Source organism: Citrobacter sp. MGH100 (assembly GCF_001034465.1).
GTDB classification, from domain to species: Bacteria; Pseudomonadota; Gammaproteobacteria; order Enterobacterales; family Enterobacteriaceae; genus Citrobacter; species Citrobacter youngae.
Genome location: NZ_KQ089800.1, coordinates 459711 through 516650, shown reverse-complemented (window position 1 = coordinate 516650; position 56940 = coordinate 459711). Strand labels below are relative to the sequence as shown.

The window sequence follows — 56940 nt, the reverse complement described above, 5'->3', positions numbered from 1 at the left end:
CTTACCGTTGCCTGGCTGGGCTGTTTTTTAACCGGCGCAGCATTTAGCCTGGTCATGCCATTTTTACCCCTTTACGTCGAGAGTCTTGGCGTGACGGGTCACAGTGCCCTGAATATGTGGTCAGGGCTGGTATTCAGTATCACCTTCCTGTTTTCAGCGATTGCCTCACCTTTCTGGGGCGGACTGGCCGATCGTAAAGGCCGGAAAATCATGCTCTTACGCTCGGCGCTGGGCATGGCCATCGTCATGCTGCTGATGGGGCTGGCGCAAAATATCTGGCAATTCTTGATCCTGCGCGCCCTGCTGGGTTTGCTCGGTGGATTTATTCCTAATGCCAACGCACTGATCGCAACCCAGGTGCCACGCAATAAAAGCGGCTGGGCGTTGGGGACACTTTCCACCGGCGGCGTTAGCGGTGCTTTACTTGGGCCACTGGCGGGCGGGTTACTCGCCGATCAGTATGGTCTGCGCCCTGTATTTTTCATCACAGCCCTGGTGCTGTTGATCTGTTTTATTCTGACTCTCTTTTTTATCCGTGAACGCTTCCAGCCAGTGAGCAAGAAAGAGATGCTGCACGTTCGCGAAGTCGTGACGTCGTTAAAGAATCCAAAGCTGGTGCTGAGCTTGTTTGTCACTACCCTGATAATTCAGGTTGCAACCGGCTCCATTGCGCCAATCCTGACGCTGTATGTACGGGAGCTTGCAGGTAATGTCAGCAATATCGCGTTTATCAGTGGGATGATTGCATCTGTACCCGGTGTTGCGGCCTTAATCAGTGCACCAAAGCTCGGCAAATTGGGTGACAGGATTGGTCCGGAGAAGATCCTGATCGTTGCATTGGTTATCTCCGTACTGCTGCTGATCCCAATGTCATTCGTCCAGACGCCCTGGCAGCTAGGCGTGCTGCGCTTTTTACTGGGTGCCGCTGATGGCGCATTGCTGCCTGCCGTACAGACCTTGCTGGTGTATAACTCAACCAACCAAATCGCCGGGCGTATCTTTAGCTACAACCAGTCGTTTCGTGATATAGGCAACGTTACTGGGCCGTTAATGGGAGCTGCTATATCGGCAAATTATGGCTTCCGTGCCGTCTTCTGCGTCACCGCTGGTGTTGTGTTATTCAACGCAATCTACTCATGGAACAGTCTGCGCCGCCGCCGGGGATCTCAGGTCCTGGGATGATTTTGTGTATTCATTCTCAACGGTCCCCCTAACATATCAATTGGCTTAATATGGGGGATACGCAGAGTGAACTCAATAACGCTTAATATTATTCTAGCTGTTATAGTAAACCACTTTATTTCTCCCTGAGTTTTTCGCATCATACAGCGCAGCATCGGCATATGATACGACTTTGTCAGCAGAATAATCATCAGATTTACTACAATATACACCGATGCTGATTGTCATTTTCTCTTTCAGGCCATATATATTGGGCTCCGCTGTTTCAGTCTCAACATTTTTTCTTATTCTTTCCGCAACAAACATTGCTTCAGCTTTATCTTTACACTTAATCAGGAGCCCAAACTCTTCCCCACCAATTCTCGCAAAAATGTCTGAGTCCCTGATCGATTTATTGACAATATCAACAATGCTCTTTATAACGTGATCGCCTTCCTGATGGCCATAAGAATCATTGATGCGTTTGAATTTATCTATATCCAGTATCATTATACAAATAGCACCTTTTACTAAAGATGATTTTAGTGCCTTATAGAATAATTTTCGGTTATATATCTTAGTCATCGCATCTTTTATTGCTGAATCCGCCTCTCTCTTAAGAATAATGAACGTGTTGTACATTAATATAGATATGATACTTAAGGTGCTGATAACTTCGATTCCCCTACTGACATACCAAATATACATACTATATTCATCCAGACTCAACAGCAGAACATTCGTCAGGATTGCAGAGCAACACAGTAACGCGATGCTTTTCCATAAGATACCATGCATTTTTGTTTTCACTGGCAGATACAACAAAACCATTCCCCATGAAATAATCAGTGAATATATGTAGCCAATATGCCAGTGCACCGTTTTATTGTCAGTTTTGTGACTGGTAATTTCAATCGTAACATCAGCGTTATAACTTGATAAGTTATGCGAAAGGAATGCAATTGCCAGCATAATCAACAATGCTATAATTATGTAGCATGGTTCTCTTTCTTTAGTCTCAATAACTGTGGAAGCCGCTTTATAAGCTTTCAATGATACAAAAAGTAATGCGATAAAACTAACTTGCCTAAAATAATAGAAGATAGCAATATCATTTGTGCGTTTTTCTATCAAAACGCTATCATTAATTAAATCCTGAACGATATATATAGTTTCGATAAGATAGATATTATTACTAAGGAATGCCATTCCTAATATCATCAGGTATGTTAGATCTTTCCTGCAAAGGTATTGAAAAAGCATAAAAAGAAAAACAATGCCGTACAGGAAAAATAACCCAACGATGATTATTAAATATGTTGTTTGAGGTACACTCTGCACTTCTAACTGATACTGAGAAAGACACACACCAGCAATAAAATAGCTGACTGAGCAAGTAATGTAAAAGTTCATCAACCTGCTATTGTTTGAATTACTATTATCCATAACAGCCCTGGCAAGAATCCTATTTCGCATTTTATATATTAAGCCATTACTTTTTGCAAATTAATAATTTATCATTCTTTCAATAATGACAATCTTATTTATAACGCATGTTATTATTCATTGAATGTTATGGATGTTTTCTTATACTTTGTTATACATTAACATATTTATCACATATATAATGATTAACAATATCATTTATGGATATCTAACTTAAACAAATATCGATACTTTAAACGTAATACTCACGCGCGTCACTTTTTGCCTTACTCTTTAATTTCAATTAGTTATAATAAAAACCTTATATAAATTATATTGTTTCATCCGCTATAAAGTATGGCTTGCACTCTATTCAATCACCCCCTTTAAACTATGACATCCTCACTCATGGTGCTCCTGCATAACCGCTTGAGTTTAATACACTCCAACCGATTCTTAAAAACTTAAGGTTTGCTGTTCATGAAACGTATTGGCAGTAGGGTTCCCCCGTGTTTTTGTTGTTCCAGGAAGCACCACAACCGTGTGGTTATGGTAAGAAACACTCGATGCTTCAAGCCGTTGCATACCTGAAACTTCGCGATAAACGAATGCTTTGACAGTTCTCACCACACCACCTATATCTTTTTATTAAGCCAATCACCCATGCGATCAGGATGCGAATATGAATGCCTTGTACCCCACCCTTGAAGAAGCCATTGATGCAGCACGTGAAGAGTTTCTGGCTGATAATCCAGGTCTTGAATCTGACGAAGCCAGCGTCCAGCAGTTCAACGTACAAAAGTACGTGCTACAGGATGGCGATATCATGTGGCAAGCTGAGTTTTTTGCCGACGAAGATGATGGCGAAGGCGAATGTTTACCCATGCTGAGCGGTGAAGCGGCACAAAGCGTTTTTGATGGTGACTATGATGAGATTGATATTCGCCAGGAGTGGCAGGAGGAAAATACGCTCCACGAATGGGATGAGGGTGAATTTCAACTGGAGCCTCCCCTTGACACAGAGGAAGGCCGGACCGCAGCCGATGAATGGGATGAACGATAGTTACTCGTAAGGCCCATGGTGTATATCGAGCGGTAATAGCAACGTATCAAACACCAGCGAAAACGGCAGATCCAGGATGGTGACGTAACGCCACGCAGAGTCCCGGACATCCCATTGCACGCCTGGATAGTATTGATTTCCGTGTCCTTGTCCGGGGATCGTCCGGCTAATAATGCTGCCGCATCCGCTCAGAAGAAAGACCATCATTCCCACAGCCAGCATTCGCACTGGATACCTCATGACTTTTATATTCAGTATAAAAAAATACCGGCTCCAGGCCGGTATTTTTACGTTTCACACGCTTATTTTTTCCTGAGTGCCAGTGGGTTCAGGGAGATCCCCTGATAATAATTAACCCATGAAGAATACTTATCCGGTGAATTCCAGACGCGATAATGTAAACGCGCCATGGTCACCGGATCGCTCAACAGAACCAGGCGACGATCGCGATTCAGTTTCTCCGGCGTTTCATTCAGCGCCTGCTCGACATGGCGATCACGTGCGATTTCAAGCACGTTACTCGCACGATGGCGCGCGGTAGCCATTGCCGTTGCCAGCGCGTTAAACGACGGGTTAAACACAGCGTGCATGAAACCATCATCCAGCGAACGATTACGGTTCAACTCCAGATAGTTATCCGTGTCCACCAGCACCTTCGGCGGAGAATACTCTTCCGGGATCAGGAACAGTTTCCAGCGTTTGGTACGTAACCCAACCGTTGAACGACTGGAAATGACGGAAACAAACGGCGACAGGATTAGTGAAAAGACAATCGGAGCCAGCCAGAACAGGAAACGCAGATCCAGCCAGGCCATCCCTACTGCCCACACCAGGCCCAACAACAGCTGAGATCCGTGACGCATAAACGCCTCGCCCCACGGAGTGGAGTCGTCATCGCGTTGCGGCGAATTCCACACCACTTCCCATCCGAGGAAGGCACTCACCACGAAAACGGTATGGAACAACATACGCACCGGCGCCAGCAGCACGGAGAACAGAACCTCCAGCAGCAGCGACAACGTGACGCGAATAAATCCACCGTACTCTTTCGTGCCTTTGCACCAGATAAGCAAAATACTCAGCAGCTTCGGCAGGAACAACAGCACCATCGTTGAGGCAAACAACGCGATAGCCAGCTCAGGGCGCCACTGCGGCCAGACCGGGAACAGCTGACGTGGTTGCAGGAAGTACTGCGGTTCCGTCAACGCATGGACCACCTGTAATGCGGTCGACAACGCGAGGAACATGAACCACAACGGTGCTGACAGATAGGACATCACACCGGTCAGGAACACCGCGCGATGAACCGGGTGCATCCCTTTAACCAGGAACAGACGGAAGTTCATCAGGTTACCGTGGCACCAGCGACGGTCACGCTTGAGCTCATCCAGCAGGTTCGGTGGCAGCTCTTCATATGAACCCGGCAGATCGTAGGCAATCCACACGCCCCAGCCCGCACGACGCATCAATGCCGCTTCCACGAAGTCATGGGAGAGGATCGATCCCGCAAATGAGCCTTCGCCCGGCAGCGGTGCAAGCGCACAGTGTTCAATGAACGGTTTCACACGAATAATCGCGTTATGACCCCAGTAGTGCGACTCACCCAACTGCCAGAAGTGAAGTCCGGCGGTAAACAGCGGGCCATAAACGCGGGTAGCAAACTGCTGGCAGCGCGCGTACAGGGTGTCCATACCAGACGCTTTCGGCGAAGACTGGATAATCCCGGCATTCGGGTTCGCTTCCATCAGGCGTACCAGACCGGTCAGACAGTCTCCGCTCATCACGGAATCAGCGTCCAGCACCACCATATAGCTGTACTGGTTGCCCCAGCGACGGCAGAAGTCATCAATGTTACCGCTTTTACGCTTCACACGACGACGACGACGACGGTAGAAAATCTGTCCTTCGCCCTGCACTTCGGCAATCAGCTCCATCCACGCCTTTTGTTCCGCAACGCAGATATCAGGATTGTAGCTGTCACTCAGAATGTAAACATCGAAATGCTCCGCATTCCCCGTGGCTTTAACCGACTCCCACGTAGCGCGCAGGCCCGCGAATACGCGGTCAACGTCCTCGTTACAGATAGGCATGATTAGCGCAGTGCGGTGCTCGGGATTCAGCGGCTCATCCCCTACCGTTGAGGCAGAGATACTGTACTTGTCACGCCCAATCAGCAACTGCAGGAAGCCCATCAGCGCGGTCCAGAAACCGGCTGATACCCAACAAAAAAGCACGGCAAACAGAATGAGGATACCGGTCTGCAGCACATAAGGCAGCAACTGCATAAAGGAAACCCACAGGTTCTGCCCCATCATATCTGCTGGATTAATGAACGCCCATCCCTGATAAGGAAGGATCGTCTTCATATACCAGGTCGCTACGACCGTTTGCGCCAGCGTCAAGATCAACAGCGTATAACGGCGGATCGTGCCGACGGTACGCCATTTCTGCTCACTTTCTTGTTCTTCTTTCGTCAAACGAGAAAGATAACGCGGTGTGACATCGCGCCCACGCAGGCGATCCCAAAAACGGCCAACCGGGTTAGTACGCCAGGGATCGGGAAACATTGAAGTACGTGTCGCTTTCGGCATTGCCTGCAGCTGGTCACGCCCTTCATCATCCTTTATCAACTGATCTTTGGCCAGAGAGTCTGGCCAGGTTTGCTCAAGGCGAGCTTTTACAGAACCCTGCGGTGAATCATCTTCGCGCGAGTAAGTACGGTGCTCGGCATCCAGCGCCTGATGAACGGCGCGAATGTCAGTTTTCGGCAGTGCCGCTTTTTCGATATCCGAAAGCGGCATTGCGTCAATATACTCAGTTGTCTTATTCATTGGCAGGTAACTGGTAGCTCCAGGTTTCACTCAACGGCTGATCGGCATTGGCCAACGCAGCACGCATTTCAGTGGTTTTCTTCGCATCTTTCACTTTCACGCGCAGCATCAAGCGCCACCCTTTCGTAACCGGGTTGTAACGCACGGTGCTTTCCACGATTTCACCGTTGTCGCCAATACTGGTTTGCGCGGTAATCGGGGTGTCCTGCGGCAGCTTTTTCATCTCGGTGCCGGTGAAATCCACCACAAACGCGATAGTGCCGTCAGGCTGACGAATGAGATTAGATTGTTTGACATCCCCTGTGGAACGGCGAGTCTGCTGCACCCAGGCATTTTCTGGCGCATGAAGCTTATCTTCATCGCGCGTAAACGTCAGGGTGTACTTAAAGTTCATCTCTTTACCTGCTTCCGGCAGTTGATCCGGTGTCCAGTAGGCAACGATGTTATCGTTTGTTTCGTCGTTAGTGGGGATCTCAACTAATTCAATTTTGCCTTTACCCCAGTCGCCTTTTGGCGTGATCCAGGCACTTGGGCGCAGGTCATAACGGTCGTCGATATCTTCGAAACGGGAGAACTGACGTCCACGTTGCAACAGGCCGAATCCTTGCGGGTTTTCCATCGCAAAGCTGCTCACCGCGAGATGTTTCGGGTTATTCAGCGGACGCCAAATCCACTCGCCGTTACCAGCATGGATAGACAATCCGTTTGAGTCGTGCAGTTCCGGACGATAATTTGTCGTCGGAGATGGCTGGTTCGGTCCGAACAGGAACATACTGGTTAACGGAGCTACGCCCAGCTTGCCCACTTTATCGCGCAGATAGACTTTGGACTGAACATCCACAACCGTGTCACGGCCTGGAATAATCACAAAGCGATACGCCCCGGTTGCACGCGGGGAGTCCAGCAGGGCATAAATGGTTAAACGTTTGTCAGTCGGTTTTGGACGTTCGATCCAAAACTCACGGAAGCGGGGAAACTCTTCACCAGAAGGCAGTGCGGTATCTATCGCGAGACCGCGCGCAGACAGCCCATAGACCTGGCCTGCACCAAGTACGCGGAAATAGCTGGCGCCGAGCATGCTGACGATTTCATCGTTTTTGTCTTTGCTGTTGAGCGGATACAGTACCTTAAACCCGGCGAAACCGAGATCTTTTACCGTGTCTTTATCGTGCTGCACATCGCCAAAATTAAAATAATCCGGGCTGTATTTGATTTTTTTCACCGCAGTTGCGGTAACTTCGTTGATCTTGACCGGCGTGTCGAAGTACATACCCTGGTGGTAGAATTCGAGCTTAAATGGGGTCTTAAGATTGCTCCAGTATGCTTTGTCGCGATTAAACTGGATCTGCTGATAATCCGCATATTTCATGTCGCGGAAAACGGAGGGCAAGTTACTTTTTGGCGCCTCGTAGCCTTTATCGGCTAAGGATTGAGCTTGCTTTGCAACATCATCAATACTGAACGCCCAGCTCGATGATGTATACAGCGTTAACATTACTGCTGCACCCAACCAACGCATTTTCATCATTTGTAGTTTATGTTTCATAATTAGTAAGCACTTCCCCCTTTGTGTGCTTATATTGATCCGATCCATTTTAATGGATAATCGGGTATTCCGACAACTGAATCCCTGTATTGTTCGCGTGCTGGCTCATGGTTTAAGCAGGTTCGCCTGCCTGTTTTCACTTTGAGTGCTTATCCTGGAGACAGGTTGTTGGACTTCGTGTAGGGTTGCCTTCGAATGTAACCATAATTCGTCTTAGGGATAAGACGAAAAGTCTGAGAATACGTAACTGTCTATGAGCTCTGTATCTCCACCACGTGAATATTTTCTGGATTCCATCCGTGCCTGGCTGATGTTGTTGGGGATTCCCTTCCATATCTCGCTGATCTACTCCACACATACCTGGCATGTGAACAGCGCAGAACCGTCATGGATATTGACCCTCTTTAACGATTTCATACATGCATTTCGCATGCAGGTCTTCTTTGTTATTTCGGGTTACTTTTCATACATGCTGTTTTTGCGCTATCCCTTAAAGCGGTGGTGGAAAGTGCGTGTTGAACGCGTGGGGATCCCTATGCTGACCGCCATCCCGCTACTCACACTGCCGCAATTTATCATGCTGCAATATGTGAAAGGCAAAGCCGACAGTTGGCATACTCTCAGTGGGTACGATAAATACAACGCACTGGCATGGGAGCTGATTTCTCATCTGTGGTTTTTACTCGTCCTTGTCGTTTTAACAACCGTGAGTATGTGGGTGTTTAGCCAAATGAAACACCGGTTGACGAGCCCCGATGGCGTCAGCACGTCCACGATATCGATGACAAAACTGACGTTGATCTTTTTGTTGCTTGGCGTCGGATACGCCGCCGTCAGAAGAACAATTTTTATCGTCTACCCGTCTATTCTCAGCGATGGCATGTTTAATTTTATCGTCATGCAAACGCTGTTCTATGTGCCGTTCTTTATGCTCGGCGCGCTGGCGTTTATCAATCCGCAGTTGAAAGCACTGTTCACAACGCCCTCGCGCAGCTGCACGTTAGGCGCGGCATGCGCTTTTATGGCTTATCTGCTCAATCAACGCTATGGAAACGGCGATGCCTGGATGTATGAAACCGAATACGTGATAACAATGGTGATGGGACTGTGGATGGTTAACGTCGTTTTCTCGCTCGGCCACCGTTTATTGAATTTCCAGTCAGCCCGTGTCACCTATTTTGTCAATGCATCACTGTTTATCTATCTGGTGCATCATCCGTTAACGCTGTTTTTCGGCGCCTATATCACACCGCACATTACATCAAACCTGCTGGGTTTTCTCTGTGGGCTGCTGTTTGTTGTCGGGATTGCGGTAATATTGTACGAAATCCACTTGCGGATACCGGTGCTGAAGTTCCTCTTTTCAGGGAAACCCATCGTTAAGCAGGATAAAAACAAGGCCATTGCCGGATAGCAGGCCTGTCATTGCATGGTTCAAAGCAACCATTCAATCGGTAATACAGAGGCCAGCCTCACCAGAACCCGCTTCCAGAATCCTGTGGCGGGTTCTTTTTTCACTACCCGCTCACTGCCGCCAGGACAATCTACCCAGTTTATCCGGCCCCAGCGGTCCAGGCGCAATTGCCAGGCCACATCACGCTGGCTTTGCATAAAGCGTTTATGAATCAATGACGCCAGCACTTCACTCTCAATCACAAATCCCATTTCCGTATTGAGCAACGTTGAGCGCGGATCAAAATTAAGCGAGCCGATGAAGACTTTGCGGCCATCAATGCTGAAGGTTTTCGCATGCAGACTAGAGCCTGAATTGCCGGTCAACCCGCGATCGTGTACCACCGTACCGCGATCGCGGGTTGGTTTTAGCTCATACAGTTCTACACCATAGCGCAGCAATTTTTTCCGCCAGCGCGCATATCCTGCATGCACAATTGCCACATCATTCGCGGCCAGCGAGTTAGTTAAAATAGCAATCTTTACCCCTTTTCGGACCAGGCGCAGGAGTTGTGCGACTCCGGCACGTGTCGGCACAAAGTAAGCGGAAATAATATCAATACGCTCAGTGGGTGAGCCCATGACGTCAAACAAACGCTGCGGTAATAGCGAGTGACGCGGCGCTTTCCCCTCTCCTTTTGCCGGATCGTCACTGAGCAGGCGCGTTTTGGCCCAAATCAGCGACAGTGAACCCTGGTCAAGATGCGTCATAAACTGGCTGGTCTCCAGTTTGTGCAAATAGCGTCGGGTAATATCGTCGTTATACCAGGATTCAGGCAGTTCAATGCGTTGAGTCGTTTCTGGTTCAGACAACTCCAGGACTCTTTGTAACGTTGAAACTGACTGACATTGCCAGTATCGCTCAAAATCATCCGCGACCTCTTTCACCACTGGACCGATGGCCATCACGTCAAGATCGGAAAACAACGGTTCTTCACCCGCACCGAAATAGGCATCTCCGATATTACGCCCGCCGACCAGCGTCACTACACCGTCCGCGGTATAACTTTTATTGTGCATGCGGCGATTGAGCCGGGCGAAATCGGTTAAATACCCCAATGCGCGAAGGATGCGAAATGAAAAGGGATTAAACAGGCGGACTTCAATATTTGGATGGTTATCCAACAGACGCAGCGTGTCATCAAGGCCCGGAGTGTTGTTATCATCCAACAGCAAACGAACCCGTACCCCGCGTTTCGCCGCGGCCAGCAGAACAGAAAACAGCAGCAGCCCGGACATGTCGTTCTCCCAGATGTAATACTGCACATCCAGCGTTCGTTCCGCCATTTCTGTCAGCCGATAACGGGCTGCGAAAGCATCCAGACTGTCATCCAGTGCCAGAATGCCGCACTGGTCCGGATGGCTTGCGCACAATGGGGTAATGGCACGCTCAAGTCGCGTCATATCAGGCCGTGTTATCATCGCCTTGTTGGGTGAGTAATCTCTTGTATAACCTGGCATTTTCCTCATCAAAACACACGAAGTAGATTTGATCAGGTAGCGCACGGCGGGTGATAAATTTTTGCACCGTATTCACCGCAATCTCCGCCGCCGCTGCACGTGGATATCCGTAGGCTCCGGTGCTGATAGCCGGGAACGCAATGGATTGATAGCCATTGGCCAGTGCCAGTTGTAATGAATTGAGATAGGCCTCTTCAAGGCGTTCTGCTTCATGATGATCGCCGCCCTGCCAGACGGGCCCAACAGTGTGGATCACCGCTTTGGCGGGAAGATTTCCTGCCAGGGTGATAACCGCATGGCCGGTTGGGCATTCGCCCTGTTGCTGTAATACCTGTTTGCAGGCCTCCAACAGTGCAGGTCCAGCGACGCGATGAATCGCTCCATCAACGCCACCGCCGCCCAGCAACGAGGAGTTGGCCGCATTGACAATCACATCAACGGCGATTGTCGTAATGTCGCCCTGTAAAACATGAACACGCGATTGCATAAGTTCCCCCTGACAAAACACTCTCCGTTAAGTGTACAGCAGGGTTTTCTATGAAATCTCACTTTTTAACTATACAGGTGCATATCTACGCCAGAACGATTCATTTATATTCAATATTAAGAATTGCCAGATTTTTCTGTTCATTAAGGTACTGCATTCTCATACTGGCAATTTGCTGGAGGCTTTCAGGGGCCATCGTTATCTGTTGTGTGTTATAGCGACTACTCCGTAACTTGCCATCACGTATACATGACACTTCAATCTGCTGTTGTTGCGAGCTCACATCACAAGGCGATTCAACTATTGCGCCACGAAAATGGATAATCCCGCCAGATGTGATTTGCTGCGCCGTTGCGGGGAAGATAAAAAAAGAAGTAACACATAAACTGGTACTTAAAATACGTTTTAATAAGGTGCTCATAAGGGTTCCTCAATGATAAACCATCCTTGAGGGATCGAAGTGATCCTTCACCGCTGCGATTAACGACCAAATAAAAACGTTTTCACGTCTCTATATTCATAGAACAGCACCGCTTTCCCAGCCACACCTTTAAAGCAAATACAGCAAAAAATCATGAGCGATTGCTTGAATCAGGCCACTGCTGGGACAGATGCAATGACTGCCCATCCGAAACGGTAACGACAATGTTGACCGTATCTTCAGGTGAAATATTAAAGCTCAGTTTTGTTAATTCAATCGGCCGATTAGCAGGGATCGACAGGCTTGTTTTCTGTTGCGTTTGGCTTTGCCCCCCCGACCCTTTACGTATGGCAAGAACTTGTACCTCGCACACGCAGGGTTGCGATAATGTCACCTGCGGAATAATGGTATACATCTCACCTTGCTGGGTTGTATTAAAGGTTATTTGATTTGAAAGCGCGGCAATGAGTAATAGCGTATGCATAATATGCTCCCGAAAAAAAACAGGGCTTTCGCCCTGTTTATTATCAGTTATAAAACTGAATTAGTGCTGGTTAGCTGTCGCATTGTTGCCATAACCAACCTGCTGAATCAGAACATTCGAGTCAGATGCAGTCTGATTAACCACCGCACCGTTACGACCACCGAACTGAGTTACACTGATGTCAGCATTTTTTGCATTCCACTGATTGATATCAGCGCTGTTCTGGAAGCCAGTCTGTTTCAGGCTAATGGTACTGTCATCAGCACCTTGCCCGACGGTAGCACCGTTACCATGTCCGTGTTGTGTGATGGTCACGTCTGATTTACGTGCATCACTTTGCAGCGCATTCGCAACGTTACTTGACCCATATTGGTAAATACTCAATGAAGAGTCCGGGCCATAATTACTACCGCCACCATGATGATTGCCGCCCCATTGCGGAACAACACCTGCCAGAGCACTGCCAGAAACTACGATTGCTGCGAATGCTGCCACTTTTAAAAGTTTCATGGTAAACCCCCATCGGATTGATTTAAACGTCGTTTACGGATTAGCGTTGAGTAACGCGAATTGCCATTTGCGACTGTCTCTGCACCACAACTGCTGTTTTTTGTGTACCGTACTGGGTAATATTTGCTTTATTCCCAGAACCTTTCTGGATAATCATCGCTGTATTACCGTAAGAACTTTGTTTAATACTCGCATCATTGGAGCTGCCCGTTTGATCAATATATGCAAAATTATATGATCCTGTCTGATCTGTTCTCGCCCGGTTACCTGAACCTTCTTGCGAAATGACCGACAATAACTTGCTGCCCTCCTGGCGAGTATTTGCACTGTTAGCAGTGCCAACCTGACCAATAATGGCTGCCTGATTAAATGAAGACTTACTTAATTCATTTACCGCAAAGTTATATTCTGAATTAGCTAAATCATAACTGGTTGCGGATGCAATCCCAGGCACACCCAGTATTGTAAACATCATAAATAACAACTTGTTTTTCATGCTGTCACCCTGGACCTGGTCGTACATGAAGTTAAATTAATTACCACTCAAATTGTTGTTAACATGACTTACATTTGTTAACGCCACGTTACGATGAAGAGTATGTCCGTTGAAACATTTTAAATAACTCACCCGCGAGTGGTATTTTGATATCCAGATTCACCCCAAAGTACTAATTAACAGTGAATAACACCGCTACAGGTATAGGTTTTATTTTTATTTCTCAATCAGAAATGAATTTCTATGCAGTCACTGAAAAAGTGCATTTTCCGCGATTTCAGGGCTTCACAGCACCGTGTCGCGATAGTCATCGATGCAAGTCGTGACAAAGGTCAGTTTTTTCCTCTTAAAATTGTCCAACGTAAAGTGGGACAAAGAATTTAGAATTCATTAGAAATCTAAAACTTGCTAATCATTAATTAAAACCTTATAAATCAATAAATTATTATAATTTGTATGATTTTTTAAATCTATGCAGTAACGGTAAAATGTACAACTTTCCTATCAAATCTAAACTCCAATAAAACCTAAAAATCACATTTTAATATATAATTTTACATCCTGTTACATGTTTAACACTTGCTTTAAGATTTGTAATAGCTAGATTGAAATCAGTTGAAGTCCATTTGTTTTAATATTTTCACCCCTTTGGGTCGATATTTTATTTCTACACAGCAGTGCAACATCTGTCAGTACTTCTGGTGCCTCTATTTTAGTAGAGACAGCTGTCAGGTGTGCGACTAAAAAGTGGAGTTTCATCATGTTTAATGAAGTCCATAGCATTCATGGTCATACATTATTGTTGATCACGAAACCTTCTTTGCAGGCAACTGCATTATTACAACATTTAAAACAATCACTGGCGCTAACCGGAAAACTACATAATATTCAACGTTCTCTGGATGATATTTCCTCCAGCTGCATTGTTTTACTGGATATGATGGAGGCAGATAAAAAACTGATCCATTACTGGCAAGATAATTTGAGCAGAAAAAACAACAATATAAAGACGTTATTGTTGAATACCCCTGATGACTACCCTTATCGGGATATCGAAAACTGGCCACATATCAATGGCGTGTTTTACGCAACTGAAGACGAACAGCGTGTTGTTAGCGGCTTGCAGGGCGTCTTACGCGGTGAATGTTACTTCACGCAAAAGCTTGCCAGTTATCTGATCACGCATTCTGGAAATTATCGTTATAACAGCACGGAATCAGCGCTGCTGACACACCGTGAAAAAGAGATACTTAATAAATTGCGTATCGGCGCCTCAAATATTGAAATCGCTCGCTCACTATTTATCAGTGAAAATACGGTAAAAACACATCTTTATAATCTTTTCAAAAAGATAGCTGTCAAAAATCGTACGCAGGCGGTCTCATGGGCCAATGATAACCTCAGGCGATAAAGCCATGAAACGCTATTTGACCTGGATTGTGGCAGCAAATTTATTCTTTGCTGCCGGGAATTTGCACGCGGCTACAGGCGTAGAAGTGGAGGTTCCCGGACTGTTAACTGACCACACTGTCTCTTCAATCGGGCATGATTTTTATCGTGCATTTAGTGACAAGTGGGAAAGTGAGTACACAGGAAATTTAACTATCAATGAAAGACCCAGTGCGCGTTGGGGAAGTTGGATCACCATAACGGTCAATCAGGACGTTATCTTCCAGACTTTTTTATTCCCCACGAAAAGAGACTTCGACAAAATTGTCGTCTTCGCATTGGCACAAACTGAGGAAGCATTAAATCGCCGGCAAATAGATCAAACACTATTAAGCACGAGCGATTTAGCGCGCGATGAATTCTAAAACATGATTTTGTCCGGAGGCTTTCATGCGTGTCAAACATGCAGTGGTTTTGCTCATGCTAATTTCACCATTAAGTTGGGCCGGAAACATGACGTTCCAGTTCCGAAATCCAAACTTTGGTGGCAACCCGAATAACGGCGCTTTTTTGTTGAACAGCGCTCAGGCGCAGAACTCCTATAAAGATCCGAGCTATAGCGATTACGGAATTGAAACACCGTCAGCGCTGGATAACTTTACTCAGGCGATTCAGTCACAAATTCTCGGCGGCCTGCTCACCAACATTAATACCGGTAAGCCGGGAAGAATGGTGACCAATGATTTTATCATTGATATCGCTAACCGGGACGGGCAGTTGCAATTGAATGTTACCGACAGGAAATCGGGAAAAACATCAACGATCGAAGTGTCGGGTTTACAAACACAGTCAACCGATTTCTAAGCCATAGCCACGAAAGGAAAAAATCATGCAGCGCTTACTTATAATGGTTGCAGTATTTTTACTCAGCGGATGCTTAACGTCCCCACCGCAAGAAGCCGCTAAACCGACATTAATGCCTCGCGCCCAAAGTTACAAAGACTTGACGCATCTCCCGATGCCTACGGGTAAAATCTTTGTATCGGTTTACAATATCCAGGATGAAACTGGTCAGTTTAAACCTTATCCGGCAAGTAACTTCTCCACTGCCGTACCGCAAAGTGCCACGGCAATGCTGGTTACCGCACTGAAAGATTCGCGTTGGTTCGTGCCGCTGGAGCGTCAGGGATTACAGAACTTACTGAACGAACGAAAAATCATCCGTGCGGCACAGGAAAACGGCACGGTTGCCATTAACAACCGAATTCCGCTGCAATCATTAACCGCAGCTAACGTGATGGTGGAAGGTTCAATCATCGGCTATGAAAGCAACGTTAAATCAGGTGGTGTCGGCGCGCGTTATTTCGGTATTGGTGCCGATACGCAATATCAACTCGACCAGATAGCGGTAAACCTGCGCGTAGTTAACGTCAGTACCGGTGAGATCCTTTCTTCGGTCAATACCAGTAAAACCATCCTGTCTTATGAAGTGCAGGCAGGGGTATTCCGTTTCATTGACTACCAACGGCTTCTGGAAGGGGAAATTGGTTATACCTCTAACGAACCGGTCATGCTTTGCCTGATGTCAGCCATTGAAACTGGCGTTATCTTCCTGATAAATGACGGTATCGATCGCGGCTTGTGGGATTTGCAGGATAAGAAACAAGTTGATAACGACATTCTGGTCAAATACCGTCATATGTCGGTACCTCCAGAGTCCTGATACTAAAGAGAGAATAAAAAGCGTGAGGGAACCCTCACGCTTTTTTTATTTACTGGTCAGCGTGGATGAAGCCGGGTTTTCGCGACGTGATGCCAGCCACAATCCGCTGTTTTTCATCGCATAGCCGAATACCAGACCTAGCGCCAGAGACGGCACAACCAGTTGCCAATCCCCTTGCCCTGCAAACGTTGCGCATGCGCCAATAAACGTGCCTGGCACAAATGAAAGCAGCCATTGCTTTGCCTGGATACACATCATAAATGCGACAATTCCCGTCATGACATAGCCAAGGATGTCCATATGTGGAGCAAGTGCACTACCATTAATAATCACCAACGCCCACACCACACCGCTTAGCAGCGTACACGCCGAGATCCACAGCCCTTTCAGTCCACCTTGTGGGCAGGCAAAATAGGCTGTACAGCCCAGGAAGCCAGCCCAACTGAGTAAACCAAGAGAAACGGCCACCCATCCCCAGAGTCCGGAGAGAATGCCCGTTGTGATTGCAATAGAGAGAAGTATGTTCATGCCGCGCATCTTAGCAGAAAAACGGCATGGTAATGAGATCGTGCACACAATTCATGCAAGATGATGAATTACGTTGCAGTATATAGTGACTTAAATCACATTTATTCGTCTGCATCTTCCTGTAATTCATCCCACATTGCACTAATTGCATCGCGCGTCAGTGGCGCCATAGTTCGCCAGAAAGCGGTATTCGCATGCGCCTCAACTTTACCAAGGAACGTGTCGCACCAGGGAAGCAGGTAGTCAACAAACAAGGTTTCCAGTGCTTCACTCTCATCTTCTGCGGACTGGTCTTCAAGCCAGGATGCCGCCAGCAACAAGGTACCAATATGATCGGCAGGTGTATCCGCAAGCGGCATTCCACGCGCAGACAGGAATGCACGAACATCCGCTTCCTTCGCCCCTTCTACCCAGGCGCTACGATAAGGCGGCACTGAACATTCTTTCCCGACAAACAGCGCGTTGTAATCTGCAGCAAGCTGGGGCATATCACAGCTTTTCTGCAAACGGGCCAACAGCTCATCCTGTTCCAGTGGCCAGTTAGCAGACAGTTTACCTTCGCTAATCAAGGTAAACAGGGGAACCAGTAAAGGGTCCTGCGGTTGGCGGTAAAACAGTGAGCCCAGTACACGGCACAGGATAGAAAACTCGTTCATTGATATATTCCAGTTAGTAACAATTAAAGTTCAGCAAATTCCGCGATAGGCTCCATGCCCCGCGATTCCAGAAACGACAGCAAGCGTTTTGGTGAAACGTTCAGAATTCGGTCTTCCGGGAAGCCCACATCATCCAGAATCTTACGGCATTCACCGAACTCTCCCAACGTGAATGCGGTATGGGAATCTGAACCCAGGGCCACCCAGCCACCTGCATCACGTACTGCCGCAGCCACAGCGCGACAGTTATCTTCACTGCCCTTACGCGAATGCAAAAACGAGGAATTATTGATTTCCAGCGCGACCTGATATTTTGCCGCCGCCTGTGCAATTGCGGTGATATCGACGGGATATTTGGGATTTCCTGGATGGCTGATAATATGCACATTGCCGCTCGCCATCGTGGCGATCATCGCCTGGGTATTCGTGTCTTTATCGTGAGGTGCAAAAACCGGCTCATGGAAGCCTGCAATAATCAGATCGAGTGAGTCAAACATCGGCCCTGAGCAGTCAATTTCACCTTCTATATTCTTAATATTCGCCTCAATGCCGCGCAGGATCCCTACGCCATCTACAACACGCGGCCAAATACGCATGTTAATAAAGTGCCAGTGATGAGGCGCATCCGCCATGTCCGGTCCATGATCGGTAATGGCAAACAGCTTGATGCCTTTGCGATGAGCTTCAGCGATGTAATCACTTAAGGTGCTGTAGGCATGGGTGCTGGCAACGGTATGCATATGCAGGTCAACGGGATACATAACTCTCTCCTGTAGTCGTTTTCCGTCAAGGATAGCAGGTATCGCCGCCATTAATACCCTAAATAATTCGGGTTGTATTTAGTCGAAACCCGGCGCTGGCCGGGTTGACATTGATATCAGTAACCCCGAACGCGATCGACCTGACCGGTAACCGCTTTTCCACTTTCCAGGCTCAGGATTGTACGAGAAATATAATCCACCGCTTCCGCTGGGCGCGTTACCGCAGCAATGTGCGGCGTCATCGCCACACGCGGGTGTTTCCACAATGGGTTGTCTTCTGGTAGCGGTTCTCGGCTATAGACATCCAGCATAGCACCTTTCAGTTTTCCGCTATCCAACGATGCCAGAAGATCGTCTTCATTGAGATGAACACCACGCGCCAGGTTCAGCACATAGGCTCCATCCTGTAATTGATTCAACAGTCCGGCATTAATAATGCCTACCGTTTCTGCCGTATTGGGCAGAAGATTAACCAGCACACGCGTCTGGCTTAAAAATGCACTCAATTCTTCGGTGCCCGCAAAACTTTCCACACCAGGCCAGGATTTACGGGTACGGCTCCAACAGCGCAGTGGGAACCCCCATGCCTGCAGGCTCTCTGCCACTTTAGCCCCTAATACACCAGCTCCCATGATGCCGATGGTAAATTCATCACGGGTGTACTCTTGCAACGGCTGCCACTTCGCCTGGGATTTTAATGCCTGATAATCATCAAAGCGGCGGAACCAGTGCAACACCTGACTCACCGCATACTCCTGCATTTGCAGACCCATACCGGTATCTTCCAGACGGAAAAGTGGAATCGAGGTATCCAGCATCTCCGGGTGTGCTTTAAGCTTACTGAGGATGGAATCCACTCCGGCTCCCAATGCAAAGACAGCTTTTAACTTTCGCCCTGCCAGCATTTCAACCGGCGGATGCCAGACCAGCGCATAGTCGGCATGGGCATTATCACCCGCTTTCCACTCGCGAACGTTAGCGCCAGGGATGGCTTTCGTCAGCGCCTTTACCCACCAGGCCGTATCAAATGTAGGGTGATAGAAAATTATTTCCATATTGTCTCCTGAACATTGTTATGCGGAACATTCTCGCACTTATTATCATCATTTTCCGAGGGAACATCAGATTAGCAAATTTCAGAGTGCTGGCAAAAAAAACAATTCCCGCTCATTTAAGCCCCATGTTGCTTGAAGTTTGTGTAAATGCACGTTTTTTTGAAAAAGTAGATTGACGCCGGGGCGGTATTTCCCCTACATTAGCGCCCGTTCCAGCAGTACAGGAACAACAATATGGTGAGGTGTCCGAGTGGCTGAAGGAGCACACCTGGAAAGTGTGTATACGGCAACGTATCCGGGGTTCGAATCCCCGCCTCACCGCCATATTCGAGAAAGAGCTCGTACGCATGTACGGGCTTTTTTTCGCCTCTGTCCCATACAGACTATCAACCGCCCTCAGAACCCGTCGATGGATCTTCGCTTTCAGTCAGTTCCTACGCCATATATGCATTCCTGACATACACTAGTTAAAACGATAAAAGTGAGGCAACAGGATGATAGCATTCCCGGCCAGCTTACTGATCCTGAATGGAAAAAGTGCTGATAACCTTCCCCTGCGTGACGCTATCGCTCAACTGCGCAATGAGAGTGTCGAAATCCATGTTCGCGTGACCTGGGAAAAAGGCGATGCACAACGTTACGTTGATGAAGCGCTCCGGTTGGGCGTAGCAACGGTGATTGCCGGCGGTGGTGACGGTACCATCAACGAAGTATCCACTGCGCTGATCCACTGTCAGGGGGAGAATGTTCCGGCGCTCGGGATTTTGCCATTGGGAACGGCAAATGATTTTGCTACCAGCGTTGGCATTCCTGAAGCGCTGGACAAGGCATTAAAGCTGGCAATTGCCGGGAATTCGGTAGAGATTGATATGGCGCAGGTCAACGATAAAACCTGCTTTATCAATATGGCGACCGGAGGGTTCGGTACTCGGATCACCACCGAAACACCGGAGAAACTCAAAGCCGCCCTTGGCGGTGTGTCGTACTTTATTCACGGGTTAATGCGCATGGATACGCTGAAGCCAGACAGTTGCGAAATTCGCGGCGAAAACTTTCACTGGCAGGGGGACGCGCTGGTGATTGGTATTGGCAATGGGCGTCAGGCCGGTGGTGGACAGCAACTTTGCCCGACAGCGCTCATTAATGACGGCCTGCTGCAACTGCGAATCTTTACCAGTGAGGAGCTGATTCCGGCACTGCTATCGGCGATAACTCAGTCCGAAGACAATCCGAATATCATTGATGGCACATCATCATGGTTTGATATCCGTGCGCCACATGAAATTACCTTCAATCTGGATGGTGAACCGCTCAGCGGGCAAGAGTTTCATGTTGAAATCCTGCCTGCAGCCCTGCGCTGCAGGCTACCGCCGGGTTGCCCATTATTGCGCTAATCCGACGGCACTCTACTGACATCAGGCAATCGTGACTTTGTTATCCAGATAAACATCCTGGACGGCATTAATCAGCTTCACGCCGTCAGCCATGGTTTTCTTGAATGCTTTACGTCCAAGAATTAACCCCATGCCACCGGCACGCTTGTTAATCACCGCGGTACGTACCGCATCGCTGAGATCGGTTTCTCCGCCGGCCGCACCACCGGAGTTAATGAGTCCGGCGCGTCCCATATAGCAGTTCGCCAGTTGATAACGCACCAGGTCAATCGGGTTATCACTGGTCAACTTGCTATAGACACGATCGTCGGTATAGCCGAAGTTAACCGCTTTATACCCGCCGTTATTCTCCGCCATTTTCTGTTTAACGATATCCGCGCCGATAGTTGCCGCCAGGTGGTTTGCCTGCCCGGTCAAATCAGCCGAAACATGATAATCCACACCGTCTTTCTTAAACGCAGAGTTGCGCAAATAGGCCCACAGTACCGTCACCATGCCCAGCTCATGGGCGCGCTCAAAGGCTGCAGAGATCTCTTCAATCTGGCGGCGCGACTCCTCTGAACCAAAATAAATGGTTGCCCCCACCGCGACCGCGCCCATATTGAACGCTTGCTCCACGCTGGCATACAGCGTCTGGTCAAAGGTATTCGGGTAGCTAAGCGTTTCGTTATGGTTAATTTTCACCAGGAATGGAATGCGATGCGCATAACGGCGGGAAACAGACGCCAGCACGCCATAGGTTGACGCGACGCAGTTGCAGCCCGCTTCAATCGCCAGCTCAACAATATTTTTCGGATCAAAATACAGCGGGTTTGCGGCAAACGATGCCCCAGCAGAATGTTCCACACCCTGGTCTACAGGCAGAATCGACAAATAACCGGTCCCGGCGAGCCGTCCGGTGTTGTACAGCGTCTGCATATTACGCAGCACGGCGGGGGGACGGTTATTGTCAACCATCACGCGGTCGACGTAATCATGTCCTGGCAGGTAAAGTTGGTCAGAAGGAATGGTCATACAACGATGCTGTAAAAGGTTGTCGGCATCTTTGCCAAGCAACTGCGCAATATCAGTCATAGCTATGCTCCCGTAAGTTCCGATTTGATCTCGGAAGTGGATTGTCCTGACCCGCCTGATGGCGGGCAGCAATAAGTCTGGTACTGACTGCGCATTTTTTCCATCTTTAGCGCACTTTTCAGCGATTTCCGCTGGCTCGATTCAGGCATCAAAAAATGATACAGCAGTCAAATTTAGACCATAAAGGTATTTAAAAGGTATTGTTGAGTGGTACTATCCAGACGTACCTTACCTGTCATGAAGGATTTAAAGATGAAAACTACAGTTAAGCTGTCGTTCATGATGTTTGTGGAGTGGTTTATCTGGGGCGCCTGGTTTGTGCCGCTTTGGCTCTGGCTGAGTAAAAGCGGCTTTACTGCTGGTGAAATTGGCTGGTCTTATGCCTGTACCGCCATTGCCGCGATCCTCTCACCGATCTTCGTCGGTTCGATCACTGACCGCTTTTTCTCTGCGCAAAAAGTACTGGCAGTGCTGATGTTTGTCGGCGCGATTTTGATGTATTTTGCAGCGCAGCAGACGACGTTCGGCGGATTCTTTCCGCTATTGCTGGCGTATTCACTCACCTATATGCCGACGATTGCACTAACCAACAGTATCGCCTTCGCCAACGTCCCGGATGTCGAACGTGATTTTCCGCGCATTCGCGTAATGGGCACGATCGGCTGGATTGCTTCCGGCCTGGCTTGCGGGTTCTTACCGCAAATGCTCGGCTATAACGACATTTCACCGACCAACATTCCACTGCTCATTACGGCCGCGAGTTCCGCGTTACTGGGTATCTTCGCTTTCTTTTTACCGGATACACCACCGAAAAGTACCGGCAAGATGGATTTCAAAGTCATGCTGGGTCTGGATGCGCTGATCCTGCTGCGTGATAAGAACTTCCTGGTCTTTTTCTTCTGCTCTTTTCTGTTTGCCATGCCGCTGGCGTTTTACTACATCTTCGCCAACGGCTACCTGACAGAAGTTGGGATGAAAAATGCGACCGGCTGGATGACGCTGGGCCAGTTCTCTGAAATTTTCTTCATGCTGGCACTGCCGTTCTTCACCAAACGCTTTGGCATTAAAAAGGTACTGTTGCTTGGTCTTATCACTGCCGCGATCCGCTACGGATTTTTTGTTTACGGCGGCGCGGAAGAATATTTCACCTACGCCCTGCTATTTCTCGGCATTCTGCTACATGGCGTTAGCTACGACTTCTACTACGTTACGGCCTACATCTATGTCGATAAAAAAGCGCCAGTGCACATGCGTACCGCTGCGCAGGGGTTAATCACTCTCTGCTGTCAGGGATTCGGCAGCCTGCTCGGCTACCGCCTGGGTGGGGTGATGATGGAAAAAATGTTTGCTTATAAAGAGCCGGTGAATGGCCTCACCTTTAACTGGGCTGGCATGTGGGGATTTGGCGCGATCATGATCGCCGTTATCGCCGTGCTGTTTATGATTTTCTTTCGCGAGTCAGACAAAGAAATCACCGCCATTAAGGTGGACGACCGCGATATCGTATTGCAACAAGGGGAAATTAAATGAAAGCAGAACGTATTCTCGGTGCTCTTTATGGGCAGGCGTTAGGGGATGCGATGGGTATGCCGTCGGAACTGTGGCCACGAACCCGGGTAAAAGCTCACTTCGGTTGGATCGACCGTTTTTTGCCCGGTCCGGCGGAGAATAATGCCGCCTGCTATTTCAGCCAGGCGGAGTTCACTGATGACACCTCCATGGCGCTGTGTCTGGCAGATGCCCTGCTCGAGTGCGACGGAGAAATTGTACCCGACGTTATTGGTCGCAATATTCTGGCCTGGGCAGAGCGCTTTGATGCCTTTAATAAAAACGTGCTGGGTCCGACCTCAAAAATTGCGCTCAATGCCATCCGCGATGGTAAGCCCGTTGCTAAGCTGGAAAACAACGGTGTCACCAATGGGGCGGCTATGCGCGTGTCGCCGTTGGGATGTCTGCTGCCCGCGCGCGATCTCGATGCCTTTATCGACGACGTAGCATTAGCTTCCAGTCCAACGCATAAATCGGATCTGGCTATTGCTGGCGCAGTTGTGGTCGCGTGGGCGGTATCACGCGCCATTGATGGCGGTAAATGGTCGGAGATTGTCGACGCACTGCCCGCCATTGCCCGGCATGCCCAGCAAAAGCGGATCACCACCTTCAGCGCGTCTCTCTGTGCACGCCTTGAACTGGCGCTGAAAATCGTCCGTAATGCCGACGGCTTTGAGTCTGCCAGTGAGCAGCTGTATCAGGTTGTAGGTGCAGGAACCAGCACCATTGAGTCCGTGCCTTGCGCCATCGCGATGGTCGAACTGGCGCAGACCGATCCCAATCGCTGCGCCATTCTGTGCGCGAACCTCGGCGGCGATACCGATACCATCGGAGCGATAGCAACCGCCATTTGTGGCGCGCTGCACGGCGTCGGCGCGATTGACCCGGCCCTGAAACATGAGCTTGATGCGGTAAATCAGCTGGACTTTATCCGCTACGCCAGTGGATTACTGCGCCTGCGTGAGCAGCGGGAGGCGCTATGAGCACCGCGCGTCTGCAACAACTTCTCTCGCAGTTACGTACACAGCGGCCAGTAACGGTGGTGGGTGCGGCGGTGATTGATGTCATTGCCGATGCGTATGCTCTTCCCTGGCGCGGCTGTGACATTGAGCTTAAGCAGCAAGGGGTGAACGTTGGCGGCTGCGCGCTCAATATTGCCGTGGCGCTTAAACGTTTAGGTATCGAGGCCAGCAATGCGTTACCGCTGGGTCAGGGCGTGTGGGCCGATATTATCCGCAACCGTATGGCGAAAGAAGGATTGCACAGCCTGATCGATAATGCCGAAGGTGATAACGGCTGGTGTCTGGCATTGGTAGAGCCGGACGGTGAACGCACATTTATGTCCTTTAGCGGCGTCGAAAATCAGTGGAATGCTGACTGGCTGGCACAGCTGGATATCCCGCGTCATAGCCTGGTGTATCTCTCGGGTTATCAGCTAGCGTCCCCGTGCGGTGAATTGCTGGTGCAGTGGCTGGAAGGTCTGGAAGAGGTGACGCCGTTTATCGATTTTGGCCCGCGCATCGGCGACATTCCCGAGCCCTTACTGGTACGAATTATGGCCTGCCGTCCGCTGGTGTCACTTAATCGTCAGGAGGCGAAAATTGCTGCCGAGCGATTTGCATTGAGTCAGGATGTGGAAGGTTTTGGCGCAGAATGGGTGCAGCGTTTCACCGCAGCGGTGGTCGTGCGTCACGATAAAGACGGCGCATGGTATTTCAGCGCACAGACATCTGGCTGCGTACCGGCATTTGCAACGGCGGTCGTTGATACCATTGGCGCAGGTGACAGCCACGCCGGCGGCATGCTGGCTGGGCTGGCATCAGGCTGGTCGCTGGACGATGCCGTCCTGCTTGGCAATGCGGTAGCATCCTGGGTGGTGGGTCACCGCGGCGGCGACTGCGCCCCCTCACGCGAGGCGTTACTCCTCGCACACAAAGACGTATAGGTCGCTTCGACAGTAACTGATACTGTATTCAATAGGCCGTTGCTGCTGATCAAGCGCTACCTGCTTGATCACCAGTACCGGCACTTTGCTGTCCATCTGGATATGTGACTGAAACTCGGCGTCCGGCATCCGCGCGCTAACGCGTGAGCGTGTGCGCTGTGGAAAGATATGCTGGCTGCGGAAATAGTCGTACAGGGAAACGCCAATGGCATCCACGTCATGGATAAGATGAGCGGGTACCCATGATTCTTCAATAGACACAGCATCTTCATCAACATAGCGAATGCGCTTGAGCAAGAAGACCTCACTGCCGACAGCAATGGCCAACTGCTGAGCCACCTCTTCCGGGCAGGGCACCACGCGTTTATTCACCCACAGCGTATCCGGCTTTTTACCGCGTAACACTACCTGTTGTGAAAAACCGCGCGCTTCTTTGAGCGAATACTCGAAGATGTTATTGATTTGCGTCCCGTAGCCACGCGCACGCGTCACCACCCCCTCTTCTTCCAGCGCCTGCATCGCTTTGCGCACCGTAATGCGTGAAACGCCGGTCAACTGGCTGAGGTCGCGCTCGCCAGGCAGGATATTGCCATGCTCCAGGATCCCACTGCGCACGGCGTTCTTAACCGTTTGAGCGAATTTCATATACAGCGGCGTGTTGTCCGCCGCTGAAATACGTTCATTCAGTTGCGCAATAAGCTGGGTATGCGCTTGTTCCATTTATCTTTTTCCTGGCAGCCGTTTCTGCAGCCAGTATACCATTTCTGCTCATCACCACCACGCGTGGAAATGATGCACCGGACCAATCCCCTCGCCCACTTCCAGCGTATCCGCCTGCGCCAGCGCCGCAGAGAGCCACAACTTAGCCTCCTGTACCGTATCAGCCCAGTTAACATGGCGTGGACGCAGTGCCGCCAGCGCTGCTGACAACGTGCACCCCGTTCCGTGCGTATTTTTTGTCACCACCCTTGGCGCGGTGAAACGCTGTTCGCCATCGCGGGTAAACAGCCAGTCAGGGCTTTGCTCATCATCAAGATGACCCCCTTTCATTAATACCGCCTCACAGCCCAGCGCCCGCAACGCGCGCCCCTGCTCTAACATTTCCTGCTCCGTTCGGGCATGCGATGCCCCGAGCAACGCCGCCGCCTCCGGCAGATTAGGGGTAATAATCGACACTTGCGGTAACAGACGGGTACGCAGCGTTTCAACCGCAGAGGAAGACAATAGCGGATCGCCGCTTTTTGCCAACATTACCGTATCCAGTACGACGTTTTGTACCCGATGACGCTGTAAACGTTCGGCAACGGCTTCGACAATATCGGTTTCTGCCAGCATGCCGATTTTGGTGGTATCGATGCGCACATCGCTGAACACCGAGTCCAGCTGTGCAGCAACAAAGTCAGGTTCAATGCGATACACCGACTGCACCCCACGCGTATTTTGTGCCACCAACGCGGTAATAACTGAGCAGCCGTATGCGCCAAGCGCCGAGAAGGTTTTTAAATCGGCCTGAATACCCGCGCCACCGCTTGGATCGGTTCCGGCGATCGTTAATGCGTTAATCCGTTTCATGCTTGCTCCTGGGCGTTCAGGTTATAGAGAGCGTCGAGAAATGCCGGAACAAAACTTCCCGGTCCCGTCGATTGTTCAGTGGCGCGTTGTCCGGCTTGCTTCATCCAGCTACAGGCAGAAGCAACATTATTCAACCGGTCGCCCTCCAGGGCGCAACTGGCTGCGACTACCGCTGACAATGCACAGCCGGTGCCCACTACGCGCGTCATCAACGGGTCACCGCCGCTCACGCAGACGGTACGCTGACCATCGGTAACATAGTCAACTTCGCCGGTCACCACGACAATGGTTCCAACCTGGCGTGCCAGTGTTTGTGCTGCCGGAAGGGCTACCGCTGGCGTATCAGTCGTGTCTACACCGCGCCCCACTCCGTTCATCCCCGCCAGCGCAAGGATTTCTGAGGCGTTACCGCGAATAGCCGCTGGCTGTAGCGCCAGTAAATCCAGACAGAAGCGACGACGAAACGCCAGTGCGCCCACGGCAACGGGATCGAGCGTCCAGGGGGTTTTCGCCTGCTGCGCCTGTTCAACGGCGGCACGCATTGCCGTTGCCCGCGCCTGAGTCAGTGTCCCAACATTAATGAGCAGCGCCTGGGCAATAGCAGCAAACTGGCTGGCTTCCTCAGGTTCGATCACCATCGCGGGCGATGCGCCAAGTGCCAGTAACGTATTGGCAGTGAAGCTTTGCACAACCTCGTTGGTCATACAGTGAGTGAGGGGGGAAAGCGTTCTAAATTGGTGTAAGGTGTGGGCCGCAAGTGCGCGGCTGTGCAGGTCAGGCTGCATGGTTCAGCTCCTGCCCGCGTGAAAGAAGGGACACGAGCAGTGTCAGACTTCCCTACGCTGGCATTATCCAGATCAGGTGGTACGGGTATTTCTCAGCCTTCACCAGGAAGGGCACCCCGAGTCGTTGAAACACAAATATGATATTCAGGTTTCAGCAACAGGATACTGTCTGCACGCCATGTTGTAAATTGCAGGCCAACATTGCCTACATATCTGCACTTCATTTACACTTTTTACGAAATAACTGGGGTACACACAAAATAGTGCTTGTCAGATATCCTGTAAGCCAGAAATGATACACGACTGATTTTGATGACCCGAAGAGGTAGAAAGGATGGGTATGAAAAATAAAATGTTGCTGGGCGCACTTCTGCTTGCGAGCAGCGTCGTCTGGGCCGCGCCAGCCGCAACAGCAGCCCCCACCGGTATCGATAAGTATGAGCTGAGCAGCTTTATTGCTGACTTCACCCATTTCAAACCCGGTGACAAGGTTCCACCACTGTATCTCACCGAAGAATACACCATTAAGCAGTGGAATCTGCGCAACCTGCCCGCACCGACGCCAGGCACCCACTGGACCTACATGGGCGGCGCGTATGTGCTGGTCAATGATGCCGACGGTAAAATCATTAAAGCCTACGACGGCGAGATTTTTTATCATCGGTGAAGGTATTTAATTAAAATGAAGAACACGTACTGTCCAATGGGCAATTCGTGTTCTATTTTTTATAAAAAAATCAATCATATGCAATAGTAAAAACAACCTTGCTTTGCACTTTCCCTGTTCGTAATGATTCACCATTAATTCGTACATACCTGGCACTAACTATAAAATCATAAGGTTTATCAACAACCCCCATCTTTTTTATTCTTTTTAAAACAGAGCCATTTTTTAGGGGGATACTGGTATCTGAACCACTGTAGATATTAAACCCCACACCTTGCGCACCATCAGGTAAAGTATTTTTTAGTGTAAGTCCATCATCAGACCAATCGCCAGAAGAAATTTTAAGTGTTACCGGGTTTGTTGCTACACTATACACACCATTACATTCTAGCTTTAATGTATCAGAAACATTTCCTCCATATCTACCTGCCTGTAAATCATTTATAGAAATGTTAGGTAATGTAATAGAATAATCAGACTGTAGGAATTTACACGTTGTAGGTTGGTGCGTTACATTAAAGGTTATACTTTGTGCAAATGAAGCATTAAGCCCAAAGCATGCATAAATATTTGGCCAACCGCAGCTAGAACTTGATGAAAATACAATCGCATCAGAAATAGTAAAGGTGTTCACATTTGAAGACCTCAGATTTACATTACCAGGAGCGTCGACATACTCCATCTTAAGTACAATGTTTTTTGTATTAAATAAACTTGCCGCCGAATATTGCCTTCCGATTATAGATGAACTTGGCGTATCTATCGGGAAATTACCTTCAACAAATGCATTTAACTTTATGTAGATTGGTTTCTCACCTGAAATATCATATAGCTCAACTATGTAATCTTGTAACGCATTGATCACATACATTTTATCAGAAGATAAATAACAAGTGAAATATCCATCAAAGTTCGTATTGAATTTTTGAGAACTCGCTCCATCTGTTAAGGTAACACTAATATTATTACTATTTTTTTGTGAACCATTGCAAGTTGCATAAGCCATCATAGGAAATAACATGATTAATATTATAAGATATTTTTTCATCTACCACCTCACCGACAAATATAAACTTTACTTTCATCAATCGTTTTGCCGAAAGTGATTGAGCATGAAAGTCCCTGTTGTTTATCGACCGCCACTTTTATCACCGATGGCACTTCATTGGTGCGAATAAAAAGCTGGCTTCCCTGGCCTACTACGCCAATATTGTGTCCATGATTGTCTTCAACTTCATAACCAAACGTCAGCGGTAAACCATCAGGGCGCTGCGCCCGGATATACCACGGTTTACGCTGGTCAGTATCAAATGTTGTCAGCACTACCGCACCGCGATATGGCGCAACGTTGCGGCGGTTCCCCTGCAGATCGGTTTCACTATTGGTATTGGACACATCCAGCATCAGATGGTTTTCGCGATAAGGCGTTAAGCCGTCGTAAACCACCACGCCATTGTGGTCAGTGGTGCGATATTTCTGCCCGTTCACATACGCCCCTTCCAGACCAGGCGCATGCATGACGGCAAACGTTTCTGACAGTCTGTTGGCTAAATTCACGCCACCAGACCAGGCCACAAGGCCACCTGAAATACTGCCGCCAGTTTGTGTGTATTTAGACGACTGACTGTAGCTGCCGTTAAGCGTCGCAACTGGCGCATTCCACGTCAGATTGCCGCCTGCTGTTGTTTCGCTACCCTGCCGTTGATGGCTCAGATTCACCCCATAGTTAAACTGATCGCGACTGCCTGCGGTGCCCGAAAGTCCGGTATTGTTGGACGCAAAACCATCATCATCAAACGTCGTGGAATTAGACACATATAAATGCCTGCGTGGAGCGCTAATATCATCTCCCCAATCGAAAGGTATAGAGATAAAGACGTTAAAACGTTTATCTTCATGATGATCTTCATCGTAAGTCTGGCTGGCGGAAAAGGTATAGCTAATCCGTTGCCAGCTATTGGAATAACTCACCTGATAATCTTTACTGTTACCGCTCCGTCCCCAGTAATCGCGCCACAGCGTACTGAGCGAAAACGAGCCCCAACCTTGCGGCAAAGACTGGCTGACGTTAGCCGAAAAGCTGTTTTTACGACCAAAATCATTCTGGTAATAATCCGCGATGTCGTACACATCATTTTCATCGCGATGGTAGTTGTTCTTATTGTTTGCCCAGACATGATCGTTAAATGTCCGATAATCCCGTGATGAGTAGCGATAAGCTGCCAGGCCAAAACGGGTGGCGGTTTGCGTCAAATATTTGTTATAGGCAATCTGGTAGCTCTGCCCGTCAAACACATCACCATTATCCTGTTTGCTGTGCGATTGTGTCGCATCGACGGAAATCGCGCCGATACGTGTATTCCAGCCGGTTCCAAGCGTAAACGCATTGTAGTTATCTGCCAGCATGGTGCCGCCATACAGCGTTAACAGATTATTCAGCCCGTATTGGTAGCTCATCTGCGCAAAATTGGTCTGGTTGCTGGCGCCTTCGATATGGCTACGTCCAGCGGCAAAATCATATTTTGAGACCCCCGGCTGCAGCATATTGGGCACCGCAGCGTACGGTACCAGATAGGTTGTTACCGAGCCGTCAGCCTCTTTGATACTGACGTCAAGATCCGCTCCCCCTCCAGCCAGTTGCAAATCAGCAATGGAGAACGGGCCAGGCGGAACCTCTTTCTGGTAAACCACAAAACCGTTTTGTTCGATGGTAACCAGCGCGTTGCTTTGCGCAATCCCCTGAACCAGCGGCGTAAAATTCTGCTTTGAGTTTGGCAGCATCTGCATATCGCGATACAACCGCACGCCCCGAAAACGTACCGCGTCAAAAATATCTGATGAGGTATACATATCCCCGGCACGCAGAGTGCCCAGAATTTGCGGGATGCCACGTTCCAGATACAGGGTATTACTTTTCCACTCCCCGTTGCTGTCATCGGTTTTGTTATAGCTGGCATCGGAATGCAACTGCCAGCCCAGCAGATTTAACCCACTGGTAAAGCGTGCATAGGTACTTTTACTGTTACCAGAATCCTTATAGTCGCTGTAATACTGGCTGGCATAGTACGAGGTATAGAAGGCATTGATGCCACGATCCCAGTTTTCCGGAGGAACATAGCCATTCTCAAGCTCATCGACATACGCCTGTGGTACGCTGAGATCAAGACGAAACGTGCCGATATTCCAGGCGAAACTGCCTCCCTGTACCGCCTGCTTTAGGGTTGGGCATTCATTCTGCTGGTCCAATGCTTGTGTATTTATCCCCAGACGCGTTAATACGCCACGGGATAAACAGGTGTCATCCGGATTATCCTTAACGGTTATTTCATACTTACCACGCCACTGCTTATTGACGTAGATATCAATATCATATTGGCCTGGCAGTGGTTGGTTATCATCGAGGCGAAAATTTGAGACTTTTTCGCCTTTCATACCGCCCATCATAAAGTGGGTGTCAAACGTATCTTCTGCGGCCTGGGCGTCAATGCCAACCAACAACAGTAGTATTGCCGAAGCAAGCGGAGTCATCCTTAACATAACCAGCTCCTGTTATTTTAGGCTGACGTTATCACTAATATAATTGCCGTGATCGTCAATAATGGTCATTTTATACTGATTGGCATTAGTATTTTTCAATGCCACATTCGCACTGGAGAGCGGAGCAAGCATAATACTTTCATTGTTGATTTTGACATTATTAGCTTTAACTTCTGTCACCGTAACCCAGTTAGCAGCATCATTTCTGATAGAATAACTATTACCACTGCGTGTTAACGCCAGTTTATGGAAAGTATTTTTATTAACGGCGGCAATACCTTTTGGCCGATAAAAAATTTTAATTCGATTCTGCATGGCGAATTTGAGTACATTTTTTCCGGCGCTATCGGGATTATTCGGTGGAATATCCAGTACATTAAGAAAAAATAAACTCTCTTTATCGTTAGGCAGCGTATTCGGCATTTTTTTAATTTTCAGTTGCTGGCCTGAATCTCCGGGAATCTTCGCTACTGGAGGTGTAAGCATAAAGGGTACGTTAATTTTTTCCGGCGGTAATGACGTATTGCCGTCATCAATCCATGATTGCACCAGTGACGAACGCTCCCCTTGGTTCATCAACTGTACCAGAACTTCATTTTTTTCTGCTGGGTAGATTACGCGAGTACCATAAATCACGATCCCTGCGTGTCCAGAAAAAGAGCATATCACAAGCATTGAGATAAATATTCGTTTCATACGGTGCCATCCAAAATAATGCCGGTAATAATTACCGGCAAAATAATTTATTCAGCCGAAACAGAAAAAGTGACTGTGGCGCTAAGTTGACCATTTTTAACCGGATTTAAATTCAATCGAGAATAGTCGGCATCAAAATTCAAAGTATAGATCTCCCCTTCCCCTCCCAGCGTTTTATTTAAAGATGAAATATCAATAACGCCAGTTTTATCAATATGCTTTTCGTCCATTTTAAGTTTGAAACCAACGTTAGTATCCACCCCTGTTGACGGTTTAATAATGCCGCCATCACCAAAAACAACATTTGTGATATTAATGCTTGTTAACTTCGAATTCCCAGGGCAAATTATCTTCATATTTGTTGCTTTTTGGGCATTGCCTTCAACCACCTCCCCGACCGCTTTATTGGCGAAAAGTGATGCATCAACGGCATTCAATTGAAGAATTTCAGAGTCTTTGCCACTGTCAAAATAGCAAGAAGATCCTTTAATTTCCCCATTAATAGTTAGAGTACCCTCTTCATTATTAGCAGCAAAAACCCCAGCGCTCATAAATACAGCAGACAAGACAGCAGCAGAAATAATTGAACGTTTCATAATATCTTCCTTAATGAATTAATTTCGATTTGTTAAGAGGGGTTATCTCTTGAAATTAAATTCTCACAGGTGAAACGTTGCCGCAATGTAAACACGTTGTTTTATTGATTTAAAACAAGTTACAAATCGCAATATACATGCAACAAATAAATCAGGATTTTTATTATTTTCAGAATTAATAAATTTATGCGATTAACTGCCTGGAGAAATTTATTTTATGCATAGAAAACCATATATCATTCATTAAAATGATATATGGTTAATAAAGGCGTTCTTTTTAATCGTAGCGATTGAGTACGATCTGTCGCGTGGTATCGCCAGGGACTGTAACCACTTCCGTCACCACCCCACGTGCAGGTGAAGAAGCGACATTGTTAACAGTTGAAAAATGGAACGTCTTACCACACCGCTGTTGCACGTCGTTATTCACAACATCGGTACTACAGGTTGGTTCGGTTACTCGTCCACTGATTGTTAAGGTCGCGGTATCGGAAGCAAACGCAGATGCACTTATTCCATAAGTCAGAATTATAGTTCCCATCAGCGAGCTAATTTTCATTTTTATCGTCACCTCTGTGGTTAACATCAAATAACATGCAGATGGCCTGTCAGCGTAATACGGGTGAAACGCGCTGTTCAATCCAATGGAAATTATAGATTAATGAGATCAATTTGATCAATTCTAATGATGCATTGAGGGCGTTCATTCAGAAAAAGACATGGTTTATTAAGGCAGGATGAAATATATCGTGGACTTTTTAGCTCGATATATTCACCACATCAACATATCATTGATGTGGTGAATATTTGTAACACTGTTAATTACACGGCGCGGAAGGCGATCTCACCAGGGATAACTTCTCCCTGCCAGTAAAGCTGGGCAGCAACACGCCCTGCCAGGCTGCGGTAAATCGCGGTGAATTCACTGTCAGGACGACTGATAACCGTCGGCATACCGCGGTCGAGATCTTCACGCAAGGAAATATGCAGCGGCATTTGTCCCAGCAGTTGGGTATGATACTGCTCGGCCAGTTTCTGCGCGCCACCCGTGCCGAAAATCGGTTCATGATGACCGCAGTTGCTGCAAATATGCATGCTCATATTTTCAACAATACCCAGCACTGGTACTTCCACTTTTTCGAACATCACGATGCCTTTTTTCGCATCGATCAGCGCAATGTCCTGCGGCGTAGTCACCACAACAGCACCCGTTACCGGAATGTTCTGCGCCAGCGTCAACTGGATGTCACCCGTACCCGGCGGCATATCCAGTACCAGGTAATCAAGATCCGGCCATAAGGTTTCCTGCAGCATCTGCAGCAGCGCTTTACTGGCCATCGGGCCGCGCCACACCATCGCGTTATCGTCAGTGACCAGATAACCAATGGAGTTCGTCGCCAGACCGTGAGACATGATCGGCGCCATGTGGGTGCCATCTGGCGAGGTTGGACGCTGGTTTTCCGCGCCGAGCATTGTCGGGATAGACGGGCCATAAATATCGGCGTCCAGAATACCTACCTTCGCTCCTTCCGCAGCCAGCGCCAGCGCCAGGTTCACGGCGGTAGAGGATTTACCCACACCACCTTTGCCGGAACTAACGGCAATGATGTTTTTCACACCATTAATACCCGGCTGGTTTTTCACACGCTTCAGCGTCGCGATGTTATGCGACAGTTTCCAGTCGATCGCTTTCGCTCCGGTAATGCGCAGCAGATCGGCGCTACATTGCTCTTTTAAGTCCTCAAACGCGCTATGCCAGACAAATGGCATGACCAGCTCAACGTGCAACGTGTCATCCATCCAGGCGACGTGATGCAACGCTTTAAGCGTCGTCAGATTATGCTTCAGGGTTGAATGCTGAAAATTCGCCAGCGTCCCGGCAACCATCGCGCGCAGGGTCTCTGGTGATTTGGCCTGGGATTGTGCGTTCATCCCGACTCCTTTTTGTTGTTCTGAATATACAATAGTCACCAGGTAGTTTACTCCAACCGCAACAATTATTCATTTACGGATAAATGCCCTTATCGCTTGGCGCAGTAATTACCATTTTGGTACTATCAAAGCCCTTTTCACTACAAAAGAAGTAATTGCCCACTATGACTCAAGTCGCGAAGAAAATTCTGGTAACGTGCGCGCTGCCGTACGCCAACGGCTCAATCCACCTCGGCCATATGCTGGAGCACATCCAGGCTGATGTCTGGGTCCGTTACCAGCGAATGCGCGGCCACCAGGTTAACTTCATCTGCGCGGACGACGCACACGGTACGCCAATCATGCTGAAAGCACAGCAGCTTGGGATCACACCAGAGCAGATGATCGGTGAAATGAGTCAGGAGCATCAGACTGATTTTGCAGGTTTTGACATTAGCTATGACAACTACCACTCAACGCACAGCGAAGAGAACCGTGAGCTGTCTGAGCTGATTTACACACGCCTGAAGGAGAACGGTTTTATTAAGAACCGTACGATTTCCCAGCTTTACGACCCGGAAAAAGGTATGTTCCTGCCGGATCGTTTCGTTAAAGGCACCTGCCCGAAATGTAAATCTCCGGATCAGTACGGCGATAACTGTGAAGTCTGCGGCGCAACCTACAGCCCGACTGAACTTATCGAGCCGAAATCCGTTGTGTCTGGCGCGACGCCGGTAATGCGTGACTCCGAGCACTTTTTCTTTGACCTGCCGTCGTTCAGCGAAATGCTGCAGGCGTGGACGCGCAGCGGCGCGTTGCAGGAGCAAGTGGCGAACAAAATGCAGGAGTGGTTTGAATCCGGCCTGCAGCAGTGGGATATTTCCCGCGATTCACCGTACTTCGGTTTTGAAATTCCGAACGCACCGGGCAAGTATTTCTACGTCTGGCTGGATGCGCCAATTGGCTACATGGGCTCGTTCAAAAACCTGTGCGACAAGCGTGGCGACACAACCAGCTTTGATGAGTACTGGAAGAAAGATTCCGACGCCGAGCTGTATCACTTCATCGGTAAAGATATCGTCTACTTCCACAGCCTGTTCTGGCCTGCCATGCTGGAAGGCAGTAATTTCCGTAAGCCGACCAACCTGTTCGTTCACGGGTATGTGACGGTAAACGGCGCGAAGATGTCCAAGTCTCGCGGTACCTTCATTAAAGCCAGCACCTGGCTGAAACACTTTGATGCCGACAGTTTGCGTTACTACTACACCGCGAAACTCTCTTCGCGCATTGATGATATCGACCTGAACCTGGAAGATTTTGTTCAGCGCGTTAACGCCGATATCGTCAACAAAGTAGTGAACCTGGCGTCCCGTAACGCAGGATTTATTGCGAAACGCTTTGACGGCATTCTGGCTGCTGAACTGGCCGATCCGGCACTGTACAAAACCTTTACCGACGCCGCAGCGGTAATTGGCGAAGCGTGGGAAAGCCGTGAATTCGGGAAAGCAATCCGCGAAATCATGGCGCTGGCCGACGTGGCGAACCGCTACGTTGACGAACAGGCACCGTGGGTCGTGGCTAAACAGGAAGGCCGTGACGCCGACCTGCAGGCAATTTGCTCCATGGGTATTAACCTGTTCCGCGTTCTGATGACGTACCTGAAACCGGTACTGCCGACGCTTGCTGAACGTGTTGAGGCATTCCTGAACAGCGACCTGTCCTGGGATGCCATTGAGCAACCGCTGCTCGGTCACAAGGTCAACACCTTTAAGGCGCTCTACAACCGTATCGACATGAAACAGGTAGAAGCGCTGGTGGAAGCCTCCAAAGAAGAAGTGAAAGCCGCAGCCACACCGGTGACCGGCCCGCTGGCGGATGACCCTATCCAGGACACTATCACCTTTGACGATTTCGCCAAAGTTGATCTGCGCGTGGCGCTGATTGAAAACGCCGAGTTCGTGGAAGGTTCCGACAAACTGCTGCGCCTGACGCTGGATCTTGGCGGTGAGAAGCGTAACGTCTTCTCCGGTATTCGCTCCGCCTACCCGGATCCGCAAGCCCTGATTGGTCGCCAGACTATTATGGTGGCGAACCTGGCGCCGCGTAAGATGCGCTTCGGTATCTCTGAAGGGATGGTGATGGCAGCAGGCCCTGGCGGAAAAGACATCTTCCTGTTAAGCCCGGATGACGGTGCGAAACCTGGTCAGCAGGTGAAATAACAAAAAAGCCGGAGATTATCTCCGGCTTTTTTTTGTTTTTTTCCGGCTGTCGGCTTCGCCTTACCCGGCCTACAAATCCCGTAGGTCCTGCAAGCACCGCGCCGCTGGCCAAAAATCACGACTTCGCGTTATGTACTCGCGCAGTTAAACCGCGCAAGAAATAGCGCAAGAATTGATCGCCACATTCGCGATAGTTCTTATGGTCCGGTGCACGCATCATCGCGGTGATTTCCGGCATCGATACGCGAAATTTCTGTTCGGTCATGATGGCCAGAATATCATCAGTTTTCAGTGAAAACGCGATACGCAGTTTTTTCAGCACCGTATTGTTGTTAACACGACGTTCAATCGCCAGTTCCGGCGCAGAATCATCTTTGCCACGCAGATGATAGATAAGACCGTTCAGGAAACCGGAGAGAATGATATCCGGGCAGCGAACAAACCCGTCCTCATCTTCTTTTGTCATCCAGGTGTCGAAACCTGCTGAGGTGGATTCCATCTCAGCAAGCGCAAGAATGCGCACCATATCGTTATTGTTCGCTTTCAGGGTGTAGCGCAGGCTACGAAGAATATCGTTACTTAGCATAGAGCCTTCAACTGTCGGTGATGCAATAGCGCGCAGTGTACCAGTTTTACAGGCCAATCGCCTCTTTTAGACTTTTGAGGTACCGACGGCTCACCGGGACAGTCAGTCCGTTACGTAAAATCAGCTCAGCCTGACCGTTATCTTCCAGACGGATCTCCTGCAAATGGGCCATGTTGACCAGGTATTGTCGGTGGCAGCGCAGCAGCGGAGTACGGCTCTCCAGCGTTCTGAGCGTCAGCTCGGTGAATCCTTCTTTGCCATCGCTACTGGTCACATAAACGCCGCTCATCCGACTGCTGACAAACGCCACATCATCCATTTGCAGCAGATAGATTCGGCTATGACCGCTACATGGAATGAACTTAAGCGCCTGCTGATGTTCCGGCAGTAACGACACATCCTGCTTCGTGCGCTCCTGACGTAAACGGATCAGCGTTTTCTCCAGCCGCGTTTCTTCAATCGGCTTAAGCAGATAATCAAAGGCATGTTCTTCAAAGGCTTTCACTGCATATTCGTCAAAAGCGGTGAGAAAAACGATATACGGGCGATGCTCGGGATCCAGCATACCCACCATTTCCAGCCCGCTGATACGCGGCATCTGGATATCGAGGAACAGCACATCCGGACGCAGCTTATGTACTGCACCAATGGCCTCTACCGCATTCGAACACTCTCCGACTATCTCGATGTCGCTTTGCTCCTGTAACAGGATCCGCAGGTTCTCCCGCGCTAACGGTTCATCATCGACAATCAGCACTTTGATCATGCCAGTTCCTCCAGGGGAAGTCGTAAAGTAATTCGGGTAAAGAGGTCAGGCTCACAGGCTACGCTGATGCCAAAATCATCGCCAAACCGTTCCCGCAGGCGTTTGTCCACCAGACTCATTCCAAGCCCGCTGGACTCAGTCGTGGGCTGATACAGTCCGGCATTATCTTCAATATCCAGCATCAGATACTGCCCTTCCTGACGAGCCGTGATAGAGACTTCTCCGGTATCAAGTAGCTGGGAAGTGCCATGCTTAATCGCATTCTCGACTATCGGTTGCAGAGTAAACGCAGGCAATTGCTGATACGAAAGCGCTTCCGGGACCGTTAAGGTCACCTGCAGACGGGACTGGAATCGTGCCTTTTCAATTTGCAGATAGGCATTTACGTGTTCAATTTCATCAGCCAGCGTCACAATTTCCGACGGTCGTTTTAAATTCTTACGAAAGAAAGTCGAGAGATATTGCACCAGTTGGCTGGCCTGTTCGCTGTCACGACGGATCACGGCTTTAATCGTATTCAACGCGTTAAACAGAAAATGGGGATTAACCTGAGCGTGCAGAAGTTTGATTTCTGACTGCGTCAGCATCGCTTTTTGTCGCTCATATTGTCCGGCCAGGATTTGCGCGGAAAGCAACTGGGCGATCCCTTCTCCCAGCGTGCGGTTAATTGAGCTAAAGAGACGGTTTTTAGCTTCATACAGTTTAATCGTCCCCATCACCCGCTGGTTTTCACCACGCAACGGGATCACCAGCGTCGACCCTAATTTGCATTGCGGATGCAGTGAACAGCGATAAGGCACTTCATTACCATCGGCATACACGACTTCTCCGGTTTCAATCGCCCGTTGAGTATATGAAGAGGATATGGGCTTGCCTGGCAGGTGATGGTCATCACCAATGCCGGTAAACGCCAGTAACTTCTCGCGGTCAGTAATCGCCACCGCACCGATATCCAACTCTTCATACAGCACCTGAGCGACCTTCATGCTGTTAACCTCGTTAAATCCCTGTCGCAGAATCCCCTCCGTAGAGGCGGCAACTTTTAGCGCAGTGGCAGAAAACGCCGAGGTGTATTTTTCAAACATCGCGCGTTTGTCGAGCAGAATACGCATAAACAACGCAGCGCCAACGGTATTGGTCACCATCATCGGCGCGGCAATGTTACTGACCAGGTGCAAGGCATCCTCAAAGGGACGCGCAATCAGCAAAATGATCAGCATCTGCACCAGCTCGGCGACAAAGGTAATCGCGCCCGCAGTCAGTGGACTAAACACTTTATCAGTACGGCCACGTCGGGTAAGGACACTGTGTACCAGTCCCCCAAGCAGGCCTTCCACGATGGTCGAAATCATGCAACTGAGCGCCGTCATGCCCCCCATCGAATAGCGATGAAGACCGCCGGTCAGGCCAACCAGTCCCCCAACAACAGGACCGCCAAGCAGACCGCCCATCACCGCGCCGATGGCGCGAGTATTCGCAATGGAGTCTTCAATATGCAGCCCAAAGTAGGTGCCCATGATGCAAAAGATGGAGAAGGTGACGTAACACAGAAGTTTGTGCGGCAGTCGTATAGTGACCTGCATCAGCGGGATAAACAGGCGCGTCTTGCTCATTAGCCACGCGATAACGAGAAACACGCACATCTGCTGAAGCAGCAGCAACACCAGATTAAACTCGTACATACCCGCCAACCACACATTTCTTAAAAGCGCGTAACATACATGGGCTGCGCGTAACTTTCTTTGAACTGTTGCAAAAAAACAGGAATTTGTGAGAACGATCACTCGAAAGCGCGAGTATGACGACAATCTCACCCTTCTTTTGATCAAAAAACAGACAAAACTACCTGGTTCGCAAAAGAGCGTCTAAAGTAAAACTGGGACCTCGCGAGCAAGAGTGAGACAACGATGGCGCTTTACACGATAGGTGAAGTGGCTTTGCTTTGTGATATCAACCCTGTCACTTTACGTGCATGGCAGAGGCGTTACGGATTACTAAAACCTCAGCGTACAGACGGGGGGCATCGCCTGTTTAACGATGCGGACATTGACAGGATCCGTGAGATAAAACGCTGGATAAATAATGGCGTTCAGGTCAGTAAAGTTAAAATGTTACTCAGCAATGAGAACATTGATGTGCATAACGGTTGGCGTGAGCAACAAGAAACGCTATTGAGCTATTTGCAAAGTAACAATTTGCACAGCCTCAGGTTGTGGATCAAAGAGCGTGGTCAGGATTACCCTGCGCAAACGCTCAATACGCATTTGTTTATTCCCTTACGCCGACGTCTGCAATGCCAGCAGCCCATTCTTCAGGCGCTATTGGGGATCCTTGACGGTGTGCTCATCAATTATATTGCGATTTGCCTTGCCTCGGCGCGTAAAAAACAGGGTAAAGATGCCCTGGTAGTCGGCTGGAATATCCACGATACCACCCGCTTATGGCTGGAAGGCTGGGTTGCCAGCCAGCAAGGATGGCGTGTTGATGTACTGGCCCACTCGCTCAATCAGCTACGGCCCGAACTGTTTGAAGGACGCACCCTGCTCGTCTGGTGCGGAGAGAACCAAACCCCTGCACAACACCAACAACTGGATGAGTGGCGCGCGTTAGGTCACGATATTTATCCACTCGGCATTTAATATTTTATTAACAAACGTGTACAATCCTTGAATTCACATAAGGAGTACAAAATGAGCGCAGCTAAAATCGGTGTTATAACCCTCTTCCTGCTGATGGCCATCGGTGGTATCGGCGGCGTGATGCTGGCAGGTTATACCTTTATTTTACGTGCCGGGTAAGGTAGTACGCTAATCGCTCAAACCCGCGATCGACAATGACTGCGGCCAATGCGACCAGCAGCGCCCCCTGGATCACATAGGCGGTATTAAACCCGCTTAACCCGATAATAATCGGTGTTCCTAACGTATTCGCACCAACGGTAGAGGCAATCGTTGCGGTGCCAATATTAATAATCACTGACGTGCGAATCCCGGCCATAATAACCGGTGCCGCGAGCGGAAGTTCGATTTTGCGTAGCCGCTGCCCCTGACTCATGCCCATACCGCTGGCGATATCTATTACGCTGGCAGAGATCCCTCCCAGCCCTGCCAGCGTTGCCTGTAAGATCGGTAACACCCCATACAGGATCAGCGCGATAATCGCAGGCTCCGGGCCAAACCCCATCACCGGTACGGCGATCGCCAGCACCGCAACTGGCGGAAAAGTTTGCCCCACGGCGGCAATGGTTTCCACTATCGGCCTGAATTCCGCACCCCAGGATCGGGTTACCGCTACACCTGCCCCAACGCCAATAATGACAGCAATCAGGCTTGAAATGCCCACCAACGTGAAATGCGCCAGCGCCAGTGCCATAAAGCTCTCTTGCTGATAAACAGGACGCGGCAATTGGGGAAACAACGCGCTGAACAGTGTCTGGCTGTGGGGCAATCCCACCAGCAACACCAGGAACAGCGCAATGAGCCACAGCAGAGGATCAAACAGATGTTTCACTGTGCGGTGTCTCCGAAAGCAGATCGTGAAAATGCAACGTACCACGGGCCACGCCACGGGCATTAACCACCGGCAACACATCACAGCCACGGGCGACAAAAACAGATAACGCATCACGTAACGTCATCTCGTCCACCAACGGCTCACCGGCCAACTGTTCACCACGACGGGTAAAATCTCCCACCGTGCGCAATGACAGCAGTCTTACACCCAGTTCACTGTGGCCAAAAAAGGTCCGCACGAAATCATTCACCGGAGCCGTCAACATCGACAGCGGCGTGCCCTGCTGCACCACCTGGCCCGCATCCATTAACACCAGGTGCTCCGCCAGTCTCAGCGCTTCATCGATATCATGCGTCACCAACACGATGGTACGACCCAACAGACGGTGGATACGCGTCATCTCCTGCTGTAGCGCACTGCGTGTTACCGGATCCAGCGCGCCAAAAGGTTCGTCCATCAGCAGGACCTGAGGGTCAGCCGCCAGCGCGCGTGCCACACCGACCCGCTGCTGTTGGCCGCCGGAAAGCTGATGCGGATAGCGGTGACGCAAATCCGCTTCCAGCCCCAGCAACGCCATCAGTTCTTCTGTTCGGTCATCAATACGCGCACGTGACCACTTCTGCAGCTGTGGTACGGTGGCAATGTTCTGGGCGACAGTCCAGTGTGGAAATAAGCCAATCGACTGGATGGCATAGCCCATACGTCGTCTTAATTCCAGCACCGGCAGGCTACGGATCTCTTCCCCGGCAAAACGGATCTGCCCACTGTCATGCTCGACCAGCCGGTTGATCATTTTCAACGTGGTGGATTTCCCCGAACCGGAGGTCCCAATTAATACCGAAAAGCTCCCTTCGCCTAAATGCAGATTGAGATCGCTCACGGCCTGTTGCTGGTTATAGGTTTTATTGACATGGCTAAATTCAATCATCGTTTGTCACCTTCAGCAGCGCTAAGCCTAAATCAAACAGCGCATCAATCAGCACTGCCAGTACCACCACCGGAATCACACCCAGTAGCACTAAATCAACGGCGCTACTGAGCAGTCCCTGAAAGACCAACGCGCCAAATCCGCCAGCCCCAATCAATGCGGCAATGACCGCCATCCCCACCGTCTGTACCATCACCACCCGCAAACTACGCAGGAAAACGGGTAGCGCTAACGGAAGCTGCACCGAAAGAAAACGCTGACGCGCGCTCATCCCCATCGCCCGCGCACTTTCCATCACATCACGCGGAACCTGATTCAGCCCAGCCACCACGCCACGAACCAGTGGCAATAAGGCATACAGCACCAGCGCAATCAGCGCCGGCGTCAGGCCCGTTCCCGCTACGCCGAGCGAGCTAAGCCACGGGAAATGCTTAACCAGTCCGGCAAGCGGCGCGATCAACAAACCAAACAACGCGACGGAGGGGATCGTCTGGATGATATTCAGCACAGCAAATATTGGCCCCTGACGCGAAGCAGAAAAGGTGCACCAGATACCCAGCGGCACGCCAATACACAGCGCAGGCACCACAGTACCGAACAGAATAGTCAGGTGCTGCGCCAGAGCATCATCAAAGACATCATGGCGGTTGGCATATTCTTTGAGCAGAGAAAGATCGTTAAGGGTGCCGGTCAGCAGCAGCGCCACTGGCACAATGACAATTTGCGCATGCAGCACCCAGCGCCACAGCGGCTGAGCGGTGATACGCCGAATGGCGTCACTGCCAGCCAGCAACAACACCCCTACCCCAAGCCAGAAACCGCTCCCCAGGCTGGTTCTGGCGACAGAAGTTCCCGTCTGAGCCAGATGCGTTGCCGTTTTCCCGGCCATAAACAACGCCGCTATCACCAGTAACTGGACAACAACCAGCGTCAATACACTGCCGGATTTACCGGGTATGAAGCATAGAACCACGAGCAGTAAAAGTGTCGCCGCCAGTCCCCACGCCATGTGGGGCCAGACCTCCCAGAGTTGGCGACCTTCACCGGAAACCAGACGATTAGGGGCATAACTGATGAAAGGAAGCGCGGCTGCGGCCACGGTCAGAACCACCAGCAGCAACAGCACCCGATTAACGGATATCTTCGACACAACACGCACCTGCTGCAAATCCGTTACTTCACCCATCCTTTTTGCTTCAGGTAATCTGCCGCGACTTTTTTCGCATCCAGCCCCTCAACGGCGATACTGGCGTTGAGCTGCTGCAGCGTTTTTTCATCCAGGCTGGCAAATACCGGCTGTAGCCATTCCCCCATTTGCGGGTAGTCTTTCAGCACCGACTCACGCACGACGGGCGCTGGCGCGTAAATCGGCTGAACCCCTTTAGGATCGCTTAATGTTTGCAGCCCCAGCGCGGCAACAGGGCCATCGGTTCCGTAAGCCATTGCGGCATTAACTCCGGAGGTCTGCTGCGCCGCAGCTTTAATTGTCACTGCGGTATCGCCCCCTGCCAGCGACAACAATTGGTTCTGATTGAGTTTGAAGTCATACGCTTTTTCAAATGCGGGCAGCGCGTCTGCACGCTCAATAAACTCAGCAGAGGCCGCCAGTTTGAACGTCCCCCCCTCTTTCAGGTAGCGGCCTAAATCCGCAAGAGAGACAAGTTTGTTTTTTTCAGCGATATCCTGACGTACTGCAATAGTCCAGGTATTGTTGGCTGGCGCAGGCGTTAGCCAAATCAGTTTATTTTGCTCAGCGTCCAGTTTTTTCACTTTGTCGAAACCGGCCTGCGCATTTTTCCACGCGGGGTCGTTTTCATCTTTAAAAAAGAATGCGCCATTGCCGGTATATTCCGGATAAATATCCAGTTCACCGGAAGTGATGGCCCCACGCACCACGGGCGTAGTGCCCAGTTGTACTTTATTGACAGTTTTCACGCCGTGGCTCTCAAGCACCTGCAAAATAATATTGCCTAGCAGCGCCCCTTCGGTATCAATTTTTGACCCCACAGTGACGGGTGACGCGGCCTGTAAAGGCAAGCTTATCGTGGCCAGTAACGCCAGCGAACCCACCCATACCTTTGAGATTATCATGCTGCTCTCCTCATCCTTTTGCTGCCCTTTTCAGAGACTTGAGGAAAAAGCATAGTCGAAAAATCAGGGCTTAACCTGCAATTGGGGAGTAAGAGAGGGATTCGTTAACCGTAACGTGATGAGAAATAAGAAGCAGACGCGGCGCGTACGCCTAAAGATAAAGGCCGGAAACCCGGCCTTTATTCGCTAATCAATTACAGCAGCTCAAATTCGCCCTGCTTCACTCTGGCAGAATCCACGCCGATAAAGACGTTAAACTTGCCCGGTTCGGCATCGTATTGCATACGCTGATTCCAGAACTTCAGCGCTTCAATGTCTATCGGGAAGCTGACGGTCTGGGTTTCACCTGGCTTGAGGTTCACTTTCTCAAAACCTTTCAGCTGTTTGACCGGACGACTCATTGAAGCGGTCACATCCTGCAAATACATCTGAATAACCGTTGCACCTTCGCGCTTGCCGGTGTTGGTCACCTGCACGCTGGCCGTCACGGTCCCGTCACGCTTCATCGTTGGGGAGGAGAGCTTCACATCAGAAACCGTGAACGTGGTGTAGCTCAGACCATAGCCAAAGGGATACAACGGACCATTCGCTTCATCAAAGTAGCGCGACGTGTACTTGTTCGGCTTGTCCGCATTATACGGGCGACCGGTATTGAGATGGCTGTAATAGACCGGGATCTGTCCGACAGAGCGCGGGAAAGACATCGGCAGTTTACCTGACGGGTTGTAATCACCAAACAGCACATCGGCGATGGCGTTACCGCCTTCCGTCCCGGCAAACCAGGTTTCGAGGATCGCATCGGCCTGTTGATCTTCTTTAACCAACGCCAGCGGACGACCGTTCATCAGCACCAGCACCAGTGGTTTACCGGTTGCTTTCAGCGCGGCAATCAGGTCACGCTGACTCTGTGGAATAGTGATATCGGTGCGGCTGGAAGCTTCATGCGCCATACCCTGCGCTTCGCCGACTACCGCAACCACCACGTCAGACTGCTTCGCTGCGTTCACGGCTTCATCGATCATCGCCTGCGGCGAGCGCGGGTCAACCTTCACCGCCTCTTCATACAGATTGAGGAAATCGACAATGCCTTTGTCGTTGGTGATATTCGCCCCTTTGGCGTACAGCACTTTGCCCTTATCACCGACGGCATTTTTAATCCCAGTCAGTACCGTTACCGACTGATCGGCAACACCGGCAGCGGACCAACTGCCCATCACATCACGCTTGCTGTCGGCCAACGGACCGACGACTGCCACGGTGGCGGATTTTTTCAGCGGCAACGTTTCCAGACGGTTTTTCAGCAGCACCAGGCTTTCTCGCGCTACTTCACGCGCCTCTTTACGGTGCAAACGGCTTTCCGCGTTGGTGTCCTGTGGGTCAGATTCTTTGGCCCCCAGATGACTGTACGGGTCATTAAACAGCCCCATATCATATTTTACATTCAGTACATGACGCGCGGCATCATCGAGTTCCGCCATCGTAACCTTGCCCGACTTAATCAGCCCCGGCAGATACTTACTGTAATACTCATCGCTCATACTCATATTGATGCCGGACTTGATCGCCACACGCACCGCATCTTCAGGATCGGAGGCGGTACCGTGCTTAATCAGTTCCTTAATCGCGCCGTGATCGGAAACGGTAATACCCTTAAAGCCCCATTCATCACGCAGCACGTCTTTTAGCAGCCAGGCATCAGAGGTGGCGGGCGTCCCATTCAATGAATTAAGCCCCACCATCACCGCACCGCTACCGGCATCCAGTCCGGCCTTGTATGGCGGCATATAGTCGTTGAATAAACGCTGCGGACTCATATCCACAGTGTTGTACTCTTTTCCGCCCTCAACGGCGCCATAAGCAGCGAAGTGCTTGACGCTGGTCATCACTGAATACCTGTCGGCCGGGCTTTTCCCCTGCATCGCTTCCACCATGGTTTTGCCCATGATGGCGGTCAAATACGTATCTTCACCAAAACCTTCGGATGCACGGCCCCAACGCGGATCGCGAGAGACATCGACCATCGGCGCCCAGGTCATATTCAGACCATCGTCTGCGGCTTCATACGCAGAAATACGGCCAACGGTTCTGACCGCATCGAGATTAAAAGAGGACGCCAGGCCGAGACTTATCGGGAACACAGTACGTTGGCCGTGCAATACGTCGTAGGCAAAAAAGAGAGGAATTTTCAGGCGGCTGAGTTCCATCACCTGATCCTGCATCTTACGGATATCCTGGCGCGTGACGGTGTTAAAAATCGCCCCAACCTGTCCATCTTTGATCATTTCACGGATGGCTTCTTTCGGGTTATCAGGTCCGACGCTTATCAACCGCAATTGCCCAATTTTCTCATCCACGGTCATCTGTTTGAGTAAATCGGTCACAAACGCATCCCGCGCTTCAGGCGTCAGTGGATGGTTACCAAACAAGGTGTCCGCCAGCGCTGGTTGCAACGCCAGGCCCACAGCGACACCTACAGAACATAGCCATTTCATGTTGATTCTCTCTTAATTTCTACCCGACGAGGCAGCGAAAATATAACAAAAACCGCAGCTTGCCGTAAGCCTAAACGGGAGTGGGGAAGAAAGCTAAGGATATTCTCTGAATTTTCAAAACCAGCATGAATCAGTGGGATACAACACAGAGACAATGCGAATGAGAAAGCGTATTGTCATACATAGCGCTATGCTTGTTCCTGATATTGAGTCCCACCACAAGGAGTGGAGAATGTCTTCCATTACAACAATTGATAATAAAGCGTTTCTGACTGAATTGACCCGACTGGTCGGCCATTCACACCTGCTCACCGAACCGGCCAAAACTGCCCGTTATCGTAAAGGCTTCCGCTCGGGCCAGGGCGATGCGCTCGCCGTCGTATTCCCTGGCTCGCTATTAGAGCTGTGGCGTGTCCTCAACGCCTGCGTCTCGGCTGACAAAATAATCCTGATGCAAGCCGCCAATACCGGTCTGACCGAAGGCTCTACGCCTAGCGGCAATGATTACGATCGCGACATCGTTATCATCAGCACTCTGCGCCTCGATAAGCTGCACGTCATCGGCAACGGTGAACAGGTGCTGGCTTATCCCGGTACGACACTTTATTCGCTGGAAAAGGCGCTCAAACCTTTTGGCCGTGAACCGCATTCGGTGATCGGCTCTTCCTGTATCGGTGCTTCCGTGATCGGCGGTATCTGCAACAACTCTGGCGGATCGCTGGTGCAACGTGGTCCGGCATACACAGAAATGTCGCTCTTTGCACGCATTGACGAACAAGGTAAATTGCAGCTGGTCAACCATCTGGGTATCGAGCTGGGTCAGACTCCGGAGCAGATCCTGAGCAAACTTGATGACGAGCGGATCAAAGATGATGATGTCCAGCACGATGGGCGTCATGCACACGATCACGATTACATCACCCGCGTCAGAGATATTGAGGCCGATACGCCGGCACGCTATAACGCAGACCCTGAGCGTTTGTTTGAATCTTCTGGTTGCGCCGGAAAGCTTGCGGTGTTCGCCGTGCGCCTGGATACCTTTGAGGCTGAGAAAAACCAGCAGGTATTTTATATCGGTACCAACCAGCCAGAAGTGCTGACAGAAATCCGTCGTCATATTCTGGCCAAATTTGAACATCTGCCGGTCGCGGGTGAATATATGCACCGCGATATCTATGACATCGCCGAAACCTATGGCAAAGATACGTTTCTGATGATCGACAAACTCGGCACTGACAAAATGCCGTTTTTCTTTACGCTGAAAGGCCGCACCGATGCGATGCTGGAAAAAGTGAAAATTTTCCGCCCGCACTTTACCGACCGGGCGATGCAGAAGTTTGGCCATTTATTCCCCAGCCATTTACCGGCACGGATGAAAAGCTGGCGTGATAAATACGAACATCACCTGCTGTTAAAAATGGCCGGTGGCGGTGTAGCTGAAGCACAAAGCTGGCTGACTGAGTTTTTCAAAACTGCCGAAGGTGATTTCTTTGCCTGTACGCCGGAAGAAGGTAGCAAGGCATTTTTGCACCGCTTCGCAGCGGCGGGCGCGGCCATTCGATATCAGGCCGTCCATGCGGATGAAGTGGAAGATATTCTGGCGCTGGATATTGCGCTGCGTCGTAACGATACCGAATGGTATGAGCACCTGCCGCCGGAAATAGACAGCAAACTGGTGCACAAACTCTATTACGGCCACTTTATGTGCTATGTCTTCCATCAGGATTACATCGTGAAGAAAGGTGTGGATGCTCACGAACTGAAAGAGCAAATGCTAGTGTTACTGCGTGAGCGCGGGGCACAATATCCTGCAGAACATAACGTGGGGCATCTGTATAAAGCACTTGAAACATTGACGCGTTTTTATCGCGAAAACGACCCGACCAACAGTATGAATCCGGGTATTGGCAAAACCAGTAAGCAGAAGTACTGGAAAGAATCGTAGGCCCGATAAGCGTAAGCGCCATCGGGCACGTTGCCGGGGGCGCTTCGCTTGCCCGGCCTACGGTTTAATCGTTTTGCGCGGTTTGCTCACCTGTCGCTGAACCCGCTGCCGCCATCTGTGCGGCTTTTTGCTTTTTATAGCTCAGCGCCGCGGCCGGAACAGGCATCACCTTGCCGGTTTCGATCCAGGTGCGTAAACGACTGGCATCAGCAAAGTGGGTATATTTGCCAAAGGCATCCATGACCACCAGCGCTACCGGCTTGTTATTAATAACCGTACGCATCACCAGGCAGTGACCAGCGGCATTAGTAAACCCAGTTTTGGTGAGCTGAATGTTCCAGTTATCACGGTACACCAGATGGTTGGTGTTACGGAACGGCAACGTATAAGCCGGATTAGCAAAGGTCGCCATGTCTTCACGCGTCGTACTCAACTGACCAATCAGCGGATACTGCTTGCTGGCAATCAGCAGTTTAGTTAAATCACGCGCCGTCGAGACGTTATGAATCGATAACCCGGTCGGTTCCACAAAGCGCGTCTGGGTCATTCCCAACGACTTCGCCTTCGCATTCATCGCCTTGATAAATGCGTTATAACCGCCCGGATAGTGGTGCGCCAGGCTTGCCGCTGCGCGGTTTTCTGAGGACATCAGCGCCAGTAGCAGCATATTCTTACGACTGATCTCACTGTTCAGACGCACACGAGAGTAGATGCCTTTCATTTCCGGCGTCTGACTGATGTCAACTTTCAGTTTTTCATCCAGCGGCAGTCGTGCATCAAGCACCACCATCGCCGTCATTAATTTGGTAATCGACGCAATCGGACGCACGAGGTCCGGGTGGTTCGAATAGATAACTTTGTTGGTATTCAGATCAACAATCATCGCACTACCAGAAGCAATCTCAGGTTGAGATGCCGCTGCAGTAGTCGCCGTTTTCGCTACGGCTTGGGGTGCAAAAGGAACGGCCAGCACCAGGGCAAGACTTAATAATGAAACTCGGAATTTCAGCATGATGAGGTTTCTGATAATGGTTCACGCACGTCATAACGCACACCGCCTGAAATAAGGATTATCTCAGGCTAGCTCTGGCATCATAGCGATCCGGCAGGTTTGCCGCTACAGAAGAATCATCTCGAAATGCTGCGTTGCTGACTTTTACGCCAACAACGCAGCACAGACAGGTTGTACGCCTAGAACAATCGGTACCCGTAACCCCACAGGATCACCGTAATCGCCAGCAGAACCTCCAGCACCAGCACGCCAATCGCCAGCGTTGAACTGGAAAAGCTCAGCCCTTCTTCTTTAGTGATATTCAGGAACGTTGGAATACCGAGATAGAGTAAATAGCCGGTGTAAAACAGCGCGATGGTTCCCACGAGCGCACACAGCCAGACCAGCGGATACAGCGCCACCAGCCCGCTTAAAAACAGCGGCGTGGCAACATATCCGGCAAAGACCATACAATGCGCCAGCGACGGGCGTCGCGAGTAATTACGCGCCATCCACCAGATAACTCTGCCCATGATGGCCACACCCGCCAGCATCACGCCGTAAAACAGAATTGCCATCGCAAATCCGGTAAACAGGGATAACTTCAGTATATTGCCGTCGCCAAAATTCCAGCCAATTTGCGTGGTGCCAATAAACGCACAAATCACCGGGATTGCCGCCATCAGCAGTACATGGTGGGTATAGTGATGCGAAACACTTTCGTTTTCGCTGTTGATCACGTGCATTTCACGATCGGGATGGGAAAACAGCCCCCAGACATGGTTCATACCGCCCCCTTCTTGTCAGCTCCGGACCTCAACACTTCAAGTATAATTCAGCTTTTGATTATTTTATGTACACATGAAAAATACCGATACGCTGAGTTGCTGCTTTTCCGGCATGAACTATTCACTGGGTGTATGCTATGGAACGTGGAGGTCATACAACGTATGGATATAACGCATTATGTTGAGCAATACGGCTATGCGGCGCTGATTATTGGCAGCCTTGCCGAAGGCGAAACCATTACCTTGCTAGGCGGTGTTGCTGCGCATCAGGGAATTCTTAAATTTCCGCTGGTGGTACTCTCCGTCGCGTTGGGTGGGATGATTGGCGATCAGTTACTCTTCTTACTTGGGCGTCGTTTTGGCGGCAAAATCTTACGTCGTTTCTCGCGTCATCGGGCAAAAATCCACTACGCGCAGAAGATGATCCAACGGCGTCCCTACCTGTTTGTGGTCGGCACGCGCTTTATGTACGGTTTTCGCGTCATTGGCCCGTTGCTGATTGGGGCCAGCCACCTGCCACCGAAGATTTTCATCCCACTGAATATCCTGGGGGCGTTTGTCTGGGCATTGCTGTTTACCACGCTCGGCTATGTGGGCGGTGAAGTGATTGCCCCATGGTTGCATAGCCTCGACCAGCATATTAAACATGGGGTGTGGTTGGTTCTGGTTATCGGCGTTGTAGTGGCTGCCCGCTGGTGGATGAAACGGCGAAGTAAACGCAAAGAACACGCAAATTGACCCGACAGAGGCTTCTGCCGGGTCAGACTATCAGGAGGCGCGGTAACCGCCGCCCAGTGCGCTGGTCAGCTGTATAGAAGCATCCAGCCACTGTCCCTGTAGAACCAGACCATTAAGCTGTTCGCGTAATGCCGGAATTTTGGCCTCGCTAACCCGGGAACCTGCAATGATACCGGCGCTATATCGTGCCTGCGCAAGCCCCACGACGCGCTGTGCGTCATGTTCAATTTGCTGCTGATGCTGGTTCTTCTGCGCCAGCGTTTCTACCTGTGATGCCGCACGCGCCACGTCATTCACCGCATCGACCACTGCCTTGTTGTAATTTGCCACCGTCAGGTTACTCTGCGCTTTCGTGATATCGAGATTCGCATTCAGTCTGCCGCTATCAAAAATAGGCAGCGTCAGTCCAGCCGTCACGCCCATCTGCTGTGCGGAATGGCGGAACAAATCGCTCAGATGCAGCGCATCCTGCTGTAAAAACGCCATCAGGTTAACGTCCGGATAGAATGCCGCTTTTGCCGCATCAATGCTGCTCAGCGATGACTCGATGTACCAATGCGCGGCCTGTAAATCAGGGCGGCGGGCCAGCAGCGAATAACCAAGCTGTGACGGTAGCTGGCTTTCTACCGCCGGTAGCGTCGTTGCTTTAAGCTTCATGACGGAAGATTGCGAGTTGGTCAGTGCGCTCAGCCGCGCCTCTATCACCTTCATTTTGCCGCTGACATCGTTCAGCTGCTGCTCCGTTTTACTGGAATCGATATCCGTTTCAACACCTTCGACAGAAGAGGTAATCCCGTTTTGATACAGTTGACGATCGACGGTGATGACGTTCTGTTGCTCGGTTTTAATCTGCGTCAGCACGGTTTTAAGCGCCGCCTGTGTCTGCCACTCCCAGTACAAACGCGATACGCCGCTCGCCAGTAGCTGGCGAGTTTGCTCACGTTCAGCCTCACGCGCTTTCACCTCGCCAATACGCGCCGCCACTTCAGCCCGGTTTTTACCCCACAGATCCAGGTTCCAGCCTGCGGTTAAGCCAAAGGTTCCATTGGTGTACCACGGCCCGGTCGTGCCTGCAGCAGGATCGGTAATGGCAAATGGTCCCATTAAACCTTCTGCCGACATTCTTTGACGTTCAACGTCTGCGGAAAAATCAACTTCTGGACCATCCTGCGCCTTAACCGCTTTAGCCTGCGCTTCTGCCAGTTGAATGCGCTGTTCTGCTACCTGCATGTCTGGAGAATTCTTCAGGGTGCTGTCAATCAACGCATTCAGCTGTGGATCGTGATACGCCTTCCACCATTGGCTGTCCGGCCAACCATTTTTTAATGCCGCGGGCAACGCGGAGTCAACGTTCACAGCGGGCGTCTGCTGTGACAGCGATTGACGATTGTCATGCATAGGTGCACAACCGACCATCAAAATAAGCAGCGGCAAACATGCCGTTGCAACAAGAACAGAGTTACGATTCATGGGAATATACAGGTAAGAAAAGATGCACAGAGAGTACGACTTATCGCATTCTCTTTTTTAGTTACGCGTGGCAATACATCTTTTGAAATAAAATCACATAGTAAAAAAACATATACATGGTAAATGGTTCTGTCAAAATAATTCCAATAAATTATAAATGGAGGCGTAATGTCACAAAATATCTATGATGACCCGACATTCTTTGCCGGATATGCCACGCTGGATCGTTCAGTAAAGGGACTCGACGGCGCACCAGAGTGGCCAACAATACAAGCCATGTTCCCTCCCCTACAGGGAAAAAATATTCTTGATTTAGCTCACTGGCACTGCATTATTTGCACGATATAGAACGATTATTGCAAACCATTTACCAATCATTAATACCGTGCGGAATGCTGGTTTTCTCCGCTGAACATCCTATTTATACCGCGCCGCTCAGCCAGGGGTGGATTAAAGATAAAACCAGGTTTGGATGAATGGGGTCCATCGGTTGAACAAATTGCCGCCATCCGGCAATAAATCAGGCAACACTTGTGATGGCCTGAATCGCGCGTGCAATATCCGGTGAATTATTCAAAGCCCGAATTTCCTGAAACAGTTCTGTCGCTTCAACATATTCTTTACGAAGATAGCCCAGCCACTGTTTGATACGCGCCACATGATACAGCCCGGTATCACCTTGTTTTTCCAGTCGGGTATATTTTTGCAGTAACGTCACGACTTCAGGCCATGGCATACGCGGTTCATTATATTTCACCACGCGACTCAAATTCGGGATATTAAGCGCACCGCGCCCGATCATGACGGCATCGCATCCGCTGATGGCCATACAGTCCTGTGCGCTTTGCCAGTCCCAGATCTCACCATTCGCGATAACCGGGATATTGAGACGCTGGCGAATCTCGCCAATGGCCTGCCAGTTAATGTACTCGGCCTTATAGCCCTGTTCTTTGGTTCGACCGTGTACCACCAACTCGCTGGCACCGGCCTGCTGGACGGCATCAGCAATTTCGAATTGCCTGTCACTGCTGTCCCAGCCCAGACGCACTTTTACCGTCACCGGTAAATGGGCCGGAACCGCATCACGCATGGCCTTAGCGCCACGGTAAATCAGCTCAGGGTCCTTCAGTAACGTTGCGCCGCCGCCGCTGCCATTCACCAGTTTCGACGGGCATCCACAATTTAGATCGACGCCATACGAACCCAGCTCAACCGCGCGGGCTGCATTTTCTGCCAGCCACTGCGGATACTGCCCCAGCAGTTGTATACGCACCGGCGTACCGGATGTCGTGCGGCTGGCGTTAAGAAGTTCAGGGCAAATGCGGTGAAAGACTTTTACCGGCAGTAGTTGATCTACCACGCGAACAAATTCGGTGATACAGAGATCATAATCATTTACTTCAGTCAGCAGCTCGCGCACCAGTGAGTCGAGCACGCCTTCCATCGGCGCCAGTAAAACACGCATATTGTTACCCGCAAAAAAGAGAGGCGCTATGGTAACGTCTCTATGCAGGAGATTAAAGCGTCTCAGCGCCGGGCACAGATTTGGTTATGCTGATTGGGGGCATTGCCTGATGTTCCTGATATCTATTTCCACTATGCTTAGAATTCATGATGTGATCGGTAGCACGTTTTAAAGTTTAATTGTATGATGAATCAGTCTCGTCAAGGGTTTCAATTATGAGCAAGTCACTGAACATTATCTGGCAATATTTACGCGCATTCGTCCTCATTTATGCCTGCCTCTACGCAGGTATTTTTCTTGCATCACTGCTGCCTATAACGATTCCAGGCAGCATTATCGGCATGCTGATTCTGTTTGTATTACTGGCATTACAGATCTTACCAGCAAAATGGGTAAACCCAGGGTGCTACGTACTGATTCGTTACATGGCCCTGCTGTTTGTCCCGATTGGCGTGGGGATCATGCAGTACTTTGACTTGCTACGCGCACAATTTGGTCCGGTCGTGGTGTCCTGCACCATCAGTACACTGGTCGTATTCCTGGTAGTGAGCTGGAGCTCGCACATTGTTCACGGCGAACGCAAAATCGTTGGCCAAAAAGGGTCTAAACAATGATGTCGTATATCTGGTGGTCGTTACCCCTCACCCTGGCGGTATTTTTTGCTGCACGTAAGCTGGCAGCGCGATTTAAAATGCCGCTATTGAACCCGTTGCTGGTCGCCATGGTGGTGATTATTCCCTTTCTGATGCTGACCGGTATCCCCTACGATCACTACTTCAAAGGCAGCGAGGTGCTGAACGATTTACTGCAACCTGCTGTCGTCGCGCTAGCCTATCCGTTATATGAACAGCTGCACCAAATCCGTGCCCGCTGGAAATCCATTATCGCAATCTGTTTTGCCGGGAGCGTTGTGGCGATGGTAACAGGTACAACAATCGCTTTGTTGATGGGCGCATCACCGCAAATTGCCGCGTCTATTATGCCTAAATCGGTAACCACGCCTATTGCTATGGCTGTGGGTGGCAGTATTGGTGGTATTCCGGCAATCAGCGCAGTGTGCGTCATTTTTGTCGGTATCCTCGGCGCCGTATTTGGCCATACCCTGCTTAATGCGATGCGTATTCGCACCAAGGCCGCTCGTGGGCTGGCCATGGGCACCGCTTCGCACGCCCTGGGCACGGCTCGTTGTGCAGAACTGGACTACCAGGAAGGCGCGTTTAGCTCACTGGCGCTGGTGATTTGCGGGATTATTACCTCATTGGTTGCCCCATTCCTGTTCCCGGTTATCCTGGCAGTGGTTGGCTAATCTGCATTTTTAAGCTGTTTATTTGCGATGCGTTGCACATTTTTCATTTAAGTTTCATCAGTTGCATAAACAATGAGATTTGGATCACATATAAAGCCCTATCAGGCCCGTAAACTACGGTTCCATTACATTGTTATGAGGCAACGCCATGCATCCACGTTTTCAAACTGCTTTTGCCCAACTCGCGGATAACTTGCAATCAGCCCTGGCCCCTATTCTGGCGGATGTACATTTCCCCGCCATGCTGACGGCTGAGCAGGTTTCTTTGCTGAAACGCGAATCGGGACTGGACGAAGACGCGCTGGCATTCGCTCTGCTGCCTTTAGCTGCGGCCTGCGCGCGTACTCCGCTGTCCAACTTCAACGTTGGCGCAATCTCACGAGGTATCAGCGGAACCTGGTATTTCGGTGGGAATATGGAGTTTCTTGGTGCCACAATGCAGCAAACCGTTCACGCCGAGCAGAGCGC

General features: G+C 49.9%; 56 protein-coding genes, 1 tRNA gene, 1 pseudogene and 1 riboswitch (2 of these 59 running past the window's edge). Of the genes and pseudogenes, 22 read left to right on the top strand and 36 right to left on the bottom strand.

Annotated features, from left to right (window positions below; all coding sequences use genetic code 11):
• On the top strand, nt 1–1182 hold the 3' portion of the coding sequence (gene mdtG / locus SK32_RS02405; RefSeq protein ID WP_005129095.1) for a multidrug efflux MFS transporter MdtG. 39 nt of this gene lie to the left of the window's left edge; only the last 1182 of its 1221 coding nucleotides appear in the window; its start codon lies off the left edge, out of view; the stop codon is at nt 1180–1182.
• Between the two features lie 93 nt (nt 1183–1275).
• On the opposite strand, the gene SK32_RS02400 is transcribed toward mdtG, so the two are convergent.
• Complete coding sequence (locus SK32_RS02400; RefSeq protein WP_048211215.1) at nt 1276–2607, bottom strand: sensor domain-containing diguanylate cyclase; 1332 nt, start codon at nt 2605–2607, stop codon at nt 1276–1278.
• A 661-nt stretch (nt 2608–3268) separates the two neighbouring features.
• Between SK32_RS02400 and SK32_RS02395 the strand changes: the two genes are divergently transcribed.
• The gene (locus SK32_RS02395) at nt 3269–3649 is read left to right on the top strand and encodes a MysB family protein (RefSeq protein ID WP_048211214.1); all 381 of its coding nucleotides are present in this window, start codon (nt 3269–3271) and stop codon (nt 3647–3649) included.
• Here SK32_RS02395 and SK32_RS02390 read toward each other — a convergent pair whose 3' ends face one another.
• From SK32_RS02390 to mdoG, 3 genes are all read right to left on the bottom strand, one after another.
• The gene (locus SK32_RS02390; RefSeq protein ID WP_168216504.1) at nt 3650–3889 is read right to left on the bottom strand and encodes a YceK/YidQ family lipoprotein; all 240 of its coding nucleotides are present in this window, start codon (nt 3887–3889) and stop codon (nt 3650–3652) included. It abuts the gene before it with no gap.
• A gap of 62 nt (nt 3890–3951) precedes the next feature.
• Complete coding sequence (gene mdoH, locus SK32_RS02385) at nt 3952–6480, bottom strand: glucans biosynthesis glucosyltransferase MdoH (protein ID WP_048211213.1); 2529 nt, start codon at nt 6478–6480, stop codon at nt 3952–3954.
• The gene (gene mdoG / locus SK32_RS02380; RefSeq protein ID WP_086523802.1) at nt 6473–8008 is read right to left on the bottom strand and encodes a glucans biosynthesis protein MdoG; all 1536 of its coding nucleotides are present in this window, start codon (nt 8006–8008) and stop codon (nt 6473–6475) included. The genes mdoH and mdoG overlap by 8 nt, the downstream gene beginning before the upstream one ends.
• 271 nt (nt 8009–8279) lie before the next feature.
• Between mdoG and mdoC the strand changes: the two genes are divergently transcribed.
• Nucleotides 8280–9440, top strand: coding sequence for a glucans biosynthesis protein MdoC (mdoC, locus tag SK32_RS02375; protein ID WP_048211212.1), 1161 nt, complete (start codon nt 8280–8282; stop codon nt 9438–9440).
• A 20-nt stretch (nt 9441–9460) separates the two neighbouring features.
• On the opposite strand, the gene SK32_RS02370 is transcribed toward mdoC, so the two are convergent.
• The 6 genes from SK32_RS02370 to csgB all read right to left on the bottom strand — a co-directional run bounded on the left by SK32_RS02370 (nt 9461) and on the right by csgB (nt 13337).
• The gene (locus tag SK32_RS02370; RefSeq protein ID WP_086523385.1) at nt 9461–10948 is read right to left on the bottom strand and encodes a phospholipase D family protein; all 1488 of its coding nucleotides are present in this window, start codon (nt 10946–10948) and stop codon (nt 9461–9463) included.
• Nucleotides 10884–11426, bottom strand: coding sequence for an O-acetyl-ADP-ribose deacetylase (gene ymdB, locus SK32_RS02365; RefSeq protein ID WP_048211210.1), 543 nt, complete (start codon nt 11424–11426; stop codon nt 10884–10886). The genes SK32_RS02370 and ymdB overlap by 65 nt, the downstream gene beginning before the upstream one ends.
• A 100-nt stretch (nt 11427–11526) precedes the next feature.
• Entirely contained in the window at nt 11527–11847 is a 321-nt protein-coding gene (locus SK32_RS02360; protein WP_048211209.1) for a type 1 fimbrial protein, read from the bottom strand.
• A 151-nt stretch (nt 11848–11998) separates the two neighbouring features.
• Nucleotides 11999–12331, bottom strand: a complete 333-nt coding sequence (gene csgC, locus SK32_RS02355) for a curli assembly chaperone CsgC (RefSeq protein ID WP_048211208.1) — start codon at nt 12329–12331, stop codon at nt 11999–12001.
• Between the two features lie 60 nt (nt 12332–12391).
• Nucleotides 12392–12841, bottom strand: a complete 450-nt coding sequence (gene csgA / locus SK32_RS02350) for a curli major subunit CsgA (RefSeq protein WP_048211207.1) — start codon at nt 12839–12841, stop codon at nt 12392–12394.
• Between the two features lie 40 nt (nt 12842–12881).
• Entirely contained in the window at nt 12882–13337 is a 456-nt protein-coding gene (gene csgB, locus SK32_RS02345) for a curli minor subunit CsgB (RefSeq protein WP_048211206.1), read from the bottom strand.
• Nucleotides 13338–14097: 760 nt separating this feature from the next.
• Here csgB and csgD point away from each other — a divergent pair.
• Genes csgD through csgG form a run of 4 tightly spaced genes read left to right on the top strand, consistent with a single transcriptional unit; the run spans nt 14098 to nt 16449 of the window.
• Nucleotides 14098–14748 (top strand): biofilm master transcriptional regulator CsgD, encoded by a 651-nt coding sequence (csgD, locus tag SK32_RS02340; RefSeq protein ID WP_005129125.1) that lies wholly within the window; start codon nt 14098–14100, stop codon nt 14746–14748.
• Nucleotides 14749–14752: 4 nt separating this feature from the next.
• A complete protein-coding gene (gene csgE / locus SK32_RS02335; protein ID WP_048211205.1) occupies nt 14753–15151 on the top strand; it encodes a curli production assembly/transport protein CsgE in 399 nt (132 codons plus the stop codon).
• Between the two features lie 25 nt (nt 15152–15176).
• Nucleotides 15177–15590 (top strand): curli production assembly/transport protein CsgF, encoded by a 414-nt coding sequence (gene csgF / locus SK32_RS02330; RefSeq protein WP_005129126.1) that lies wholly within the window; start codon nt 15177–15179, stop codon nt 15588–15590.
• A 25-nt stretch (nt 15591–15615) separates the two neighbouring features.
• Nucleotides 15616–16449, top strand: a complete 834-nt coding sequence (gene csgG, locus SK32_RS02325; protein ID WP_048211204.1) for a curli production assembly/transport protein CsgG — start codon at nt 15616–15618, stop codon at nt 16447–16449.
• Between the two features lie 45 nt (nt 16450–16494).
• On the opposite strand, the gene SK32_RS02320 is transcribed toward csgG, so the two are convergent.
• The 4 genes from SK32_RS02320 to ghrA all read right to left on the bottom strand — a co-directional run bounded on the left by SK32_RS02320 (nt 16495) and on the right by ghrA (nt 19449).
• Nucleotides 16495–16977 (bottom strand): DUF1097 domain-containing protein, encoded by a 483-nt coding sequence (locus SK32_RS02320; RefSeq protein ID WP_048211203.1) that lies wholly within the window; start codon nt 16975–16977, stop codon nt 16495–16497.
• Between the two features lie 101 nt (nt 16978–17078).
• On the bottom strand, nt 17079–17633 hold the full coding sequence (locus SK32_RS02315) for a TorD/DmsD family molecular chaperone (RefSeq protein ID WP_048211202.1): 555 nt from the start codon (nt 17631–17633) through the stop codon (nt 17079–17081).
• Nucleotides 17634–17656: 23 nt separating this feature from the next.
• Nucleotides 17657–18394 (bottom strand): phosphatase, encoded by a 738-nt coding sequence (locus tag SK32_RS02310; protein WP_048211201.1) that lies wholly within the window; start codon nt 18392–18394, stop codon nt 17657–17659.
• Nucleotides 18395–18510: 116 nt separating this feature from the next.
• Nucleotides 18511–19449 (bottom strand): glyoxylate/hydroxypyruvate reductase GhrA, encoded by a 939-nt coding sequence (gene ghrA, locus SK32_RS02305; protein ID WP_048211200.1) that lies wholly within the window; start codon nt 19447–19449, stop codon nt 18511–18513.
• Between the two features lie 236 nt (nt 19450–19685).
• On the opposite strand from ghrA, the gene SK32_RS02300 reads away from it, so the two are divergent.
• Together SK32_RS02300 and yegS are read left to right on the top strand one after the other, a co-directional pair.
• Nucleotides 19686–19773: transfer RNA gene (locus SK32_RS02300), tRNA-Ser, on the top strand.
• A gap of 170 nt (nt 19774–19943) precedes the next feature.
• Entirely contained in the window at nt 19944–20843 is a 900-nt protein-coding gene (yegS, locus tag SK32_RS02295) for a lipid kinase YegS (protein WP_048211199.1), read from the top strand.
• 21 nt (nt 20844–20864) lie between these two features.
• Here yegS and fbaB read toward each other — a convergent pair whose 3' ends face one another.
• Nucleotides 20865–21917, bottom strand: a complete 1053-nt coding sequence (gene fbaB / locus SK32_RS02290; protein WP_005129139.1) for a class I fructose-bisphosphate aldolase — start codon at nt 21915–21917, stop codon at nt 20865–20867.
• Nucleotides 21918–22169: 252 nt separating this feature from the next.
• Here fbaB and SK32_RS02285 point away from each other — a divergent pair, with 252 nt between their 5' ends.
• From SK32_RS02285 to SK32_RS02275, 3 genes are read left to right on the top strand one after another with little or no spacing between them, the layout of a single operon-like run.
• On the top strand, nt 22170–23447 hold the full coding sequence (locus tag SK32_RS02285; RefSeq protein ID WP_048211198.1) for a nucleoside permease: 1278 nt from the start codon (nt 22170–22172) through the stop codon (nt 23445–23447).
• Complete coding sequence (locus SK32_RS02280; protein WP_048211197.1) at nt 23444–24448, top strand: ADP-ribosylglycohydrolase family protein; 1005 nt, start codon at nt 23444–23446, stop codon at nt 24446–24448. Before SK32_RS02285 ends, SK32_RS02280 begins: the two co-directional genes overlap by 4 nt.
• A complete protein-coding gene (locus SK32_RS02275) occupies nt 24445–25410 on the top strand; it encodes a PfkB family carbohydrate kinase (protein ID WP_048211196.1) in 966 nt (321 codons plus the stop codon). Before SK32_RS02280 ends, SK32_RS02275 begins: the two co-directional genes overlap by 4 nt.
• Here SK32_RS02275 and SK32_RS02270 read toward each other — a convergent pair.
• Genes SK32_RS02270 through thiM form a run of 3 tightly spaced genes read right to left on the bottom strand, consistent with a single transcriptional unit; the run spans nt 25384 to nt 27767 of the window.
• Complete coding sequence (locus SK32_RS02270; RefSeq protein WP_005129153.1) at nt 25384–26130, bottom strand: GntR family transcriptional regulator; 747 nt, start codon at nt 26128–26130, stop codon at nt 25384–25386. The two genes, SK32_RS02275 and SK32_RS02270, sit on opposite strands and share 27 nt — an antisense overlap.
• A gap of 51 nt (nt 26131–26181) precedes the next feature.
• Nucleotides 26182–26982, bottom strand: a complete 801-nt coding sequence (gene thiD, locus SK32_RS02265; RefSeq protein WP_048211195.1) for a bifunctional hydroxymethylpyrimidine kinase/phosphomethylpyrimidine kinase — start codon at nt 26980–26982, stop codon at nt 26182–26184.
• Nucleotides 26979–27767, bottom strand: a complete 789-nt coding sequence (gene thiM, locus SK32_RS02260; protein ID WP_048211194.1) for a hydroxyethylthiazole kinase — start codon at nt 27765–27767, stop codon at nt 26979–26981. Before thiM ends, thiD begins: the two co-directional genes overlap by 4 nt.
• A gap of 32 nt (nt 27768–27799) precedes the next feature.
• A riboswitch (TPP riboswitch) is annotated at nt 27800–27896 on the bottom strand.
• Nucleotides 27897–28101: 205 nt separating this feature from the next.
• Here thiM and SK32_RS02255 point away from each other — a divergent pair.
• On the top strand, nt 28102–28434 hold the full coding sequence (locus SK32_RS02255; protein ID WP_086523387.1) for an RcnB family protein: 333 nt from the start codon (nt 28102–28104) through the stop codon (nt 28432–28434).
• A gap of 70 nt (nt 28435–28504) precedes the next feature.
• On the opposite strand, the gene SK32_RS02250 is transcribed toward SK32_RS02255, so the two are convergent.
• From SK32_RS02250 to apbC, 6 genes are all read right to left on the bottom strand, one after another.
• On the bottom strand, nt 28505–29482 hold the full coding sequence (locus tag SK32_RS02250; RefSeq protein ID WP_048211193.1) for a fimbrial protein: 978 nt from the start codon (nt 29480–29482) through the stop codon (nt 28505–28507).
• A gap of 8 nt (nt 29483–29490) precedes the next feature.
• Nucleotides 29491–31971, bottom strand: a complete 2481-nt coding sequence (locus SK32_RS02245) for a fimbrial biogenesis outer membrane usher protein (protein WP_048211192.1) — start codon at nt 31969–31971, stop codon at nt 29491–29493.
• Nucleotides 31972–31983: 12 nt separating this feature from the next.
• Nucleotides 31984–32667, bottom strand: coding sequence for a fimbria/pilus periplasmic chaperone (locus tag SK32_RS02240; protein WP_048211191.1), 684 nt, complete (start codon nt 32665–32667; stop codon nt 31984–31986).
• A 47-nt stretch (nt 32668–32714) separates the two neighbouring features.
• Complete coding sequence (locus SK32_RS02235; RefSeq protein WP_048211190.1) at nt 32715–33263, bottom strand: fimbrial protein; 549 nt, start codon at nt 33261–33263, stop codon at nt 32715–32717.
• 277 nt (nt 33264–33540) lie between these two features.
• Nucleotides 33541–33822 carry a DUF2574 family protein gene (locus SK32_RS24160; RefSeq protein WP_075551362.1) on the bottom strand — a complete coding sequence of 94 codons (282 nt, stop codon included), beginning with the start codon at nt 33820–33822 and terminating at the stop codon, nt 33541–33543.
• A gap of 263 nt (nt 33823–34085) precedes the next feature.
• Nucleotides 34086–35195 (bottom strand): iron-sulfur cluster carrier protein ApbC, encoded by a 1110-nt coding sequence (gene apbC / locus SK32_RS02230; protein WP_048211189.1) that lies wholly within the window; start codon nt 35193–35195, stop codon nt 34086–34088.
• Nucleotides 35196–35359: 164 nt separating this feature from the next.
• On the opposite strand from apbC, the gene metG reads away from it, so the two are divergent.
• On the top strand, nt 35360–37393 hold the full coding sequence (metG, locus tag SK32_RS02225) for a methionine--tRNA ligase (protein WP_048211188.1): 2034 nt from the start codon (nt 35360–35362) through the stop codon (nt 37391–37393).
• A 115-nt stretch (nt 37394–37508) separates the two neighbouring features.
• Here metG and SK32_RS02220 read toward each other — a convergent pair whose 3' ends face one another.
• The 3 genes from SK32_RS02220 to SK32_RS02210 are packed head-to-tail and all read right to left on the bottom strand — an operon-like array spanning nt 37509 to nt 40427.
• Entirely contained in the window at nt 37509–37979 is a 471-nt protein-coding gene (locus SK32_RS02220) for a YehS family protein (RefSeq protein WP_005129173.1), read from the bottom strand.
• A gap of 46 nt (nt 37980–38025) precedes the next feature.
• On the bottom strand, nt 38026–38745 hold the full coding sequence (gene btsR / locus SK32_RS02215; protein ID WP_005129174.1) for a two-component system response regulator BtsR: 720 nt from the start codon (nt 38743–38745) through the stop codon (nt 38026–38028).
• Complete coding sequence (locus SK32_RS02210; RefSeq protein WP_048211187.1) at nt 38742–40427, bottom strand: sensor histidine kinase; 1686 nt, start codon at nt 40425–40427, stop codon at nt 38742–38744. The genes btsR and SK32_RS02210 overlap by 4 nt, the downstream gene beginning before the upstream one ends.
• A gap of 225 nt (nt 40428–40652) precedes the next feature.
• On the opposite strand from SK32_RS02210, the gene mlrA reads away from it, so the two are divergent.
• Both mlrA and SK32_RS24155 read left to right on the top strand, forming a co-directional pair.
• On the top strand, nt 40653–41384 hold the full coding sequence (mlrA, locus tag SK32_RS02205) for an HTH-type transcriptional regulator MlrA (RefSeq protein WP_048211186.1): 732 nt from the start codon (nt 40653–40655) through the stop codon (nt 41382–41384).
• Between the two features lie 51 nt (nt 41385–41435).
• On the top strand, nt 41436–41543 hold the full coding sequence (locus SK32_RS24155) for a protein YohO (protein WP_003027354.1): 108 nt from the start codon (nt 41436–41438) through the stop codon (nt 41541–41543).
• On the opposite strand, the gene SK32_RS02200 is transcribed toward SK32_RS24155, so the two are convergent.
• From SK32_RS02200 to bglX, 5 genes are all read right to left on the bottom strand, one after another.
• Nucleotides 41524–42255, bottom strand: a complete 732-nt coding sequence (locus SK32_RS02200; RefSeq protein ID WP_048211185.1) for an ABC transporter permease — start codon at nt 42253–42255, stop codon at nt 41524–41526. The two genes, SK32_RS24155 and SK32_RS02200, sit on opposite strands and share 20 nt — an antisense overlap.
• Nucleotides 42239–43186: an ABC transporter ATP-binding protein gene (locus tag SK32_RS02195; RefSeq protein WP_048211184.1), complete on the bottom strand. Its 948-nt coding sequence runs from the start codon at nt 43184–43186 to the stop codon at nt 42239–42241. The genes SK32_RS02200 and SK32_RS02195 overlap by 17 nt, the downstream gene beginning before the upstream one ends.
• A complete protein-coding gene (locus tag SK32_RS02190) occupies nt 43179–44372 on the bottom strand; it encodes an ABC transporter permease (RefSeq protein WP_048211183.1) in 1194 nt (397 codons plus the stop codon). Before SK32_RS02190 ends, SK32_RS02195 begins: the two co-directional genes overlap by 8 nt.
• The gene (osmF, locus tag SK32_RS02185; RefSeq protein WP_048211182.1) at nt 44360–45277 is read right to left on the bottom strand and encodes a glycine betaine ABC transporter substrate-binding protein OsmF; all 918 of its coding nucleotides are present in this window, start codon (nt 45275–45277) and stop codon (nt 44360–44362) included. Before osmF ends, SK32_RS02190 begins: the two co-directional genes overlap by 13 nt.
• A gap of 194 nt (nt 45278–45471) precedes the next feature.
• The gene (bglX, locus tag SK32_RS02180) at nt 45472–47769 is read right to left on the bottom strand and encodes a beta-glucosidase BglX (protein ID WP_075551361.1); all 2298 of its coding nucleotides are present in this window, start codon (nt 47767–47769) and stop codon (nt 45472–45474) included.
• Nucleotides 47770–48001: 232 nt separating this feature from the next.
• Between bglX and dld the strand changes: the two genes are divergently transcribed.
• Nucleotides 48002–49714, top strand: coding sequence for a D-lactate dehydrogenase (dld, locus tag SK32_RS02175; RefSeq protein ID WP_048211181.1), 1713 nt, complete (start codon nt 48002–48004; stop codon nt 49712–49714).
• A 64-nt stretch (nt 49715–49778) separates the two neighbouring features.
• Here dld and pbpG read toward each other — a convergent pair whose 3' ends face one another.
• Both pbpG and SK32_RS02165 read right to left on the bottom strand, forming a co-directional pair.
• A complete protein-coding gene (pbpG, locus tag SK32_RS02170; protein WP_048211180.1) occupies nt 49779–50726 on the bottom strand; it encodes a D-alanyl-D-alanine endopeptidase in 948 nt (315 codons plus the stop codon).
• Nucleotides 50727–50905: 179 nt separating this feature from the next.
• Nucleotides 50906–51493, bottom strand: a complete 588-nt coding sequence (locus SK32_RS02165; protein WP_005129189.1) for a Yip1 family protein — start codon at nt 51491–51493, stop codon at nt 50906–50908.
• A 162-nt stretch (nt 51494–51655) separates the two neighbouring features.
• Between SK32_RS02165 and SK32_RS02160 the strand changes: the two genes are divergently transcribed.
• Entirely contained in the window at nt 51656–52231 is a 576-nt protein-coding gene (locus SK32_RS02160; protein ID WP_048211179.1) for a DedA family protein, read from the top strand.
• A 30-nt stretch (nt 52232–52261) separates the two neighbouring features.
• Here the strand turns inward: SK32_RS02160 and mdtQ are convergent, their stop codons facing one another.
• A complete protein-coding gene (gene mdtQ, locus SK32_RS02155; RefSeq protein WP_048211178.1) occupies nt 52262–53701 on the bottom strand; it encodes a multidrug resistance outer membrane protein MdtQ in 1440 nt (479 codons plus the stop codon).
• 168 nt (nt 53702–53869) lie between these two features.
• Here mdtQ and SK32_RS25595 point away from each other — a divergent pair.
• Nucleotides 53870–54162: pseudogene (locus SK32_RS25595) on the top strand (SAM-dependent methyltransferase); the annotation flags it as partial.
• Nucleotides 54163–54221: 59 nt separating this feature from the next.
• Here the strand turns inward: SK32_RS25595 and dusC are convergent.
• Nucleotides 54222–55166 (bottom strand): tRNA dihydrouridine(16) synthase DusC, encoded by a 945-nt coding sequence (gene dusC / locus SK32_RS02145; protein ID WP_048211177.1) that lies wholly within the window; start codon nt 55164–55166, stop codon nt 54222–54224.
• Nucleotides 55167–55381: 215 nt separating this feature from the next.
• On the opposite strand from dusC, the gene SK32_RS02140 reads away from it, so the two are divergent.
• From SK32_RS02140 to cdd, 3 genes are all read left to right on the top strand, one after another.
• On the top strand, nt 55382–55780 hold the full coding sequence (locus SK32_RS02140; protein ID WP_005129194.1) for a CidA/LrgA family protein: 399 nt from the start codon (nt 55382–55384) through the stop codon (nt 55778–55780).
• Nucleotides 55777–56472: a CidB/LrgB family autolysis modulator gene (locus tag SK32_RS02135; RefSeq protein ID WP_048211176.1), complete on the top strand. Its 696-nt coding sequence runs from the start codon at nt 55777–55779 to the stop codon at nt 56470–56472. Before SK32_RS02140 ends, SK32_RS02135 begins: the two co-directional genes overlap by 4 nt.
• Nucleotides 56473–56620: 148 nt before the next feature.
• Nucleotides 56621–56940, top strand: partial view of a cytidine deaminase gene (cdd, locus tag SK32_RS02130; RefSeq protein ID WP_005129196.1) — the 5' end (the start) only. 565 nt of this gene lie beyond the right edge of the window; the window shows 320 of its 885 coding nt (coding positions 1–320); its start codon is at nt 56621–56623; its stop codon lies beyond the right edge, outside the window.

Bases quoted from the DNA above. Each gene is read 5' to 3' on its own strand.
- SK32_RS02360 (WP_048211209.1), bottom strand. From the start codon at position 11,847: ATGAGCACCTTATTAAAACGTATTTTAAGTACCAGTTTATGTGTTACT.
- dusC (WP_048211177.1), bottom strand. From the start codon at position 55,166: ATGCGTGTTTTACTGGCGCCGATGGAAGGCGTGCTCGACTCACTGGTG.
- SK32_RS02245 (WP_048211192.1), bottom strand. From the start codon at position 31,971: ATGTTAAGGATGACTCCGCTTGCTTCGGCAATACTACTGTTGTTGGTT.
- csgD (WP_005129125.1), top strand. From the start codon at position 14,098: ATGTTTAATGAAGTCCATAGCATTCATGGTCATACATTATTGTTGATC.
- btsR (WP_005129174.1), bottom strand. From the start codon at position 38,745: ATGATCAAAGTGCTGATTGTCGATGATGAACCGTTAGCGCGGGAGAAC.
- mdoH (WP_048211213.1), bottom strand. From the start codon at position 6,480: ATGAATAAGACAACTGAGTATATTGACGCAATGCCGCTTTCGGATATC.
- SK32_RS02160 (WP_048211179.1), top strand. From the start codon at position 51,656: ATGGATATAACGCATTATGTTGAGCAATACGGCTATGCGGCGCTGATT.
- mdoG (WP_086523802.1), bottom strand. From the start codon at position 8,008: ATGATGAAAATGCGTTGGTTGGGTGCAGCAGTAATGTTAACGCTGTAT.
- SK32_RS02165 (WP_005129189.1), bottom strand. From the start codon at position 51,493: ATGAACCATGTCTGGGGGCTGTTTTCCCATCCCGATCGTGAAATGCAC.
- SK32_RS02400 (WP_048211215.1), bottom strand. From the start codon at position 2,607: ATGGATAATAGTAATTCAAACAATAGCAGGTTGATGAACTTTTACATT.
- apbC (WP_048211189.1), bottom strand. From the start codon at position 35,195: ATGAACGCACAATCCCAGGCCAAATCACCAGAGACCCTGCGCGCGATG.
- SK32_RS02270 (WP_005129153.1), bottom strand. From the start codon at position 26,130: ATGGAACAAGCGCATACCCAGCTTATTGCGCAACTGAATGAACGTATT.
- csgF (WP_005129126.1), top strand. From the start codon at position 15,177: ATGCGTGTCAAACATGCAGTGGTTTTGCTCATGCTAATTTCACCATTA.
- csgC (WP_048211208.1), bottom strand. From the start codon at position 12,331: ATGCATACGCTATTACTCATTGCCGCGCTTTCAAATCAAATAACCTTT.
- SK32_RS02235 (WP_048211190.1), bottom strand. From the start codon at position 33,263: ATGAAACGTTCAATTATTTCTGCTGCTGTCTTGTCTGCTGTATTTATG.
- SK32_RS02280 (WP_048211197.1), top strand. From the start codon at position 23,444: ATGAAAGCAGAACGTATTCTCGGTGCTCTTTATGGGCAGGCGTTAGGG.
- SK32_RS24155 (WP_003027354.1), top strand. From the start codon at position 41,436: ATGAGCGCAGCTAAAATCGGTGTTATAACCCTCTTCCTGCTGATGGCC.
- SK32_RS02195 (WP_048211184.1), bottom strand. From the start codon at position 43,186: ATGATTGAATTTAGCCATGTCAATAAAACCTATAACCAGCAACAGGCC.
- SK32_RS02140 (WP_005129194.1), top strand. From the start codon at position 55,382: ATGAGCAAGTCACTGAACATTATCTGGCAATATTTACGCGCATTCGTC.
- SK32_RS24160 (WP_075551362.1), bottom strand. From the start codon at position 33,822: ATGAAAATTAGCTCGCTGATGGGAACTATAATTCTGACTTATGGAATA.
- mlrA (WP_048211186.1), top strand. From the start codon at position 40,653: ATGGCGCTTTACACGATAGGTGAAGTGGCTTTGCTTTGTGATATCAAC.
- SK32_RS02390 (WP_168216504.1), bottom strand. From the start codon at position 3,889: ATGAGGTATCCAGTGCGAATGCTGGCTGTGGGAATGATGGTCTTTCTT.
- dld (WP_048211181.1), top strand. From the start codon at position 48,002: ATGTCTTCCATTACAACAATTGATAATAAAGCGTTTCTGACTGAATTG.
- pbpG (WP_048211180.1), bottom strand. From the start codon at position 50,726: ATGCTGAAATTCCGAGTTTCATTATTAAGTCTTGCCCTGGTGCTGGCC.
- bglX (WP_075551361.1), bottom strand. From the start codon at position 47,769: ATGAAATGGCTATGTTCTGTAGGTGTCGCTGTGGGCCTGGCGTTGCAA.
- csgE (WP_048211205.1), top strand. From the start codon at position 14,753: ATGAAACGCTATTTGACCTGGATTGTGGCAGCAAATTTATTCTTTGCT.
- SK32_RS02275 (WP_048211196.1), top strand. From the start codon at position 24,445: ATGAGCACCGCGCGTCTGCAACAACTTCTCTCGCAGTTACGTACACAG.
- csgG (WP_048211204.1), top strand. From the start codon at position 15,616: ATGCAGCGCTTACTTATAATGGTTGCAGTATTTTTACTCAGCGGATGC.
- csgB (WP_048211206.1), bottom strand. From the start codon at position 13,337: ATGAAAAACAAGTTGTTATTTATGATGTTTACAATACTGGGTGTGCCT.
- thiM (WP_048211194.1), bottom strand. From the start codon at position 27,767: ATGCAGCCTGACCTGCACAGCCGCGCACTTGCGGCCCACACCTTACAC.
- SK32_RS02255 (WP_086523387.1), top strand. From the start codon at position 28,102: ATGGGTATGAAAAATAAAATGTTGCTGGGCGCACTTCTGCTTGCGAGC.
- SK32_RS02285 (WP_048211198.1), top strand. From the start codon at position 22,170: ATGAAAACTACAGTTAAGCTGTCGTTCATGATGTTTGTGGAGTGGTTT.
- metG (WP_048211188.1), top strand. From the start codon at position 35,360: ATGACTCAAGTCGCGAAGAAAATTCTGGTAACGTGCGCGCTGCCGTAC.
- mdoC (WP_048211212.1), top strand. From the start codon at position 8,280: ATGAGCTCTGTATCTCCACCACGTGAATATTTTCTGGATTCCATCCGT.
- SK32_RS02395 (WP_048211214.1), top strand. From the start codon at position 3,269: ATGAATGCCTTGTACCCCACCCTTGAAGAAGCCATTGATGCAGCACGT.
- osmF (WP_048211182.1), bottom strand. From the start codon at position 45,277: ATGATAATCTCAAAGGTATGGGTGGGTTCGCTGGCGTTACTGGCCACG.
- csgA (WP_048211207.1), bottom strand. From the start codon at position 12,841: ATGAAACTTTTAAAAGTGGCAGCATTCGCAGCAATCGTAGTTTCTGGC.
- ymdB (WP_048211210.1), bottom strand. From the start codon at position 11,426: ATGCAATCGCGTGTTCATGTTTTACAGGGCGACATTACGACAATCGCC.
- SK32_RS02250 (WP_048211193.1), bottom strand. From the start codon at position 29,482: ATGAAAAAATATCTTATAATATTAATCATGTTATTTCCTATGATGGCT.
- SK32_RS02310 (WP_048211201.1), bottom strand. From the start codon at position 18,394: ATGTATCCCGTTGACCTGCATATGCATACCGTTGCCAGCACCCATGCC.
- ghrA (WP_048211200.1), bottom strand. From the start codon at position 19,449: ATGGAAATAATTTTCTATCACCCTACATTTGATACGGCCTGGTGGGTA.
- SK32_RS02135 (WP_048211176.1), top strand. From the start codon at position 55,777: ATGATGTCGTATATCTGGTGGTCGTTACCCCTCACCCTGGCGGTATTT.
- SK32_RS02210 (WP_048211187.1), bottom strand. From the start codon at position 40,427: ATGTACGAGTTTAATCTGGTGTTGCTGCTGCTTCAGCAGATGTGCGTG.
- SK32_RS02220 (WP_005129173.1), bottom strand. From the start codon at position 37,979: ATGCTAAGTAACGATATTCTTCGTAGCCTGCGCTACACCCTGAAAGCG.
- mdtQ (WP_048211178.1), bottom strand. From the start codon at position 53,701: ATGAATCGTAACTCTGTTCTTGTTGCAACGGCATGTTTGCCGCTGCTT.
- SK32_RS02190 (WP_048211183.1), bottom strand. From the start codon at position 44,372: ATGGGTGAAGTAACGGATTTGCAGCAGGTGCGTGTTGTGTCGAAGATA.
- yegS (WP_048211199.1), top strand. From the start codon at position 19,944: ATGATAGCATTCCCGGCCAGCTTACTGATCCTGAATGGAAAAAGTGCT.
- fbaB (WP_005129139.1), bottom strand. From the start codon at position 21,917: ATGACTGATATTGCGCAGTTGCTTGGCAAAGATGCCGACAACCTTTTA.
- SK32_RS02370 (WP_086523385.1), bottom strand. From the start codon at position 10,948: ATGAGGAAAATGCCAGGTTATACAAGAGATTACTCACCCAACAAGGCG.
- thiD (WP_048211195.1), bottom strand. From the start codon at position 26,982: ATGAAACGGATTAACGCATTAACGATCGCCGGAACCGATCCAAGCGGT.
- SK32_RS02315 (WP_048211202.1), bottom strand. From the start codon at position 17,633: ATGAACGAGTTTTCTATCCTGTGCCGTGTACTGGGCTCACTGTTTTAC.
- SK32_RS02320 (WP_048211203.1), bottom strand. From the start codon at position 16,977: ATGAACATACTTCTCTCTATTGCAATCACAACGGGCATTCTCTCCGGA.
- SK32_RS02240 (WP_048211191.1), bottom strand. From the start codon at position 32,667: ATGAAACGAATATTTATCTCAATGCTTGTGATATGCTCTTTTTCTGGA.